The organism is Terrabacter sp. P5_B1 (assembly GCF_056400505.1).
Genome location: NZ_JBFULD010000001.1, coordinates 1 through 57,671, shown reverse-complemented (window position 1 = coordinate 57,671; position 57,671 = coordinate 1). Strand labels below are relative to the sequence as shown.

Below are 57,671 nucleotides of genomic sequence, written 5' to 3'. Positions count from 1 at the left end.
ACGGGGTCCGGACCTGGGGGTCGTCGACGTCCTCGGCCGTCGTCCCAGTGCGGCGTGYTTCGTCCGCTCTTGCAGCTCGAGGGTTCAGCGGGACGTCGTAGCCGCGTGCGGCCGGGTCGTGGAGCTCGGCATACGCACGAAGCCACTCGATCTCCGGCTCGCTCAGGACCGGATTGATGTCGAGCCGGCCGAGATAGCGCGTGCTGTGTCCCATGCCTCCTCCGTCCGTCGCTGCCCGGGTGCGCAGATGGCAGCGACTCAACCACCGTCCGCCATCGGCCGTATGCCGTCGTCCACAGGTGCGGCCCGTCTGACGACCTCCGGCGCACGGCTGGGGACAACGCGAGCCCCGACCTCCGTGTCGCTGGCACGGTCGAGAGATGAGCAGAACTCGTGGACGGTGGGAGCTCGAGAGTCCGGAAGTGGTGCTGCACGCCATCGATGACCTGTGCCGGTTCGTGGCCGGCCGGGTCGTCGTCGCATCGCTGACTCTCGACACGCAGGAGGTCGTCGCTGCGGCTGTGGTGCCGGAACCGGCTGAGCCGCAAGCCTGCTGGGACCCCCACGAGGCGAGCATGCGCTTGCACGACGTCGCGATCGAACTCGTGCCGGAGCGCACGGCGACGCGCAGCGGGTGGGCCCCCATGACGCACCTGCTGGTCACGGTCGTGTGCCGTGAAGGCCGGGTCATCGACACGATGACCGAGCACCGGTGGTTCCGCGCGTGGCGCTACAGCAACCACCTCACCCGTGCCATCGACGGCGACATCTACGTCGTGACGCCGCACGGGTGGACCGGCGTCATGGACCGGCGCGCCGGCCACGAACCACGACTGCGTCCCCGCCTCGCCCTTGCACCGGGCTCCTGACCCAGCGGCTCACTCCCGACAACAGCGGCTCGAGGGTCGCCCTACTCAGGCCTTCTCGAACGTCACGAGGATGCCACTGACTCCACCGGGTCCGACGCGACCCTTGACGTCAACCGACGTGATCGCCTTGAGAGACCAGCCTTTCGACGCGTACTCGTTGAGCACCTTCTCGAGCTTCTCGCCGGACATCTTCCCGCCGATCATGCCCTCGCGAAGCTCGACAACCTTGTACTGCGGCATGGCGCACCTTCTTCCCTGTCGTTGGTCTTCGACCATAGGACGGATCCCGCCGGGCTCGCGCCCGCGCCGCCGTGAGACTGCCTGCGACTCGTGAGACCCTGCCCCATGAGGTCCTACTGCGCGCTCTACGTCGACGTCGGCTACCTCCTCGCCGCGGCGGCGACGCGCGTGACCGGCACGTCTCTGCGCAACGGCGTCGTCGTCTCCTACCCCGACCTCGTCGCGCGCCTCATCACCGATGCCGAGAAGGCGAGCGGTCTGCCGCTGCTGCGGCTGCACTGGTACGACTCGGGCAACCGCGCCGGCGGCACGCCGGACTGGACCCAGGAGGCCATCGGCATGCTGCCGCGGGTCAAGCTGCGCCTGGGCCGCACCTCCCCGCAGGGCGAGCAGAAGGGCGTCGACCTGCGCATCGGCCTCGACCTCGCCGCTCATGGCCGCAACCGTTCGGTCGACGTCATCTACCTGCTCTCGGGTGACGACGACCTGAGCGAGGCGGTGGAGGAGGCCCAGAGCCACGGCATGCAGGTGGTGCTCATGGCCGTCCCGGACCGGGCAGGCAAGCCCCACGCCGTGTCGCGGCACCTCATCCGCGAGGCCGACGACCTCATCGTGCTCGACGGCGCCGTCATCGACGAGAACGTTCACGTGCGCCAGAAGCAGCCGGAGGCGGAGGTCGCCCTGTCACCGGCCGCCGCCGGGGTCGTCGTCCCGCTCCCCGGTCCCCGCACGGCCACGGACGAGCCGTCGGTCGCGGCGGTGGGTGACAGCACCGCTCCGCCAGCGGCGGCGGTGCCGCGCCCGACGCCCGCAGTGCTGGCGGGCAGCAAGGTCGCCCACCGGCCGGTCGCGGCCGCAGGAGCTCCGGGGCGGCCCGTGTGGTCGAGTGCCACCGAGAGCGCCGGGAGCGGTGACCGCCCGGCCTCGGCTATCGGCCAGCGTGAGCTCCAGGCCATCGAGGACGTATGCCGTGGGGTGATCGCCACGTGGTCCATCACCTCGAGCGCGGCTGACCGCACCCGCCTGATGAGCCAGAAGCCGTTCATCCCGGGCGACCTCGACCGCGCGCTGCTGCTCGACCTGTCGGCCCGGCTGGACCGGTACGACGTCGAGGACCAGCTGCGCTTCCTCCTCCGCGACCACTTCTGGGAGCGCGTCAGCGAGCTGACTCACTGAGCAACTGCCGCTCCCGACCGGCGCGCGCTCGCTGTCCTGCTCTCGCTCCACGCTGCGGGCTGCCTGCCCGGTGGTGGTCGGCTTCGCTGCAGGGGAGGAGAGTGATTTTCGTCGAGACCCCACGGAGGACCCGAATGGCTGGAATGTCTGACAGCGAGACGTACGTGACGCCCAAGTTTGCGGAACCCTACTGGGCCAAGCACGCCTACGAGGTGCTGGTCGAGACGGCGGGACGCTACAACGCCGTCATCACCTACTCCGAGCTCGCCGAGGAGGTCCAGCGCCGCTCGTCGCTGCGCACCAAGTCGCAGATGCGCAACTGGATCGGGAAGCTCGTGACTGACCTGGTCAAGGTCAACCACGTGCGGGGTGAGCCGCCGCTGGCGTCCCTCGTCGTCCACAAGGACGACGGGCAGGTCGGTGCGGCGTATGACGAGGTGCTTCGTGTCGCCGGTGAGGCCCCGATCACCGACCCGCTCGAGCGCGAGAACAGCGCGGCCGCCGCCCGTCTCGAGTGCTACCGGCACTGGGGAGCCGACGTACCGGCCGACGCGGTGCCGACGCTGACGGCCAAGGGCCGAGTGGTTCGGGCGAGCACGCCGCGTGCGACGGCGGCGACGGAGGCCCGACGCGGCGCTGTCTGCCCGACCTGCTTCATGGAGATGCCCGTCTCCGGCCCCTGCCCCAACTGCGACTGAGGCGACCGACAGCCACGGGAGCCCGTCAGTGGTGCGCGCTGACGTCGCAGCCTGCGGCCCGCGACGCGGGAGACGACGTCAGGCGCGGGTCTGCTTGCGCAACGACGATACGCAGCATTGCTGGCCGCTCATAGTGAGCGAGCGACGAAGGGTCTACACCGTGATTACGGGGTGGAAGTAGTCGTAGAGCCCGGCCGGGATGGGCTCTTCGAACTCCAGCCGCATACGCACGACCGGTAGGGCCTTGCCGTCGTCGTCGGGCATGGTCGTCTCCTCAAAGTCGAGTGGCCTCGCTCCACCGAGGAAATAGAACTGCGATCCCTCGGCCTCGTCCCGCTTCACAAAGACGTAGAGCTTCACCCGGCCCTGCACGATGTTGTCGACCTCGGCGCTGGCCAGCGTGCGTCGAGCGCGGGTGTACCAAAGCATCGTCGACTGGTCGAGGAGGGCGTCCTCGTAAGCGGTGCTCGAGGTGACGCCCTCGCTCTTGTGCAGTGTCACGAAGATCGGGCAGTCACCGGTTGCCAGATCCGCCCGGTAGCCGTAGATCGTCGACGTGAACTTCCGCGGCCACCCGAGCAGCCGGCACACTTCCTTGCGCGTGTACTGCCGGCCGGCCGTGAAGGGGCTCGACGAGTCGTAGAGAGCGGTGGCCATCGCATCGCCGGTTTCAGCAATGTCGTCGACGTGAGCCCTGAATGACGCGGATCGCTCGTAATCCCAGCGGAACTCCGGTGTCATACCGATCCGGCCGTCGTCGCCACGTTCGACGATCCCGGTCTTGTAGCGCTTCTGGTCAGCCTCCGCATGCCCTTGCAGGGTGAACGTGTCGATGATGCTGTCGAGGCGACGATCTGGAACCGCGCCACCATCGTCACCGATTGCGGCACGGGCGTCGGCACGGCTCAGAGTCGACGCGGTGAGCAACGCCCGCAGGAGGCGTGCTTCGCCGGCGCGCTTAGCCGGGAGGACTTCGTGCGAGAGCAGCTCGAGGGCCTTTGCCTGGCGCGGCGTCAGGTCGGTCGACTCCTTGAGCGCGGCCTGCAGCAGGCTCGGGTAATGCGCACGTCGAGTAGCGAGCACGACGGGGTCTGTGGACTTAAACCGCCAGAAGTCTCCGAGCCGCGGAGTGCGCCCCACGCGGTCGCGCATGGCCAGCAGCGCGGCACGCAGCTTGGGCATGTCGTCGAGCCTGGTCTGGCTGATCGACGACAGCACGCGGGCCTCGGCCAGCTTGTCGAATCGGACGCTCGAGAGGCCGGCCACGACGCCGACCTCCTCCGCGCCAATGAGGTTCTGCCGGAGCGACTCCTTGTTGAGCGACTCGTCTTCGAACAGCGCCACGGGGATGAGGAAGTTGTTCGCGTAGTTGCCGATGAAGTCGATGACGACGAGGTAGTCCTTGCCAGCCGCTTTGCGCAGGCCGCGGCCGAGCTGTTGCGTGAACACGATGGCTGACTGCGTCTGCCGCAGCATCACCAGCTGGTTGACGCTCGGAATGTCGACGCCTTCGTTGAAGACATCGACCGTAAGGAGATAGTCGAGGTCACCCCGCTCGAGCCGTTCGACGGCATCCTCTCGCGCTGGAATGCCGTCATCGCCGGTCAGGGCGAGAGTCCTGAGCCGCCGCCCTCGCAAGGTCGCACCGTTGAACGCGTGCGACAGCTGATGCGCTTCCTCCTTGCGGCTGCAGAAAATGAGTCCCCGAGGAGCCACGCCCGCCTGGCCGTACGTCTCGATGCCGGCGAGCACATGGCGTACGCGTTCAGGAGACGTCAGCTTGGCTAACAGCGTGTAGTCGTTGGTCGTGCTTCCATCGTCAAAGGAGATGTCGGCAACCCCGTAGTAGTGGAAGGGCGCCAGCATCTCTTCTTCGAGCGCCTTGGTCAGGCGGATCTCGTACGGCACGACGTAGTCGAAGAGCTCGTACACGTTGAACCGGTCCGTGCGCTCCGGTGTCGCCGTCATGCCCAGCAAGAAGCTCGGCTCGAGGTGATCGAGGACCGTGCGATAGCTCATGGCGCCGGCGCGGTGGACTTCGTCGACCAGCACGTACTCAAAGGTCTGGGGATCGATGCTCTCGAGCGTGCTGGCTTTGGATAGCGATTGGATCGTGGCGAACACAAAGGGCCGGTCAAGCTGCCGTGAGCCCCCAGCGAGTTTGCCGAAGTCGCTCAAGGGTCGGTCCAGCACGCGGGCGTACTCGAGCATGGTTCGGTCAAGAATCTGTTCCCGGTGAACGATGAAGAGCATGCGCTTCGGGTTTGCAGCTTTGACGTCGAGAGCGGACAGGATCGTCTTGCCGGTCCCCGTCGCCGAGACAACGACTGCCCGCCGCGCACCGTTGGCTCGCACCTCGGCGATGGCTGCGAGCGCTTCGCGCTGCATCCGGTTCGGAAGCACGAGCGGGTGCGCCGCACCCCCTGCCAGCTTGTCGTCTCCGCGGTCAGCCGTGGGCCAGTCGTCGGGGCTCTGGCCCAGTCGATCATGGGCGTCGATCTGGCTGACGCTTGCCAGACCGTTCGGCTGTCGTCGTGGGCGGGGCGCGGGTGCTGTGTAGCCGGCGGCGTAGGCGTCGACCCAGTCTTGCGTCAACGGGTCAGAGTCCCTGACCTGATAGTCGCTGAGTTGGCGCAGCTGCTTACCTAGGTCACTTGTGCCCGCTGCCGATACGCGCAGGTTCCACTCGTGGTTTCTCACGAGAGCCGTCTCGGTGAGATTCGAGCTGCCCAGCATGGCGGTCACTGACGTATCGTGCTGGAAGACGTAGCCCTTGGGGTGAAAGGCCGGCGAGCGATGAATCCGCACGTCGATGCCGTGCTCCTGCAGGCGCAGCAGCTCCGCGAAGGCGGCCGGCGAGTTGAAGGCGAGGTAGTCGGAGGTCACGATCCGACCCTCCCCCTCGAACTCAAGGAGGTCCGTCAGGAGGAGAGCAATCGCTCGCGGCGAGACGAACGCGACCGAGAACAGGAAGCTGTCGCAGGTGGCGAGCTCTTCGCGGATCACCCGCAGCGCTGTGTTGTCGGCATCGTTGCAGACGAGCTGAGGATGACGACGACGGGGGGCTAGCTGGTCGGTGCCGAGGTAGCCGAACTGGACGTCGCGTGACAGGTCGCCGAGCCAGTTGAAGTCAGTGGCCATGGGTCAGATCACGCCTCACGAGCTCCACCGCAGGAAGGTCGGCGGGTGCCCAATTGAGCGTGCTCATCTCTAGCGGGGTGCACCAGCGCACTTCGTCGTGGTCGGTGAGATGAGGCTCGCCTGCGATGAGATCGCAGTAGAAGGTGGTGAGCACGATCGTCGCGAAGTCGTACGCGTGGCGCGTCGTCTCGATCTCGGCGCCCACCACGACCTCACAGCGCAGCTCTTCGTCGATCTCACGGACAAGTGCGTCTCTGGGTGACTCGTCGGGTTCGACCTTGCCGCCGGGGAACTCCCAGTAACCGGCGAGCTTCCCGGGTGCTGCCCGGCGGGCACATAGGACCTTGCCGTCTGAGTGGATGACGGCGCCGACGACCGGAATAACCGGCTTCCCCTGATGCACCCCACCGAGCTTAGGAGAATGTGGCGAGAGCGAAGCGGTCGACACGATGCGGCGGCGTTCAGATCACGAATGCGCGGGGTATGCGGACCTGCCTTCCGTCAAAGCTGGCTGAGCGCAGACGTCGCAGGCGGGTCCTTCAGGCGGCGCGTCGGGCCTGAGCTCGCCCAGGTCATCTATCCATCCCGAGACGGCCTCATCCCATCGCCGTCGACCGGAGTCGCTCAGCGCCCTGAGATAGCGAAGATGGTGATGAAACATCCGGGTCGAGCACGCCTCACAAAGCACTTGATCCGTCGGCTCCGGTCGCCCCAGAGGTGGGTTAACGATGTGCCACCGAAGTGCCCCGTCGCCCTTTGGACCAGGCACCCCTGGATCACGCTTGGGCAGTGCCCGGCCGTCGTCCATGAGCCTGTAGAGGTGTGTTCGCACGGTCCCTGGGCTCAAGTTCACCTGAGTGCTGAGCTCACGCGCCGTCGGCTCGGACGTCGCCGATTTCAGCGCCTCGTAGACGACTTCACTTGTCCTCGAGCTCCTCATCACTGCATTCCTTCTCTAGGCCATGTGACCCCGGTTTCGCCCGCAAGAACCGCTTCAGCGGTGCGGTGGCGGAGGGCCATGCCAGCTCCCGAGCGGCTCAGCCGTCCCAGTCCAAGGTACGACTATTGGTTGGGCGCCGCGCCCCTCACCGCGCGACGCCCACCCCACGGCAACCGCCGTCTCAGCCGAGCTGGACGGTGACGCCGTCGGAGAAGGGCGAGTCGTGCAACTCGATGCTGGCCGGCTCGTTGCCCTCCGGCATGTCGAAGACGAGGGTCCCCTTGACCACGTTCCCGGGGTTGATCTCCTCGAGGAAGACCTTGTTGTCCTTGACGTAGATCGCTGCCCCAGTGTCGGCTGAGAACTCGCGCCCCTTGGCATCGCGCACCTTCTGCGACGAGTCGGAGAGCCGCTGCGCCTGGTCGCCGATGTTGCTCACGGTGATGCTGACGAGGACGAACTGGCCCTGCGCCTTCTCGTTGAGGTACTGATCGCCGACGGACGTGACGCCCTTCTGCACCTTGGTGACGGTGAACTCGAACTGTCCGTCGCGGACCTCTGGCCGAGCTTCGCGGTGGTCGGACCGTCGCTCTCTACGTCAGCGAGACGAAAGTCAAAACGCACCTCCAGAGCGCCTTCACCAAGCTCGGCGTAGACAACCGGGTCCACGCCGGAGTCATTGCGGACCGAGCTGAGCGGCAAGACCCTTGAGTCACGATGGCTATGCCGCGCGTACGAGGGCGAAAGCAGCGACCATTCCTTGCATGACTGCCAGCCGACCTCGCGACAGACGGCTCAGTGTCACCGGCCTCCTTGCATCGGACATTGGCGCCCGGACGATACCGCTTGATAGGTTTTCGCGTGCTCGACCCAAGCACTCGGTGGCCGCGGGGTGGCAGGGGCCGAGGCGCCCACCGCCGATCCGGTTGCTGCCGTTGGTTGACAGCGACTTTCGGTCTGATCGCCCTGAGCAGGTGTCCGTTCGCTTGTGGCCTCCAGATGCGATCTCCCAAGCAGCTCTTAGTCCAGATACGCACGCCTCCACGCTCTCGCGGGTAGTCTCGGCGCCAGGTGGACGAGACACAGGGGGGCTTATGCCAATCTTCGCGGTGGTTCCATGGATCGCGGCGGGAGTTGTTGCCATCGTTGGCGCAATTGTGGGAAAGTCAATATACGACAGGATCCACGACGAGGGCGGGAAGGTTGTCTCGGTTGTCGGACCACGAATGACCGGCAAGACAAGCCTGACTCGATACCTGGCCGAGAACGTCGACCTCCCTTTGGCATACGCGCCAACCCAGCTGCACAACGAATACGAAGTGGAGGTCAGCGGCGTCCCGTTCCTTCTGAATGTCCGCGACTTCGGTGGTGGCGATGATCAAGTGAAGGAGTGGTCACGGAGCGAGGCGGCACAAACCTCAGATGAGATCTGGTTCATTGCATCTGCCGCGCAGCTTGCCGACGACGACCAACGCATCAAGGCCGAGACAAAGGCAAGGGCGGTCCGGTCCGCACAGCTTAAGGCGAATGTGATACTCGTGGTTACACATTCGGACTTGGACGGAAGTTTCGACGGATCGCGAATCGAGACATTAGCCGTATCAGGCGAGGTCCAGCGACTCACTAACATCCTTGGCAGCAGCCGCACTGTGGTCGGAAGCCTGTGCTCGAACGAGAATGCCGAGCTCCTCACGGGCCAACTGCTTGGCGGTGATGCACTGTGACGATTCGCGACTGGTATGTCTGGATTCAGCCCCTCGATCCCGCAGCTCAAGACGTCATGTCCGTGAACGGTCACGTCTTAACACCCGCCGACCAGTCTGCCCGCGAGCGATGGATCGCCACCGTCGAAGCGACAGCCCGCGTCGCGCGCCGGCAACTGCCCGGGGGCGGCTTCGTATCGAGAAAGGACGACATCGTCGTGGGCCAAATCCCTCTTGCACGACCGACAGGTCAGCCCGCTCACACCGGAGTCGTTGCGCTTCGAACTGGCTCCTGGACGACCGATGAACTCAAGAGAGTCCAAGCAACGCTCACGGAACTTGGGACTGGTGGAGGTTATGAAGTGGACGCCAGCACCGTTCGTCGAGGGCTGGAAGATGTTGCACTGTCAGCACGCAACGGCTGCCTCTGGCGGCGCGCATGAGTGACCGACTGCCCAGTCGAGCATCGCAGAGGCGCGTCGTCTTCGTCGTGGATCCGATGGAGATCGAGCAGGGCGGTGAGCTTATGCGCGAGCTGTCGAGCCAACCGCACGTTTGCGTGCTGTCGTCGCAACCAGACCATTCCAAGGCTGACGAACTCGTCAAGCGCCTCGAACGACAGTCGCTCCTGAACCCAGGACACGTCCTCCTGATGAGCCCCTATGAGTCCGACGACTACCAACTCGCCGACGAGGCATCCGACGCATTCAGTCTCCAGAAGTTCGAAGCTTTCATCAGGATCTGTCAGCTGGTTGGAGCGCGCAAGACATCGATCAAGGCTGCAGTCGACCTCAAGACAAGGGATCGCCTGGAAGTAGGCGCCGAGGCGAAGTATGTGACCGCCAAGGGCTCGGCCTCTGCGGACAGAACAGCCGTGGAACAGCTGGTCTCTAGGCTCTCTTGGAGCGAGACATTTAGCGGGGGAAAGCCTGATATCAAGGGCGCTGTTCTACACCTTGAGCAGAAGGGCCTAGATCGAGATATCGCTCTCCGCTCGCTCGTCGATTCGCGCGCCCATGCAGGCAATCCAGTCAAGAAACGAACAATTACCGTTGACCTCAGCCAAGAGGGGAGCCGGACTCTAAACGCTGCAGCCCGTCTTGACCTTCGCGTCAGTTCCCTGTCAGTTGATCTGAAGAAGGTCGCGGAGCGATCCCACCGGTTCCAAGTAACATATGACGTTGACTTCTAAGCTTGACGACGCATTCGGGTTCGATTCGAGCCTGGCAATGACGCACAGATTCAGACGATGAGTCGCAGGCGAGGCGTGAGCCAGTCGGCGGAGTCCAACGTCGCCAGGACTCCCGTTCGCCCCGCCCCTGCTGTGTCAACGGCTCGCTCCTGATCGGAACCACGTTGCATGTCCAGAGGATCGGGGGCTTGCGAGTTTCGTGCTCCCAGCCATCTGACCCAAGCTTTTCGCCCACGCGGGGCAACCAAGGCCTACCGTGAGTCCTCATGGTGACCGCGGAGGACGTAGCCCGGCTAGAACCCAAGCTCGTCGGCGACATCGAGGGAAGATTCTTTGTTCCTGACTACCAACGGGGGTACCGCTGGGGTGTAGTTGAGGTCGGCCGACTGCTCGACGATCTAGAAGCAAGCGCTGGCGGGCCTTACTACCTCCAGCCGATCGTTGTGAAGGAGAGGCCGGATGGCTCGCGGGAGCTCGTCGACGGACAGCAGCGCCTGACGACGCTCTACCTGCTGTTTCGCTACATGCAGAAGGAGTCCCTTCAAAGCATGGGTCCGGGCTTCTCGCTCGAGTACGAGACCCGGCCCTCGAGCGCCGACTATCTCGGCGACCCCGACGGGTCGCGCAGCCAGGACAACATCGACTTCTTCCACATGTTTGAAGCGTTCCGCTGCATCGACTCATGGTTCGACGCCAAGGGAAGCCGTCGGCAGTACGTTGCGAACAAGCTATACGGCTACCTGTTCGAGAGCGTCAGAGTCATCTGGTACGAAGTACCACCAGCGGTGGACTCGACTACACTCTTCACTCGACTGAACATCGGACGCATTCCGCTTACGGACGCCGAGCTGGTGAAGGCACAGCTGCTGTCGGCCAGTGTCCCCACGCCCGGACAGACGAGCCGATCCCATGAGATCGCAGCCCGCTGGGACAGCATCGAGCGCGAGCTTCGCAACCCAGAACTGTGGGCCTTTGCCACGGGCAGAAGCGCAGTGGCCCCCACGCACATCAGCCTCCTGCTGGACACACTCGCCGACCTGCATTCAGGCGAGCATCTCGGACGCGAGCGCCCGCTGTTCCACACGTTCGAGACACTGCGTCCTCTCATCGAGGACAGCGCCTATGAGCTCTGGGAACGCGTGGTCGACCTGCACTCCCTGGTGACGGGTTGGTACAAGAATCGCGATCTGTTCCACAGGGTCGGCTTCTTGACCGCCAACGGTTACACGCTCTTCCAGCTCGTGAGGCTGGCCGGCGGCAGCACGAAGACCGACTTCGAGCTCGCCCTGACAGAACGAATCCGCGATGCTCTGGCGCTCACCCAGAGCCATCTCGAGGACCTTGACTACCGCAGCAAGAAGGCGCCATCGGCGTTGCTTCTGATGAACGTAGAAACGGTGCGGCGGATGAAGCATTCGGCCGAGCGGTACTCGTTCGCAGCCCACGCTTCCGGCTCGTGGTCGCTCGAACACATCCACGCGCAGAACGCAGAGAAGCTCAACCGCGCTGACCAGTGGACCGAGTGGCTACAGCTACACCGGTCAGCGCTGAAAGGCCTGCCGGAATCCGTCCTCGACCCCGCTACTCGAGAGGACCTGATCAAGCGCATCGACGGGGCTATTCCGACCATCACCGAGGCCTCCTTCCGAGCTCTGGAGCGCGAGGTGGCTGAGTGGCTCAGCGGCACGGCTGGCTGGGCACCTTCGGATATCGACTCCATCAGCAACTTGGCGCTGCTCTCGGCAGGCGATAACAGTGCGCTCAGTAACTCCGTCTTCGAAGTCAAGCGGCAGGAGATCCTCAAGCGAGACTTTGCGGGGTCGTTCATTCCGGTGTGCACGCGCAATGTGTTCCTGAAGTACTACACCGACTCCGCCGGCCAGCAAGTTCACTTCTGGGGCGATCTCGACAGGGCCGCCTATCTCGGCGCTCTGCGCGAAGTCCTGGATCCCTACCTCACCCCAGAGCCTGAGCGGAGTGACACATGAAGGGCTACCTGACCTCGTTCGTCGGTATGTACAACCACGCCGACGACGGACGCCCACCGGTGCAGCGGGTTGAGATTCCCCTCATCCAACGCGACTATGCCCAGGGGCGCACGTCTCCCAACGTCGACGAGATACGTGGCAACTTCCTCGACGTCTTGTACGACGCGGCGAGCGGCCGCGAGCCAGTCGGGCTCGACTTCGTCTACGGCACAGTGCAGGACGGCACGCTCCGCCCACTCGATGGTCAGCAGCGCCTGACGACGTTGTTCCTCCTTCACTGGTACCTCGCCTGTCAATCGGGGCACCGGCCTGCCGAGTTCTCTTGGGCGCAGTTCTCGTATGCCACCCGCGACAGCGCCCGGCGGTTCTGCCAGCAGCTCATTGAGAACCCTTGGCCGGCTGGTTCAGAGGCTCCGTCAACCTGGCTGGTTAACCAGCCGTGGTACCGCTACGACTGGGAAAGCGACCCGTCGATCCAGTCGATGCTCGTCGTGATCGACGACATAAACGCGCGCTTCCGGGACCTCGACCCTCGGGCCGCTTGGGACCGCATCACGGACTCGGCCGATCCCGCGATCTCGTTCCACCTCCTCCCCATCGAGAACATGGGTTCGGAAGAGCAGCTCTACATCAAGATGAACTCACGCGGAAAGCCCCTGACCCCATTCGAGAACTTCAAGGCCCGGTTCGAGGCAACGCTCAAGGAGCTTGATCCGGATCGCGCCAAGGTGTTCGCGCACAAGATCGACGGCGACTGGTCCGACCTGCTGTGGCCCATCCACGGCGGCGACAACATCGTGGACGACGAGTTCATGCGGTACCTGGAGTTCATTGCCGAGCTGTGTGAGTGGCGTGAGGGCAGGCTTGAAGATGGGGCGCTGGGGCCTCGCATGCGCAGCCTGTTCGCCCTCGACAATCCGCGCGCCCACGAGCATCTGGACTTCCTCTTCCAGGCCTTCGAGTCCTGGGAGAGCTCGTCAGCGGCAGACGACGCATTCCGGGAGCTGTTCACCACACGGCATGACTCCCACAGCCCTGAGCAAATCGTCCTCTTCGGCAACGACGTCAACGTCAACCTTTTCGAAGAGTGCTGTCACATGTTCGGTGATCTCCGCGGCAAGACTCGGATGTTCTCCTATCCGCAGTCGCTCTTGCTCTATGCCGTGTTGCTGCACCGCATCCACACAACGGAGGACTTCCCCCGGCGCCTTCGTACGCTTCGGAACCTTCTCTCGGCCAGCGAGAACGAGGTCCGTCGCGACAACATGCCTGCACTCACGCAGGAGGTCGAGGACCTAGTTCGTCACGGTCTGCTGAGCGAGCGATCGGCCTTCAACCGGGCACAGATCGAGGACGAGCAGCGAAAGAGACGCTTGCTCGACGAGCACCCACACCTGGCCGGGACGCTCTTCGGCCTGGAGGACGAGCCGATCCTGCGTGGGTCACTTATCGCCTTCGAACTCCACGCGACCACGCTGGAAGCGCAGGCGGGCGCTTTCCACTCGGTGTTAGCCGACACTTCGATGTGGGCGGCCGCGGCTCGAGCCCTTCTTGCCACCGGTGAGTACCAGCGTCAGTGGCGGGACTCCGACTCCTTCCTCTTCGGTACCGGATCGCCGAACAACGAGGGCGTGTGGCGAGAGCTCCTCACCGGGACCGGGCGGCGCAACCTCGCGGAGACCCGTGTCGTCCTCGCCGATCTGCTCGACACGGTCGCAGCCGGCGGGTCTCAACCTGCCGACGTGCTTCGTTCAAAGGCGCAGATGTGGCTCGACCATGCAACCCGCCAAGGAGCCATGGATTGGCGCTACTACCTCGTGAAGTACGAGTGGATGCGCGAGGGCGCGTCGGGGCTGTACTACGGCCGCGATGGAAAGCTCGGGTACTCGCTGGTGATGCTCAGGCGGACGCAGCTCAACAGCAACTACCGGGATGCCTTCCTCTACGCGGTCTACCGTGAGGCGGGCTCGCCGAGCGAGGTCGATGACCCCTGGTTCACCGGCTACACCCACACGCCGCGTTGGCTGACTCTCAGACGGACTGGCACCCAGATGCGGGCGGTCGACGGCGGCTACGTGGTCCAGCCTCCCGCCGACCTCCAGAGTGCGGCGCTACTCCAAGCGATCTGCGATGCGACACCTGACGTGACTCGTGACGGCGACGGGCTCTCCCTCCTCGCCGTGCGCCAAATGCTCAAGGACGGAGAGCTGATTGATGCGGAAGACCGGGTTTCCAAGGGCGCCGCGTTCCTGAGATCACTGGTCGAGGCAGGACTCTGAGGATGAAGCGGGCCCGCGACTGTCATTCCGGCGCCGCCTGCACTACGGGACGCTGGCTGATGGCGGCAGCGCCCACGTGATCGACGCCCCTGGCCGCCAGCGTTCGCAGTGCCAGCTCTGGTGGTAGCAGCTCCGAGAACTTGAGCTTCTTCAGGGCATCCGCGCTGACCTCCGGGACGACACCTGCGAGGTCGTCCCCGAACTCGCTGCGAGCAACCCGCAGAGCACTCTGAACTGCCGGCGCGGTCGCGTCGGACCGGAGAGAGATGTTGAGGTTGCTGTAGGTCCACTCGTCGAGGAGCTGGGGTGACACGGCACCGAGTGCCGCAGTGAGCACCGCGTTGGCGCGCGCGCCCGCGAACGTCCACCACTTGAGGCGCACGTGCTCCTGTGCAACCACTGTTGAGGCGTGGTCGACGCGCGTGGCAAACGTCTCTCGTACTCTGCCCAGACGCAGCACCGCGCGCTCGCTGAGCTGCGCTCCAGCGGGGTTCGCCCCGAGAAGGAGCCGGCGGATGGCGTCGGACAGCTCGAACGAGTACGGCCTCGGGTCGCCGCTCCACTTCGACCTGCCGGGCTGCTCGCTCGGCTCGACGTAGGCGCGACGCCGCTTCCAGTCGACGTGAGTGACGGCCCATGGTCGGCCGGCCAAGGCGACCACACGCTGACCCTCGACCTTCGACGTCAGCAAGAGCGGGTCAACGCTGCCGACCTCGGTGCGTCCATGGAGCACCGTCACTTCGGGTGCGGCAGTGAAGATGGCCAGCAGGTCCATGAAGTTGCGTGACCCGTACCGTCGCTCGGCCGCATTGCCAACGAATGCGAGGCCGGAGTCCAGGCTGAGGTGATCGGTGTCGACGAGCCATTGCGCCACGTGGTCCAGCTCGGCGCCGGTCGCGAGGCCGAGCCCGCTCATCCACGTCGACTCCGCGCGCACGTCGATGTGCCCCTTCTGCAGCGCTGTCCCCAAGAGCTGTTGGGCCGCGACGTGCCTCGGTTCGCTTGGCGCTGTCACAGGCTCGACGAATCCCTCACCCATGAGAAGCAGGAGTCCGGCAGCGCGAACGAGCTCGACGTCGTCGAGCGCAAGGAAGGTCATGTTGCGAGTCGTCCCGGGGCGCCGGCCGGCGCGACCGAGGCGCTGCAGCACCGACGCTACGGAGTTAGGGGCCCCGATCTGGACCACGCGGTCAAGATCGCCGACGTCGATACCGAGCTCCAGCGTCGACGTTGACACGATGACGCAGTTCCGCGCCTCGGCGAACGCCGCTTCCGCCCGGCGTCGCTCCTCAAGAGACAGCGACGAGTGCGACACGAAGGTCTCGACCGATAGTTCTCTGAGCTGCGTCGCGACCTCCTCCACCGTGCGCCGGGAGTCGGCGAAGACGAGCCGCTTCTCACCGACGTGCATGCGCGAGAGAACAGTTGCGGCGTTGTTGGCGCTTCCGACGTAGTCAAGTGCCAGATCCGGGGCCTCGGGCGCGGCCGCGGACGGCGACACCACAGTCGCCGGGCGCTCCCCCGCACCGCGACCCTGCAGCCAGGTCAGCAGCTCGGGCGCGTTGCCGACGGTGGCCGAGAGTCCGACCCGCTGCACGGGACGCCCGGCAAGCTGGGTCAACCGCTCGAGCACCGCGAGCAGATGCCATCCACGGTCGTCGCCTGCAAACGCGTGGACCTCGTCAACGACGACCGCCCGGAGGTCAGCGAACATGCGCGGTGCGTCCACCAGCCGAGAGACGAGCATGGCCTCCACGGACTCAGGGGTCGTCAGGAGGACGGAGGGACGCTCGGTTGTCTGGCGTTTCCGTGCGCCCGCCGACGTGTCTCCATGACGCGTGGACACCTCCCGCCCCAGCCATGCGGCGTAGCTCTCGAGGCGCGGCTGCAGGTTGTTGAGCAACGCCTTGAGCGGGCAGATGTAGAGCAGCGAGAGACCCGCCCACTGCTCGTTCTCCATCTTCGTCAGAAGGGGAAACATCGCAGCCTCGGTTTTGCCCCCGGCCGTCGGAGCCAGCAGCACCGCGTCCCACCCTGCCAGCAGCGGCTGCACGGCCTCACCTTGGAGCGGCCTCAACCCTGGCCACCCGAGGCTGTTGACGATGTGGTGCTGGACCACGGGGTGCAGCCGGTCGAACGGCTCCCCCGCCACCGTCAGTCCTCGTCCACGTCGAGGTCGATCTCATCCAGCGAACCGGCCGGCTTCCCAGGCGCTGAGCGCCCGTGGGCCACCCGCTCGACATCGGAGAGCTCGCCCACGTCGACGGTCAAGGAGTAGTGGATCCGCGGGTCGAAGTCCTCGAACTGGTCCACTCGGTCGAGCACGTCGGACACAAGCTTCTTGAGGAACACCCGAGGAGCGATCCCGATGCGTCCGCCGAGCTGACCAGCCACTGCATCGGCGAGTGAGCCGATGTATGCGTCGTCGACGACTGATCGGACGCGGTCACCGCGCTCGCTACCATCGGCATAAAGGTTGCGCACCTTGTGGCCGAGGGTGACGAGCGAGTCGTGGCTGAACCCGGGCAGTCGGATCTGCACGGCACGTGGGTTGTCGAACCGCGCGTCGGTGCCGAAGTCGGTCGAAAGCCGCTGCGCCAAGGGAGGAAGCCGAGGTACCCCCGAGGGCCCGTCATAGAACGCCGGCGTCCCGGTGATGACGAGGTAGAGCCCGGGGAAACGTCCGGCATCGATCTCGTCGATGAGCTGGCGCAGCGCGTTGAACGCCTTGTCGCGCACGTCTCCTCGCACTCGCTGGAGGGTCTCGACTTCGTCGAGCACAAGCACCAGCCCGGGGTGCCCGGCGTCGCGCAGCACCGTGAGCAGCCCCTGAACGAAACCCATGGCGCCGAAGTGGTCGAGCTCTCCCCGGATGCCGGCCGCGCGCTTAGCCGCGCCGGCGACCTGTGGTTGCCCGCCCATCCAGGCCGCCAGCCCATCAGCCGTGGCGCCATCTCCGCGTGCCACGGCGGCGCGGTATCCGCGCAGCGCTTGCGCGAAGACGGGCGTTTTCGAGCTCACCGTCGCCAGCCGGCTCTCGAGCAGCTGGTCGACGGCCGCCCCGACAGCCACTTCATCCGCCCAGGCCAGCGCGGGGTTGGCCTCCACAGCGTCCGTCTCGATGGTGAACAGCCACGAGTCAAGCACCGCACGGAAGGCGCTCGGCGGGATCGACGTCGTCCGCATCGACTCCGTGATTCGCCGGTACACCGACTCCAACCGATGCAGGGGAGTCTGCGTTTCGGAGATCTGCACCTCAGCAGTGGCGAACCCGCGACGCATCGCGCGTTCAGCCAGAAACCTCGTGAAGAAGGTCTTGCCCGCTCCGTACTCACCGCGCACGGCCTTGAAGACGGCACCGCCGTCCGCCACCGCGTCGAGCTCCGCATCGATCGCCCCGCCGAACCGGTCGAGACCCACGGCGAGCAAGTCGAGGCCGGACTCCGGGACCGTGCCACGGCGGAGCGCGTTGATTACATCGCGGCGGCGACGGCTGGAGACGTCCTGCACCATCAACGTACCTCGAACTGGTCGCTCAGCAGTCGCTCGTCGAGCAGCACAGTGCCTGTCTGCGGTTCGGAGCCGATCACGGCATAGCCCTCCACGTTGAGCAGCTGCTGCACCTGCGCGAGAGCCCCACGGAGCCGGGTCTCGTTGAGCCCCAGAGCGCGGGCGGCAAGCGCGAGCGGCAGTCTGCCGCCGTTGGCAGCAGCGAGCGTGTCAACGAGAGCGATCACTTGGTCGTCCTTGACGATGAGCCTGCCTGTCATCCGCCGCTGCGCCTTGTACACGCTGCTGGCTACTACGGCGGCACCCAGCGTTACGGACTCCGCCGGTGCGGCCGCAGGGGTGACCTCGTCGAAAAGGGTCGGACCGAGATCCTTGCCCTTGGCCACGAGTGGCAGATCCGGCACGGGGCTCGCCATGAGAACCGGAGCTGCGACGACCGCGCTCTCCTCCGTCAGCCACCACGCGGGCACCTGAGGCGGGAGCAGCTCGAGCCCCAGGGGATTGCTGTCCTCGTCCGGGAGAAGCACCGCGACAGGCACGACGACCTCTGCGGCGCTAGCGCCCCCGTGATAGCCGGCCTTGAGCGGCGCGTAACGAAGGCCCTCGTCCACCGCCAGGACGGCGCGGTGGTCCGGCGTCAGCACGCGCGGCCCGGCGACCTCCACCTCACCCTTTTCCACGACCCCGGTCACCGCGCGCGAACGCCCGCTCGTGATCTCGGCGTACGAACGCTGGGTCCCTTCTCGGCGCTCGACGACGTGCCCATGGTCGGCCGTGATGACAACAGTTCGACCCGCGCCTCGCGCGCGCGCTAGCAGCGATTCAAGGTGCTTGACAGCCTCGGCGTTCCACGTCGTCCCGGCGGGGTCGCTACGGTCGAGGGCATCGTCGATGGTGTTGAGCACGACGGTGACGAGCTTCGTCTCGGGGTCATCGAGCGCGGCCCCCACGTCCGCCCCCACTGACGCGCCCGCGGCGGTGCTGTCGACGGACTTCTTGTGGAATAGCACCGCCTTGAGCTTGCCAGCCTTCGACGTCAGCTCGATGTAGTTCTTCACCTCGACGGCCTGCTGGCCCTGGGCCAGCCGACCGCTGAGCATCGACGCACGGCTCATCTCCGTGAGAGACGGCAGCACCGCCAGCGCAGCCGCCCGCCGTTGCGCCGGGGTGCGAGGCAAGGCGGCCTCGACCCAGCCGAGCCGCTCGGTGGCGTCGGTGAGGATCTCGGTCGCGGTCGCGGCGCTCATCCCGTCCATGACGAGAAGAAACACCGGCGCCTTGGTGGCCATCGGGAGGACAACCTTGGGCAGGAGTCGCTCGAGGTACCAGATGGTGCCGGCGTCAGAGGCCTGACCGTCAACGTCAGCGCTGCCCGACTGGGCCGTGCTGTGAGCCAGCGCCGACGCGAACGAGCGTTCATCGGCCGAGCGCCGTRCCCGCGCAGCGTTGAGGACTGCCGCCAGACCAGCGGTCAGGTGGGGGTCGTCAACGCCGATGAAGGCGTCGTTGATCGCAGCATCGGCCCAGGCTGCGTCGTCCATGTAGGCGCGGGCGAGCGAGCCAAGGTCGGATGACGTGACCTGTGGGGTGCCGCGCAGCCAGCGAGTCAGGCGGACGGCCGCGTGAAAAGGCCGCAGCAGCGGGCCGCCCACCGTGCCGAGGCGGTGGGCCGTGACCCTCCCCCACGCCGACTCGATGTCGTCGCCTGCCGACGACGCGGGATCGGTCGACGACGCGCCGCGTCGGAGGGCGTCGGCCAACACCGTGAGTCGCGCGCGGAAGCCGCTGGGCAGCAGATCCGAATGGACGCTCAACGGCTCGGCCTGCACCTGGGTGACGATGGCGTCCGCCCTCTGGAGGACACGCTCGACGTGCGCCTGCCAACGCTGGTCGTGCACGAGGTCGGCCATGAGCGCCGTCGCCGCTCCCCCCAGAGCCCGGAGCGCCTGGACGGGCGGCACGAGACCGTTCCATCGGGGTTCCAACCGCACCAGAGCGAGCTGAGCCGCGTGCGCCGACTCGGGTGACGCGATGCGTTCGGACGTCAACACACTCAGCACGATGCCGAGCGGGACGATGTCGGCCATCTCGCCTTGGCGCAGCATGGCCCGCACCGGGGCCGCTGAGGCACCGGAACGGTCAGCGATCCAGTTGAGCGTCTCGTCGGCGAGTCTGTCGCCAAAGGACTCTCGCAGCTCGGCCACCGATGTGACTGCCGGGGGCCGCATGGACCACCGGAGCACTGCGAGGACGTCCGCGGTGTCGCCCTCGAGGTCCAGGTGGGCACGTGCCACGGACGCCAAGGCATGGGACCGCGTCAAGATGCCAGCGGGCGCCGCGGGCCATCCGGTCGGGGGTGTCGCGGCGAGCAGCGCGACGGCGAGGTCCTTGCTCTGCCCGAGGGTGAGAGCCGGGTCGATGCCGGTGGCGGCGAAGCGGTGCCGCACCGCCTCCCACGGGTCGGGGCTGCGCAGCCGCTGCCACACGAAGTGAGCGAGCACGCCGGCGCCGAGGTCGGCATCGTCGCGGTCGGTGACGACGACCATCCACTCGCCGTCGTGATGCTCACGGAGCACCTCTCGGACCGCGAGCGCCGACTCGGCAGGGCGAATCCGCACGGTGCGCGCATGGTGCTGCACGTCCGCGCTGACAGCTCGGTCCGGCGCACCACGCATACCGATGACGCCGGACGCGTAACCCTTTTCCCACGCTTCGTCGACGATCGCCAGCACCATCGACGTGCTGACGGGGGTCGCCGCAACACCAGCGGTCATTCGACCACCCGCCAGGTGACCTCGACGGGCTTGCCTGCGTGCTGCTCAAGGAAGGCGCTCAGCTCGTTGAGGACGTCGCTGTTGGAGGAGCTTGCGCCACGAGTCGCCTTGCCCGAGAGCCGCCCTCGCGGCTCAATTCGACGCGGATCCGGCTCCTCGTCATCGACGGGCGGGTTCACGAAACGCGTCAGCCAGTCGAAGATGCCGTCTTCAGCGGTCTTGAGGGCCTTGGCGACCGGCGTCACGATCTCGTCCTGCTCGAGCGCCGAGCGCAGATCGTTGATCACCCCGGCTGCCTGCATGGCCGCGTCACCCTCGCCCTGCATCGCAGCTGTCAACGGGTTGAGCCGCTTCCACTCGAAGCCATCGAGTGCGCGTGCCACATCGCCAGCGGAGGCGAGCGACTTGCCCGCAGCCGTCGCCGTGGCACCCCCGAGGTCGGCCGTGGCGAGGCGGCGCACCAGCTCGACCCCGCTCAAGTGCCTCAGCTGCTGCACGAGCGCTCCACCGGCACGCGCCGTGTCGAGCCGCGCGCCAGCGCTGACGCCGAGCCTGCTGTACGCCCCCTCGATGGCAGCGACGAGGCTCGGCGCCGCCGACGACAGCTCCTTGGCTGCCTCCGTGGCCTTCCGCTCGAAGTCGGCGACGGCTGGGGCCGTGAGGTGCGGGGCGCCGGCGATACCCAGCAGCCCCCCGGCGGCAGCCGTTGCCGCTGACCACTCGCCGGCGGTGGGCATCGGTTGGGTGCGCATCTCCATGCTCGGCGCGAGGGAGCCGGGCTCCGGCACTGTGGACAGCGGAGCGCCGTGCTGGAACCACGCTCGCTGGCGCAGCGCTGCCCACGTGATGATGACGAGGTCGCTCACCTCGGGCCGCAGCCCTTGAGCAGGCTTGACGTCGTCGATCCACGTGCGCAGCTCGGCGACCGATACGGGCTCGTGTGGGCCGACTCCCTTGTCCTGCTCTCGGCGGCCGAGAGCACGTTCGATCTCCTGACCCCAGGGGCTGAACCGTTCGTCACCGAGCAGGTAGTGCATTTCTGTGGCCGTGCCGACGCCGAGCGGACCTGCGATTCGCCGCACGGCGGCGGTGTCGCCCTGAAGCTCGACGCGCTTCTCCTTATCGGCCGCGGCTCGGGCGATGTGCGCGGCGACGACACGAAGGTCCTTGACCTTGACCTCCACGTCCCCCGGCTCGAAGGTGGGGTGGCCCGCGTAGGTCGCCTCGAACGCCTTCGAGAGCAGGTTGGTGAAGGCGATGCCCAGGGTCGCGCCGACGGGGTTGGATGGCGCGAACGAACGGTCGAGCGAGATGAGGGTGCGGTCGTGCGCGGGGTCGTCGACGAGAGTCCCCGGTCGCGGGGATGCGGCACCGTACGCCTGCTGGACGGCGTCCTCGAGGCTGCGGCGGATCGTGTTGCGTTGCGACTCGAGGATGCCCTTGGCGAGCGCCCGGTCGGCCTCGTTGAGGTGGTCGGCGTGGCTCTGYCAGCGGTCACCACTGCCCTCGAGGAGCCAGTTGAGGATGACGAGGCGACGCAGGTCGCGGATCTTCTCGTCCGACAGGAACCGTGGCAGCCAGACGATGGTGCGCGCCTGGAAGCCCTTGGTCTGCAAGTCGTCGATGCGCTGCAGGTCTTCGGACGGGGAGTGTCCGGCGTCGTCGAACGGATGATCGATGACGACTCTCCACGTGCCCGGCACGTCGCGGAAGTGGTCGTCGGAGAGCCAGCTCCGGTCGCGTACGTTGCCAAAGAGCACGTCGACCTTGCGGCGCGAGCCGCGCCAGACGATCTCGTGGCTGTACGCGCCCTGGATGTCCTGTTGCCCGAGCTGGACTCCTAGGGTGTCGCTGACGAGGTCCTTGATGAGCTCACGGCGCCGGCCCTCGTTGTCCTCGCCCTTGGCGCGCTCGACGATGGACTCGTAGTCCACCTCAGAGAGCTGCACACGGATCGTCGGGTTGGCACCGTCGCCGTCGAGGTGGATCTCGGGCACGTCACGGGCCCAGTTGCGCACCTTGGTGAGCACGAGCCTCGACTCTCCGCCCGGAAGCGGCGACACGATCGAGCCATGGTTCAGGGACGCGAGTCGGGCCGCGGTCAACGACTTGAGCGCAGGCACATTCGGCGCAACGGCGGAGAGCAGGAGCGTCTTCGCGAGGCGGTCGTCGGGGGCGAAGCCAGCCGGCACCTTCTCCGGCTCGTCCCGCAGGGTGCGCTCATCGATCGAGTGATTGCTGAGCAGGAGCGGGCGCAGCTTCTCGGTGTAGAGCTTGTTCGCCGAGCGGAAGAGGGCGGCAGCCTGAGGGTCGAGCGCCTGACCGGTCTGCCCCTGGACGATGAGATCGAAGGAGTCACCGACCGGGAGGATCTCGTCGATGGTCAGGGTGTCGCGCCGGTCGACGAGCATCTGCTGCATGACCTTGAGCGCGGTGCGCTCGCGCTGCATGACGCTGGCCAGCGAGCGCAGCGTCGACACGAGCGCCGGCGAGAAGGGATAGGTGAGGCGGAAGGCCTGCTCGTCGGCTCCCCGATGCCGCTCGTCAGTGTTGACGCCGTCGAGCAGCACGTCCCACACGTCGGGCCGGCGGTCGATGCCCTTGAACGCATCCTGCAGCTGGTGCTCAGCCTCGGCATCGCGCGGCCTCAGGAGTCGGCGATTGGCGACGAACGGGAGGTTGTCGTCGCCGAGGACGACGCGGCCGAAGCGCCCCTCCTGGTGGCGGAAGGCACGGTCGAGCGCCTCCTGCTCGGAGCCGCTTGCGCCGGAGTCGGCGAACCAGCGACGCAGGTCCATCTGCCGAGCGACAAAGGAGATGAGCGGGATGGCGCGGCCGCCGATCGATGACTCGACGAGCTTCGTCAGCTTCTGCGACTCGCGGCGGAAGAACTCGCGGTCCTGCACCGAGAAGGCGAGCCACAGCACGAGCTCGTCGAGGAAAAGGACGACTGCGTCGTAGCCGAGCCCCTTGGCATGGCTCGAGATGGCGGCGAGGCCGGTGTCGAGGTCGACGAACTCAGCCTGCTGGGTGTATGCCGTGAAGTACGTCTCGACGAGCGCCGAGACGAGCTGCTGGCGCAGCTCAGACGCCGGGGACGCCGCCCGCGCCTCGTCGTAACGCGCCGCGTCCCAGCTGCCCGACCCGAGGACGGCGGCCCACGGGTCGGCGCTCTCGTCACCGTCAGAGGCGCCGCCGTTCAAGCCCGCGAAGAAGGCGTCGTCGCCGAGGCGCTCGCGCATGCTCGAGGCGTCCTCGAGCAGCGCATCCGACTTGTGGATGGCTGGCAGGGGCGCGCCGGGGTGCAGCTCGCGGATCTGGCGGATGTAGCCCTCGAAGAGGGCCTGCTCCATCGTCTTGGCCCCGAGCAGGTGGAAGGCGAGTGGCAGGATCTTGCGCTCGTAGAGGGCGTGGTCGTGCTTTGCGATGACGGCCTGCAGCTCGGCCTTGGCGCGCGCCACAGGCTCGTGCCGGAGGAGGGCGTGCAGCACGGCCATGAAGTGCGACTTACCGGAGCCGAACGATCCGACGAGAAACGCACCACGACTCACCCCGGAGCCGACGGCCTCGGCGACGAGCCCGAGTGCGTCGTCGAAGGCCTGGGCTATCGCATCGGTGACGACGTAGTCGTCGATGGTTCGGCTCGCGGCCTCGGCGCCGACTGAGTCGGTGAGGCGGAGCACGTAGTCCTCGGCGCCGGCCCGCTCGGGGATGTCGATGACGTCGCGGAGAAAGGTGCTCACGATGGCTCCTGCGTAGTTCTCATGGGTGCGCTCACGTGGTCCGTGGCTTCCGCCCGCGGGTGGCAAGCGCGGGTCGCCAGGCCTTCAGCTCGTCGATGGTGCGGCCAACCTGGAGCGCGCGGGTGCGCAGCTCCTCCTCGAGGTAGTCGGCGAGGTTGATGCCGAACGTTGCGTCATCCTCGTCGTGCCACTGCCGCACCCACGGATGGAGCTCGGCGAGACCCGCCACGAGCGGGACGAGTCGCTCATCGGCCCAGCCCTCGGCCTCGCGCTCAGCGATGACGGCAGCGAGGGCAAGCGCCTGCTGGGCGTGGTCCCAGCCGGCCCAGCCGAGCAGCTCGGTCGAGTCCGTCTCGCGGCCCGCATCCGGGTAGAGGATGAAGCGCTCCTTGGGCACGTCAAGCTTGCCGCGGTGCTGCCACCACGCCGTCTTGCGGAAGTCCGCCGACGTGTACTTTGGCGGGACCGGGATCTCGCCAACATTTTCGCCCGCGTCCTCGCGGCGCTGGAGGTCCCAGGTGTGCTCCCACGCCTCGCGCCTGCGCAGACCAGAGTCCTTGAGCCGATAGGCCGCAAGGTAGGGCACGCTCTCGCCATCCAGCAGCGCGGCGAGCTGCTGCGTGACGGACTGGTCCTTGCGTCCAGACCACAGCTCGAGCACCGACACGAGATCGGCGTCGCGAGCGACAACATCGGCGAGCTGCGCGACCGAGCGGGTTGCGGGGCGCCCTTGGGCGTCGAACCAGAAGGAGCGGTCCTCGATCCGGTCGAGCAACCAACCTCGGAGGGCACGCTCGACCTGCTTCTCCCACGGCTCGGTCGCCCAGCGCCGCTTGTACTCCGGCTTCTCGAGCAGGCGGATGAACTTGTCGGAGGCGATGAGGTCGAGGCGCCGCTGCACGAGGTCGCGGTAGTCGGACGGCCAGCACGACGGGATCTCCGTGATCAGCTTCGCCGAATGCTCGGGGTGCGTGAACCAGGTGGTGTCCTCATGGCCGGAGGCTGACCTCCTAGCCAGTGAGATCTCGAAGGCTCGCTCGCCGACTTGCAGTTCCGGCCGGTCCTCACCTCGATATATCAGGTCATCGTCCACGAGGCCGTAAAGGGCGTAAACCTCCCAGTCCAACTCCTCCTGCATTGACACGACAGCGGCTCGTGTCGAGCGCCATTTCGAGAAGTCTTCCCGAGAACTCTCTCCGATTCCGGCGGCTTGCTCTAGTAGATGCCGTGGGCGAGCGGCGTCCATTTCCTTCGACAATGCAGCAATGGCCTTGGCACTCTCCACCGGAAGCCTTTTCGGAAGCGGATAATCAGCGAGCGTCGTGCCGGTGAAGTCATAGATGTGCGTCCAACTCTGTCCCGACGTGCCCCCGCCGTGCAGCGCCCCTGCCTTCTTGTGGCTGAGTTGCTTAAGCCAGAAGCACGTAAGCGAGGAATTCAATAGAGAGGACAGTGCGGATATCTCGTCGCCCGGCACCCCTGCTGCGAACTTGATTAGAGGCGCAGATTGCTTGTATGTCACGTCGCCACTGTCCACCACGAAGTGGTTGTGGGTCGCGACCGACGCAAAAACGATTGACGTGGGCGAGGCAGCTCCGTCCAGCGGAAGCTGATGCCATTGCCACCAAGCCCGACCTGCCTGTCGGTACGTGGCGCCCGAGAACGTGGCCCGAGCCCCAAGGGAGGTCCTGTAGGGCCACAGATACTGCCCCGCTCCGATCTCATCAGGAGTTAGCAACTTTCCATTCGCATAGGGAAAGACCGCAGACACTCGCGGTTCGATCAGCCAATCTCGGACATCCTCGCCGGAGACGTTGTCACGTATGTGTCGATCGTTTACTCCATAGCCCTGCAGGCATCTCGCCGGCGCCAAGGCCACGTCATCGAAGCCGGTAACGCCAAAGAAGCCTATTCTCAGCGCGCGCTCCCCCAGGGAAGTTGCCTTTGCACGCTCCATCGTGTCGAGTAGTTCAGGCGCGCCTCCGGCCGTCAGGCTCCATGGGTGCTTCGCTAGCGATAGTCGGGAGGCGTCGCCAACGGATATCCACTCACCTTCATAAGAGGCGTCCCCAACGTGTGTCACTAATGACGACCAAACCGGCGCCAGCTCGGGCCGGGCCGGTTTCGCCGTTTCACTCCGGACGCTGCGGACCACCTTCACTTCGGAACCGACTGGCGGCTGGTTTCGGCCCGTCATAATCACTGTCGGAGTTCCATGCCCAGGGATATAGGCGCCAGACGTGTCGACTACGAGACGCAAGTCCAACTTGGGCAGAAGCTCCTCGAGCATCTTGGATCCGAATTCGCGTTTCATGAAGGAGTTGCCAGTGATCTGACCGATCCAACCAGCTGGCTGATCACCGAATGACCTGCTTGCCAGCTGAAAAAAGCGCTCCATGAAGGGGACTGTCAGCGCGTACTTGCCCTTGCAGGTCGGGTACAGCTCGCGATAGGCAGCATTGAGCTTCTTGTCCTTGACGGTGATGTAGGGCGGGTTGCCGACGACGACGTCGTAGCGTCCAGGCTCGAGGATCTTGCGCAACAACGCGAGGTCCTCGGTGTCGTAGGCGAATCCGCTGAGGGCCGCGTCGACGTCGAAGCCGTCGAACTGCATCGAGAGCTGGTGACCGCCGTGAAGCAGCGAATCGCCGGCCGCGAGGTTCACGTGAAACGCTGGGGCGTCCTCGAGAGACGTTAATTCGCTCGCCTGTAGCGCGGCGACCATGAGCCGAAAGCGGGCGATGGCGACGGCGAAGGGGTTGAGGTCAACGCCGTGGATCGCGTCGAGCGCCTTCTGCACGCGTGCCTGGATCTCCAGACCGGGCGCGTGCCGGGCCCAGCGGTCGTTGAGGCGTGCGAAGGCCCCGAGGAGGAAGTGCCCGGATCCGCACGTCGGGTCGATGATCGTGAAGCCCTCGAGGGGCCGCTCGGCGAGCGCCGGCTCCATCGTCTGGTCGAGGATGAACTCCTCGACGAACTCCGGCGTCTGGAGCAGCGCGAACGTCTTCTTCGCATAGTCGGAGAGGTCCTGGTAGAGGTCGCCGAGGAAGCGCGTCGACAGCTCGGGATCGGTGAAGTCCCAGACGAGGTCTCCTGCTTCGGTGGTCTCTCTCCAGAAGCCGATGAGCTGCTTGACCGCCTGACCGGATGGCGACACCGTCCACAGCGGCGAGTGCGACTCGACGAGGTCACGCGTGCCCTTGACGGCGCGGAGGTGGTCGACGGCCTGGAGGAGCCACTCGCGGTCGGTGTGCTCGGGGTTGCGGCGGAAGTACTCGAGCTCGGCATCGAGCGCCTCCTGCCGTCGCTCGGCTGGTCCCGCGATCCATACCGGCTTGAGCAGGCGGTTGTCCTCGCAGAAGCGGACGAAGACCGACGTCAGCACCCACGCGACGGCGGCCTGGGTGACGCGGTCGTCGCGCCATGCCTGCCACGACATGCCCGTGCGCTCACGGGCGACCGCCGACTCGTGCAGCCGGCGCCACTCGTCGAGCACATCCGGCTGCTTGGTCTCCACGCGGTCGCGCAGGTCGTCCTCGAGGGACAGCACGACCTTCTTCAGCGCCGCGGTGAGGTCAGGCGATACAGCCACGTCTACTGCTCCTTCTGTGCGGCCGCGCCCACGGTGGCGGCGCTGTCGATCCAGTCGTTGTCGAGAGCCACGTACTGGCTCGGCGCCGCGAGCGGCACGGGCCGCCCGTCGAGCAACGGCCCGTGGTTGCTGGCGAGCTGGGGCACGACGAGCCACACGGCCTGCTGGCGCGAGGCTCCGAGGTCGGTCCACTTCGCGAGGAGGCCCATGTTGTCGTACCGCGCCAGGGGCGAGGCCTCGGTCAGCAGCACCGGCGCATCGCTGCCGGAGGTTTCCAGCGCCGAGTCGACGGCCTGCTCCACCTGGCTCCACGATCGCTTGACGAGCTCGTTGAGCCCGCGCCGGCCGCGGCTTGTCTCTGACTCGGCATCTGCAGCACGCACGAGCTCCCACGGAAGGCCGGTGCGCTCGGAGGCAGCCCGCAGCGCGTCGAGAAGGACGCCGGTGACGTCGACGACGCGAGCGGCATACTGCGCCTCGGCTGCCAAGACGAACTTCGTCAGCCTGTCGGCCCGGACTCCGAGGGCCAAGAACGAGCGACTGGCGATGGACCCCTCGAGACGAGCTCCGATGGCACCCGAGACACCAACAGGCGAGGTCGTGACCGACAGGCTCGTCGGCTGGCGTGACTCGAGGCCGGTCGTCGCTCCCAGCTTGGGCGAGCGGTAGATACCGAGGCGGTCGTCGTACACGAGACCAAGCCCGGCGTCCTGCACCAAGGCGTCGAGTGTCGGGCGTTGCGGYAGCTCTGGCACAGACGGGAAGCGGACGCTGACGCGGTCGCGAATCTCGACAGGACCGAGCTGGAGGCCACCGCCGAAGTCCTTGAACGTCAGCTCCAGGGCCGCGACCTGCGTGAGGCCCCTGTGGTGCAGCTCGCCCCCACCGGTGACGGCGCCGCTTGCTGACATGGCGGCCGCGAGCTGAGCCAGGCGCATGGGGTCGGTCAGAGGGTCGGGCAGGTCCCGGTGCTGACGCACGGCCGCGGCCAATTTGGCCCGTACCTGTGCGGCGGCGACGACCCCGCGGCGTGGGTCGTCGATGGCCTGGACGAGGTGCTCAGCCTGACCGCCAAGCACTTCGGCCACCTCGAAGAGGGCTTGGTCCTCGGCGAGGAGGGTCACCTTGCCGTCGCGACGGCGCAGCCACACGGAGTCGGCCGAGCCGCCGGCCCGGTTGAGAGCACGGCGCCGCTCGAGGGCGAAGCGCAGCAGGCCGAGCACGAGTCGCTCGTCGCGGTCGTCGGACGTGCTCAGCGCCCCGACGAAGGCCTCCGCGACTTCGCCCGGCGTGGCGACGCCACCAAGGATCGTCAGGCGCGTGCTTGCGGCGTCGGCGAGAAGGTCAAGGAGCCGGCGGGTGCGGTCGTCGGAGGCCCACGCTTCCTGCAGAGCGGAAAGGATCTGCGTGCCACGAGCGGTGGTTACGGGCTCAGGCAGGTGTGCCGCCAGCTGCGCGTGGGTGGCGAAGGCCTCGAGGTCGGTGCCGACGCCAAGGACGAGGCGCACCATGGCTCCACGGTTGGGGGCACGCTTGGACGCGACGGCGGAGAGGAAGAGGTCTGCAGCCTCCGCCGGGGTTGGCGGGCGGCCGTCGAGCTCGTCGCTCTCGCGAGCGTCGCCCAGGCGCTCGCGCCACTCCTTCATCCGCGCGCTGATCTGCAGACGTGTCGCGTTGGCGACGCCCTGCATCCGCGACAGGCGGACAGGGTCGACGGTGAGGAGCTCGCCGACGGTGGTGACGGCATACGGCTCGAGCGCGGACAGCGCGCGTGCGGTGAGACCGGACTCCGCGAGCGGAGTGCTCATCATCGCCGTACGCGCCAGCTCGTCGTTGGAAGCATCAGGCTCGGTGGTGGCGTCAGCCGCGAAGATCGACAGCCACGCCGACCGCATCGACTCGGCGGTGTCGTGTCGCCTGGCTGCGTCACGCGCGAGAGCGGTGCGGAAGAAGCCCACGAGAGCCTCGGCCAGCGCCGGGTCGAACATCTCCGGCGTGACCGTGGCCTCGTCCTGCACGGCGGCCGGGTTGGCGTCGCGGTCCCCGTAGACCGGGGTGGCGCCCGTCGCCATCTCGAAGAGGACGACCGCCGCGGCATACCGCTCTGCGGCGGAGTCGTAGCGGTCGCGAGCGCCGGTGAGGAACGGGTYTAGGTAGGGCGGCGTGCCCGCTGACGTGGCAGACGCCGCCGCGCGGGTGAGCGAGAAGTCGAAGAGCACGAGGTGCTTCGTGCGGTCACCACGGTTCTCACGGACGCCGAGGTTCGAGGGCTTGATATCGCGGTGGTCGACGCCAGCCTTGTCGAGCACGACCATGCCGTCGAGGAGGTCGACGCCGAAACGCTCGAGGAGGTCGAGCGAGAGACGGGACCGGGTGCGGAGCACCTCGGTCAGGGTCTCGGCTCCGGCGTTCTCCAGCAGCAGCGCCGGGCGCCCGCCGACGACGATCGGCCCTTCGATGACCTTGACGACGCGGGGGTTGTCGAGGCTGCGCAGCACCTCGGCCTCGTCGGTGAGCCGCGACGCTGCCTCGTCGTTGAGGGCCACCTTGAGGACCCGTTGGGCCTCGCTGCCGCTGGCATGGCGGTCGATGACGAGCAAGCCCACCGCGGTGGAGCCCTGGCCGAGCCGGCGGACCAGCTCGAAGCGTCCGTCGAGCACAGCGCCGGAATGGGCCTCGAGCGGGTCCTCCTGGGCGAGGTCGCTGGCGGTCTCGCGCTCGGCCTTGGACAGCTGAGTGAGCACCGTGCTGACGTCCGGGGTGCGCTGGCTCGGCGACGGGTGGGTCGCCTTGAGCACGAGGGAGCGCAGGTCGGAGGAGATCTGCGGCAGCTCGACGCTGAGGTCAAGTCCCTGCTGAGCCTGCAGCCGCGAGATGAGCGCGCTCGCGCTCGGCGCCGGTGCGGTTCCCGTGAGCAGGTAGAAGGCGACGGCACCCAGCCCGAAGACGTCGAGGCGCACGCGGTCGGCTGCGGCGTTCCATACGCCCTCGGGTGCCTGGAACGACGCATCGATCCGGCCGTCCGCGTCAGGGGTGTCGGGGGCGGACGACGCACTCGTCGCGTCGCTCCTACGCGTGGGTGCGTGGATGCCGAAGAGGGACGTGACGCCAGGGACGGACGAGCGCGTCAACCCGTCGGCCGCGACGGTGCCGGCACCTTGCCAGTCGCCGAGGCGCACCTTCACGTCGTGCGTCGTGCCCGGGACCTCGCGCACCCACACCGCCTTCGGGGAGAGCCCGCGGTGCACGACCTTGTTGCTGTGGGCGTACTGCAGTGCCTCGCCGATCTGGCGCACCATCGACAGCTGCGTCTCAAGCGGGACGCCGTTCTCCTGCCCGGCCATCCAGAGGTCGAGCCGCTCCCACTCGGGTGCGTAGGGGTAGACGAGACCGACGCCGAGCTCGGACTCCACGAGGTCTCTTGGCTGCAGGATGCCGTCGTGGTGCAGGCGGCCCATGAGCCGGAACTCGTGCTCCGCGATGCGTCGCACATCTGCGCGCGCCGTAGTGGTGGCGCTCGGTGCCAGCACCTGGAAACGGATGCGAGCGCGGTCCTGCTGGACGACCTTGTGGGTGGCGAGCCAGTCCTGCCAGCCATCGCCTGAGTCGATCGACTCGTCCTCGATGACCCACGACCCAGCCTCACGCTGGCGCCGCTGGACGAGCCCGATCCTCGACATGAGATTCGTGAGGAGGCGCTCCTGCTGGAGGGTGATCGACCGCTTCCCGGCCGGCTCAAGCACGAGCTCGGAGATGCCCCAGAGGTTCGACTTTTCCTCGGCGCCGTCGAGCCCGTAGAGGCCCATCGCCGCCGCATCGCTGAGCTTGCTCGTGAACTGCGGGTGGTGGAGGAAGACCGACTCCTGGACGAAGGGGAGGAGATCGCGCTCGTCGGGGATGTTGGCCTTGGTCTCCTGCGCCCACGCGCGCAGCTCGTCGCGCAGCTTTGTCGCGAAGTACTGCGCCTTGCGGCGGGCCAGCTTGAGCGGGGAGTCCTCGGGACGCTTGCCGTCGCGGAGCCAGCGGTGGTCGTCGCCCCGTAGCACGCCGGAGTAGTACTTGAGCTCGATGAGGTGGAGGCGGCCCCGGCCGAGAAGCAGCAGGTCGACCTCGTGCCAGCGTCCGTGGTTGTCGCGGAACTCGAAGTTCGACCAGGCTCGGAAGGGCGTCTCGTCGGGCATGATGGCACGGACGAGCGCAAGGCCCTCGGCCTCGTGCGTGAACTGCGACGGGGACACCTCGACCCAGCGGTCATCCCCTGCCTGCACCACTGCGCTCCCTCACCTTCAGCCCTGCCCGGCCGCCGTTGGTCCGGCCGACCCCAAGAACGGTAAACCTACCGCCCCGATGCTTGGGATCCGGCAATTTGACCCGACTCGTCGCGCTCATTCACCGGATCACATTTCGGATATGTCTGGCGGCTTCGTGAACAGTGTCGCCGAAGGTGCATAAGGTTCGGCATTGACAGGGGTCGTCGTCGTGACTGCTGCCCCTCAGCACCTTCGCCTCGCTGGCCAGTTTGATGGCCTGCGGGTCGATGAAGTCCCGCAGGAGCACCTCTCACATGATCTACAACGCCGGCCTCACCGATCTCCCCGAGCGCGCCGCCCGCCTGTTCCAGTTCCTCGCGCAGGCCCAGGCCATGCGCTCGCGTCCCGTGCGCGACATCGACGACTACAAGCGCTCGGGTGCGGGTGGTCAGGTGCACTGGGTGGTGAAGGCCCCCGAGCACGCCGCGGTGAGGAGCGCGTTCCGCGACGTCGAGCCCACCGACGGGTTCCTGCTGTCGGTCGACCGGCTCATTCGCCAGGCTCCTCCCGAGGTGCCGCCGGAGATCGTGCCCTGGATCAAAGGCGACCCCGATAAAGCGAGCGTCGTCCCAGCCCTGCTCGAGCGCCGCAGGAGGGGCAAGCGGTTTGACTTCTCCACCCAGCAGGACGTCGAGGAGTTTGACCAGCTCAGCGACCATCCCGAGATCACCGCAGCCTTCGAGCGGTGGATGTCGCGGTGGCGCCCGTGGGCCGAGCGGGAGAAGGTCGACGCCCCCGTGCGCGACTACTACGCCGCGCTCTACGAGACCTTCCTCCAGGCCGAATCCCGAAACGACGAGTTCGAGCTCGTGCTCGGTGTCGGGCTCCTCTCGTGGAACCCGGGAGACCTGCACCCCACGGTGCGCCGCCACGTGTTCACATGTCCGGTCGTTGCGACGATGGACAACCGCACCGGCCGCCTTACTTTCAAGTGCGACGCCCCCACGGTCGGGCTCAGCGCCGAGCTGGAGATGCTCGAGGCGTCTCTGCTTCCGCGCGCCAGTCTGGTGCAGGAGACCCGGTCCGCAGGCGAGAGCTACGACGCCCACCCCTTCGATGCCGACGCGCTCAAGGCCCTCGCTCTCAGCGTTGTCAACAGCCTCGGCTCGCAGGGCACGTACAACGCGGAGGTCACCGCCGCACCCGGCGCCAACCCGACGATCAGTCGCGACCCCGCCCTCATCCTTCGCCTCCGGACCAACGCCGGGCTCGTCCGAATGTTCAACGACATCGCGGGCCACATCGAGACGAGCGGCATGGTGCCCGCGGGCCTGCGCACCCTCGTCGACCCCGACCAGCCGCCGCAGGCACTCACCGACCCCGAGCCTGGGGCGCTCCAGGTCGTCGACGGCGAGACGTTCTCGCCGCTCCCGCTCAACACTGTGCAGCGCGAGATCATCAACCGCGTCGACACCCATGCACAGACGCTCGTCAAGGGCCCGCCCGGCACCGGAAAGACGCACACCGCCGCCGCGCTCCTGTCGCACCTGCTCGCCCAGGGCAAGCGCGTCCTCGTCACGGCGCACACCGATCGCGCCCTCGAGGAGGTCCGCGGCAAGCTCCCCAAGGGCATCCAGGCCCTCGCCGTTTCGGTCATCGGTGCATCCCGCGCCGAGCTGACCGAGCTGAAGACCGCGGTCGAGACGATCGCGCACCGAGCGCAGAACTTCAACGCCACGGCGAACAACGACGAGATCGACCGTCTGCTCGGACGCCTCGACGACCTCGGTGCGCGGCGTAGCGACCTCACCTCGTCATTGGTCCGCGCACGCGAGGCCGAAGCGGTGCAGCGCAGCCACAGCACCTATGACGGCACCCTCTCGACGATCGCTCAACAGCTGACCGCTGAGCAACCGCGGTTCGAGTGGATCGCCGCGACCATGCCAGCACTGCCCGGAAAGGTTGCGCCACTCACCGACACCGAGGCCCTCCGCTGGCTCGCGCTCCTGCGTGACTCGACGCTCGACGAGGACGCGCCCGAGAGCCGCATGCGCCTCGTCGACCTCGAGCAGGTCCCCACGCCCGAGAGCTTCTTGGCCCTCGTGGACCAACAGCGCTCTGCGGGCGACGTGCGTTCCGCGCACTCGGAGCTGCTCTCCCTCGAGGCCGCACGCGCAGTCGAGGCGATGCCGTCGGCCGAGCGGCACGACCTGCAGGCGCGCATGCGCCGGGTCATCCAGATGATCGAGCGGCTCGAGCAGTCTCGCGAGGAGTGGGTTCGTGACGCCCTCAGTGACATCCGGGCTGGCGCTCCCCAAGTGTGGGACAACCGTGCCACGCACGTGCGTGCACTGCTAGAGCGGCTCGACACACTCACCGCGCGACTCCCGCTCGGCACCGATATTTCCTACACCGGTGACCTCGGCACGCTCACGGCCCTCGCCGAGCACCTCACGGCGTTCCTGTCGGGCGGCGGCGCGATCAAGACCAACCCCGACGGCACCGCGAAGATGGGCCTGCTCACGCCCGGCGCGGTCAAGCAGTCACGTGCGCTCTTCGAGTCCGTCCGGGTCAACCGCCGCCAGCCGACCACGACTGATGCGCTCGACGCGTTCCTCGCGCACGTTGAGGCCGAGAGCATCCTCGGGCAGCTCGACCGCGCGTGGCCGGCGGCCGTCCAGATCCCCGAAGAAGACACGATCGGCGAGCGGGCCGCGTGGCACGAGACGCAGGTGAGCCGCCTCGCGCTGGTCCTTGAGCTCGGTGCAACGCTCATGGCCGAGGAGGAGTCACTCGCGAGCGTCGGACTAGCCCGGCCCGACTGGACCGACGTGCAGCAGGTGCTCGACTACGCCCGCCTCGTCGACGCCGCGGCCGCCGACGAGGCCTGGCGGAGCGCGACCAAGCCGATCGAGGCGCTCACCACGATGCTCGGCACCATCGCCGCTTGGCCCGACGCCGCGCCCTGTGTGCGCGAGCTTCGTGGCGCCGTCGTCGACACCGACCACGAGGCCTACGCCGCGGCGCGACGCCGGATCCACCGCCTTCACGAGGTCTCAGCGCAGCTACGTGAGCGCGAGTCGCTGGGCCAGCGGATGCACCTGTCTGCCGGGGTGCTGGCGAATTCAGTGGAGAGTGACGCCGCCGACGCTGCCTGGCCCGACCGGCTGACGTCACTGACCGCGGCGTGGAACTGGGCGACCACCCGGTCGTGGCTCGTGGCTCAGGACAGTACCGACGTCAACGACGTGCAGGCGCAACTCACTGCGCTCGAGTCGGAGATCCACAACTGCGTAGCAGCGGTGGCACAGCACCGGGCCTGGGGCCACGCCGTGAGCCCCTCGCGCCTGCCTGCGTCGGCGCGCGCCGAGCTCGTGCACTACTCCCAGTTGGTCAAGAAGCTGGGCAAGGGCACCGGAAAGAACGCGGCGCTCGTCCAGGCGGACATCCGACGGTCGATGGACCGCTGCCGCTCGTCCGTGCCGGTGTGGATCATGCCGATCTACCGCGTTGCGGAGCAGCTGCCTGCCGAGGAGGACATGTTCGATGTCGTACTCGTCGACGAGGCATCCCAGGCGGGACATGAGGCGACCTTCCTGCAGTACCTCACCAAGAAGATTGTCGTCGTCGGAGACGACATGCAGGTGTCCCCAACGGCTGTCGGCGTCGACACCGACAGCCTCATCAAGCTGGCCGACCAGTACATCCCCGACCATCCACACAAGGGCACGTGGGCCGATCCGAAGCAGTCCTTCTTCAACGAGGCCGTCAAGCGGTACGGTGGTCAACTGACGCTCGTGGAGCACCGCCGGTGCGTGCCCGAGATCATCGAATTCTCGAATGCGGTCGCCTACCGGCCGAACAACGTGGAGCTGATCCCGGTCCGTCAGTACGGCGCGCGGCGTCTCGACCCCATCAAGGTCGTCCATCTTGCAGATGGACAAGAGCACGGCGCCAGCAACAAGACCAACCCAGTTGAGGCCCGAGCCATCGTCGACCAGATCAAGGCACTCCTCGAGGACCCGCGCTACGACGGGCTCACCTTCGGAGTCATCTCCTTGGTCGGGGCCGCGCAGGCCAAGCACATCTTCAAGCTGCTGCTCGCCGAGATCCCCGCCGAGGAGTGGAGCGCTCGCGATATCCGGGTCGGAGACGCCGCCGACTTCCAAGGCTCCGAGCGCGACGTGATGCTCCTGTCCATGGTGTCCTCGGCGGGCGAGGATATCCGTCTCGGCGCGCTCAACACCGAGATGTACCTCCAGCGCTTCAACGTTGCCGTGTCACGCGCCAAGGACCAGCTGTGGCTGTTTCACTCGCTGACGCAGAACGACCTCAAACTGAAGGATGACCTGCGCTACCAGCTGCTGGAGTACTGCTACTCGGTGGTGAACCGAGCTCCCGAGCTCGACTCCCAGCCGTCAGAGGTCGCGTCGGAGAGCCTTCTGGAGGCAAGCTTCGAGAACCTCTTCCAGCAGCGGGTCCACAACCGGATCGTCGAGCGCGGCTACACCGTCGTGCCCAGCTACGCCTCGACCGAGGGTCTCCTGGACCTCGTTGTCGTGGGCGCCTCAGGGCGGCTCGCCATCGAGTGCCAAGGCGACACGTGGGGCGGCGAGAGCTCGTACTCGGCCGAGCTCGCGCGCCAGCGGGAGCTCCAGCGATGCGGGTGGCACTTCTTCCGCGTTCGCGAGTCGGCCTTCTACCTCGACAGCGAAGCCGCGCTCAGCGGACTGTGGCCACTCCTCGACGAGCTCGGCATCCTGCCGTTCGACGAGTCAGCCGAGGCGGCAGCTGAGGCGGGCGACGCCATAGGTGGCGCTGCAGTCGCCGCCGCCGGCGATGACTCACCCACCGCCGAAGGGAGCGATGAACCAGACGCCGATGCCGATGACTCATACGCTGCCTCTGCGGGGGTGCCTCACGACGATTCAGTCACCGTGTCGCTCATGGCACCGGACGCTGGAGCTCCCGCCCACGACTGGAGCCTGTTCGACGACACCGATGGCGACGCCGACGAGGACGAACCTGAGCTAGGCGAGGTTCTCGCCTATACCCCGTTCCGGGGCACCGTTCCAAAGCTCACGGGCAGCTCGCTGCAGGCCATCCACGAAGGTCTCATCGACATCATCCGGGTGGAGGGCCCAGTCACCGGCGACCGCCTCCAGGCGGCCTATGCCGAGGCAGGGTTGCTCGGTCGGCCCGGCAAGCAGGTCGCCCAGCTGCTGAACCAGGCTATCTCCCGTGCAGTCCAGAGCAAGGAACTGGTGGAGGACGATCCCCTCTCCGCTGGGGGCGTCAAGCGCAAGACCTACCGTCTGCCCAAACAGCCGCTGGTCCGGCTCCGGCACCTCGGCCCTCGCTCGTACGATCAAGTTCCGCCCCGCGAGCTAGCCGAGCTGCTTCGGGTCGCGGACAGCCGGTTCGAGTGGGACACGCAGGGAGAGCTCTACCGCAATGCCGTCCGCCTGCTCGACCGGCGGTCTTTGACGGACGAGGCACGGTACTGCTTCGACCGGGTCCGCGACCTGGCCTTCGGTGCGCCCGCAGCGGAACAAGCCGACGTGCATGGAGACGTGCCTAACGGCGGCCCAGTCGCCCTTACTCCAGTCGCTGTCACCGTGTCGGACGTAGATCAGGCGCCCGACGCCACAGGAGGTCAGTCCACCGCGAGTCGGCCCGCTACCTGGCGTCGCTACGGTCGCGACCCGGAGGAGTGGGTGACGCTCGTCGACGAGACGCTGAGGCTTCTCCGCGCGACGGCACGCGAGCGTGGAGCGCTGACCTATACGGAACTCAACACTCGCCTTACCGAGGAAACCGGCCTTCGGACATTCGACCTGCGGACTGACATAGGACGTCACGCCATTGGGAGCCTTCTCGAGGATGTGACGCGCCTGGACTACCCGAAGTCGGGAGTCATGCTGTCGGCACTTGTGACGTTGAAGGGGCGGGCCGACGTTGGTCACGGCTTCTACAGCCTCGCCCAAGAGCTGGGCCTCCTTTGTGCGAAGGCCAGCCCTGAGGACAAGGAAGCATTCTGGGTGGGTCAAGTTTCGCAGAGTCACCAGCTCGTCGACATTTAGCCAATGGGTCTGGCTGCCTCTCGGCAGCCAGACCCCGCGCCATGTTGGCCTAACGTCAGGGGGGATACGTGACCACGCACTGGGTCTATCTGGTCAACGACAGGTACGAGAGCTGGGGTTACTTTGATCCCGACGGAAGCCGGCTGGCCGTCATTGACTTCTTTATGGGTACTCATGCGGCACACACCTCGAGCAGCGATCATGTCTGGACTTTGAGCCGGCGACTGAAGGAGTTTCACGCCGGTGACGTGATCTGGGCACGAGCCACCTTGCCGCTTGCGGCATTCGTCGGATGCGGCACCGTGACGTCAGAGCCAGAGGAGGCCGAGGACGGCGACGGGTGGACCTTCCATGTCGAATGGGACGATTTCCTGTGCAGACATATGGCTGCTGACCCGATCACCGGGATTCTCGAGAAGCACACACAGGGTGTGCGGAAACTGACTCCGTCAGAACTCTCAAACCTCCTGGCCGCCGTCGGCGCGGACCATTCGTTCTCACCGCAAACCGACGGCACAGCACCCCACGATGTGACACGCCGAGTGGAAAGCGTGATCGCGCGGCAGGGGCAGCCCCTGTTCCGATCTCGCCTCATGGGTGCTTACGGTGGTCGGTGCGCTTTCACCGGAACGACGGTGAAAGAAGTCCTACAAGCAGCGCACATTCACGAGTACGCCAACTCTGGCAACAACTCCGTGCGCAACGGCCTGCTTCTTCGCGGCGACGTTCACGACCTCTTTGACAAAGGGCTCATGTGGGTGACGGAGGCCATGCGCGTTGGCGTCTCCTCACAGCTCGCGGGCACCGAGTACGAGGCATTCAAGGGGCGAAAGGTCCGACTCCCTAAGGACCCGTCGGACCACCCAGACACGGGCCTACTGGCCCGACACCGCACTATCGCTCGCCTTTGAGTTGCGCTCTCTCGGGCGGCCATCAGGCGAACACGCGAGCGAGCACCTCTTCATCTCGCGGGTTGTCGAACGACCGTGGCGTCTGGAGCATCACCTTCTTGCTCATCCGCTCTTGGAGCTCACCCCACTTCGGCTGGCCCATAGGGCGTTCCGAAAGCACCGTGAACTCAACGCTTGCCCGGTAGTTCCGCAGACCACCATCTAGCCACGGAGTGCGCCACCCGCCGTTGATCGCGAATGCCGACGCCGTAGCGCGGCACTTCGACACCATCGATCCACCGGCCTGCCAGAAGTAGACGGTGTCGCCATGTTGGATGGGAAAGGACTTCGTCATATCCCAGAAGCCGTGCCGCTTGGCTATCGCCCAATGCTGCGGGTGACCCTTGTCGATGGTGATGATCCAGCTCGTCATGGGGTGCGTTCGCGCTTTCGTGAGGCTTGGCGGTGCGGCCTTCTGCCTTGAGGTTCCGCGGGAAAAAGCCTAGTGGAGATGCGTCTCGTAAGACGTCTAAGTTGAGCCCTCGCGGAGATGCTCACTTCATCGTGCGGAGCCACTCCATGAACATGTCGATCTCTTCGCCGAGCGGACCCAGCCTGCCAGTATCGACATTGCTCATCGCGCCTACAGCCTCGAACCACCCTTCGTGGGCCGCGACTGCCGCGCAGTGATGGAGGTCGACCTCCTGCGCATGATGAATTGCCTGGACGACGTCGCCCCTAGACGCTGCATAAACAGCCTCCCAAGCCACATCCTTGAGTTCGTCGAGATGATGCCGAAGGAGCCGAGACTGCTCCGCGATGTCCTCATCAATCTCGTCCGCAAGCGTTGAGTCGTCGCCAGACTCGTCAGCTGTCGCGAGCACCACCCGCGTGCCGGAGGGGTCAACACCCTCCTCGTCCTTTGTCGCAGCCGGGCCTGCCGATCCCTGAAGATCATTCAAGTCGATCTCATCGTCGAGCTCGACGTCGATGTCCGCCACGCGACATGCGATCGCATAAGGGAGGCAGTACCGTGCAATGTTTCTCGCTTCCGCCTTGACGTCCACCATGTGCTCAGCGATTGCCTCATGGCGGTACTCGGCCAAAAGGTCGTCGATCTCGAATCGAGCGCTGTCAATGGTCGAGGGCGCGTCCCAGAGCAACTCCCGGAGAGACTCCTGGGCTTCAGTGACACGACTCGCCATCGGATCCGAGTCCTCCACGATGTCAGCCAGACTCGCGAGTTTGTCGAGCGCGGAGTTGAACTGATCGCGCCACTGGTTTTTTGTAGACGGAAGGTCGGCGTTCATATCACGACCTTGCATGCCAAGGCTGCTGAGTCAGCATCTTCGAACATGCGTGACGCAATGCCATCACAGTCGGTCGATCCACGTATCTCCGTCGCGGTCATCCCAGCTCGAGGTTGTGCCCTCGCTGCCGCCGACGCTCAGGTCTTCAAGCACAGTCGTTGCTTCGGCGACAGTCAGCTCACGAAGAGTTGCGACCGCGTGCCCGACAACCGCCTCAACAGCGCCTTGCCGCTCCTGCATCGAGATGAGGCCGCGCTTGTCGAGGGCAGCCCTCAGCAGATCGACACGCCAATGAGGCAGTCCGGACGTCGGCGGTTGAGCCTGGTCGTTGCCCACTTCATCATCGGGCAGGTCTCCAAACAGCGACTCTTGATCTGGCACGCCCAGATCGTAGCCACAGTGGCACTCTCGGCGCTGGAGCGGCATCCCTGCCCCCTGAATCTCGGCTTCTGGTGAGCCACAACTCGTGGCCAAGCCGGGACAACTACTTCGCCCCATCGGATCGCACGCACGTCGACAATGCACCGCGCCTCACGGCCCGGCTGCACTGAACACTCTGAGCAGCAAAGCTGCTGTTAACTGGTCGTGCGTAAGAGATATGTGCGGCGTGAGGAGTCCAGGTGACGGTGTGGGTGGTGCGAGCAGGTGAGAACCTCAGCAGTCTGCCGCTGTTCGTCGAACACGACGTCATTGCGATCGGCTGGCCGGAGCTACCTCAATCACCCATCGGTTTGACCCGACCTCAGCTGACAGGATTGATCACTTCCACGTACACCGACTCCAGCGCTGCCACGGTGAGCAACTACTCGGGCCAAGTGTGGCACTTCGTCAACACCATCGCCCCCGGCGACCTCGTCGTCGTACCGCTCGAGGGCTCGGCCACCTTCCGCATCGCTCAAGTTCTCGGGCAAGCAGAGTCACGCCCGGAGCTCCCAATATTCTGCGCTGCCCGCAGGGTGGAGTGGCTCGCCGAATCGGTACCGGCGAGTTCTCTCGCACAGGATCTGCGTAACGCGCTTAGCGCGATCATGACGGTCTTCCGTCCGAGGGCGCACGCTGCTGAACTTCGCCTACGGCAGGTACTGGAGACAGGGACGGACCCCGGTGACGACAGCGTGGGCGAGGACCGCTCCGGCGCTTGGGTTTTCCAGGCTGACCCGAAACGGCACGACCTCATGGCCTCCCTCGAGAGCGGCCCCGCTGAGACTTGGGCCGTCAACCAACATCGACACGCTATTCAGCCAGGGGACCGAGTCTGGTTCCGCATCACCGGATCGAGCGCAGGGATCTACGCGGTCGGTACGGTCAGTTCACTTCCGCGGGAAGAAGCCAGCGAGTTCGGGGATTGGCGCCTCGATGTGCAGATTCACTCGAAGGTGACGCCACCACTCCTGCGAAAGGAGTCGGACGCGGATCCCCTACTCGGCACAGTTTCGGCGCTGCGGGGACTGATGGGAACCAATCTCGCGCTTACCGCAGACGCGGATGCCCGGCTCGAGGAAATCACGGCGGATCGCCTCGTTCCCGTGAACGACGTCGCCGAGGAGCCTGCAGCACGCGCCCTCGAGCGCAAGATCAACCTGGACGCGGCGCGTCTGAACGAACTGGTGGAAGCTGACCTGCTTGCTCAACTGCAGGTACTGACGCCAGCAGAGTTTGAGCAGCTCTGCGCTGTCTACCTGCAGGTGCTCGGCTGTGAGGACGCCGTTGTCATTGGCGCCGCAACCGCGGGCTCCCTGGGGGACGGCGGCATCGACGTGACGGGAACCCTGAGCCTCCCTGGGCTGCCGCCGGTACAGCTCGCGGTACAAGCGAAAAGAGTCTCTGGAGGCGTCGGTCCCAGCGTCGTGACGCAACTCCGAGGAAGCGTCGGACCAGGCGCGCAGCCGATGGTGATCACAACGGGGCGCTTTACCAAGGCTGCGCGCGAGGAGGCCACCCGACCAGACCGACCGCCCGTCCGTCTCGTGGATGGGTTGGAACTCGCACACGTGTTGGCAACAAACGGCGTCGGGGTGAAGCCAACGTCGTTGACGCTCACCAGGCTGGACCTCTCAGAACTTCGATCCAGGCTGTCGTAATCCGAGAGTTGAGACTCGACCTGACACTTGCGGCCCCCCATGGGTCGAGTGCGAAAAGCTCCCGGCGGCGCTCAGGCTTGAAGCACCAAGCGATCGCCTTGCCATGAGACGGCGTAGGGGTCGGTGATCTCGCCGACGAACGCGCCGTCACGGTCGTGCACGAACGCGAGGAGCTTCGTGTCCCCCGAGTCGCGCTCGGTGACGAACTTGCCGACGTAGAGCGACGGGTCATCGATCACCTGGGCGCGGGCGATGTCGTAGGGCCCGAGCGGCGACTTCGCGTCGGCGATCCACACGCCGCCGGTCACACCCTCGGCCCGAGCCGCCTCCGGCATGTCGCCGACCATGCAGTTGAAGAGCAGCACCTGACGGCCGTCGACGACGAAGGGCTGCAGCACCTCGAGCTGACCGAAGCCCTGGCCCGGCTCAGACAGCGGCTCCCGCAGCTCCCAGGTCTCCAGGTCGGCCGACCACGCATGCCCGACCACGCCGCGGTCCACCGTGTCGCCGTGGTTGGCGCGCGCCGTGATGAGCATGTGCCACCCGTCCCCGTCCGGGTCGGCGAACACCCACGGGTCGCGGAAGGCCTCGTCGTGCCAGTGCCCGTCGGAGAACTTCTCGTACCACCGCGGGTCCGCCGACAGCACCGGCCCCGGCGCCTTGTCCCACACGTAGAGGTCGGTCGACACGGCATAGCCGATGGACTGCACGTTGGCCCCGGACGAGTTCAGCGACGACCCCGTGTAGAACATGAACCACCGCCCGTCCGGGTGCCGCACGACCGATCCCGTCCACGTCGCGAGGTCGTCGAAGGCCGGCGCGTCCGAGCGCACGAGCGCATCCGTGACCCGTTCCCACGACACGAGGTCGGACGACACCGCGTGACCGACCGACGCCCGGTAGTGCCGGGCATGGGGGTCGCGCAACGCACGCGACGCGTAGAGGAAGAACAGGTGGTACTGCTCGCCGTCGTCGACGGTCCAGAAGTCCCACACCCACGCCTCGGGAAGCTTGAACACGACTCAGCCTTTCACGCCGGACGAGGCGATGGAGTTGATGAACGATCGCTGGAAGGCGATGAAGAGGATCAGCACGGGCGCGGTGATCATCGTCGCGTACGCCATGATCTGCCCCCACGAGGTGTTGAGCTGCTTGAAGTAGTCGATGCCGACCATGACGGGCCGCAGCTCCTCGGTCTGCACCGCCATGAGGGGCCAGAGGTACTGGTTCCACATCGGCAGGAAGGTGAGGATCGCGACGGTCGCGACGGCCGGCCCCGAGAGGGGCATGACGATGCTCCGGTAGATGCGGAACCACCCCGCCCCGTCGACCTTCGCCGCCTCGTCGAGCTCCTTCGGGATGGAGTCGAAGTACTGGTAGAAGAGGAAGATCGAGAAGGCGTTGGCGATGAACGGGATGATCTGCACCTGGTAGGTGTCCAGCCAGCCCTGGCTGAACCCGTCGGGCCCGAGGAAGGGCAGCTGGTTGGACCACCACAGCAGCGGCAGCGCCAGCGTCTCGAACGGGACGATGAGCGTCGCGAGGATGATCCCGAGCACGATGCCGCCGCCCTTGAACCCGATCCGGGCCAGGGCGAAGGCGGCCATCGAGTTGACGACGATGCCGAGCACGACGGTGACCACGGTGATGAGGACAGAGTTCATCATGAACTGCGCGAACGGAACTCGGCCGAAGACGCCGGTGTAGTTGTCGGTCGAGATGTCGCCGGTGGGCAGGAACGCCTTGATGCTGCCGAGGTCGTCGAAGATCTGCAGGTCCGGTTTGAAGCTGGACACGACCATGAAGAGCAGCGGCAGCCCGAAGACGAGGCAGAGCACGATCCGCATCAGCAGCCCGAGGCCCTGCCGGGCCGGGTGCGGTCGCTCCCCGCCCCGGTGGTGCTCGGGGACGGCGGTCTCGGCGACGTGGGCGAGGGTCCCCGTGGTCTCGGTCCCGGTGGTGGTTGCGGCGCTCATCGGACGACGTCCTTGTCTCGGGTGATGTAGCGGTTGAGCAGGGTGACGGCGAGCACGAGGACGAAGAAGGCGAGTGAGATCGCCGACGCGTAGCCGGTCTGTTGCTGCTGGAAGCCGGCGCGGACCGCCATGAGCACCAGGGTCGAGGTCGAGTCGAGCGGGCCGCCCTGGGTCATGATGTTGACCTGGGTGAAGAGCGCGAACGCCGAGATCGTGATGGTGATGAGGATGAAGGTCCGCGTCGCCCGCAGGCCCGGCCACGTGACGTAGCGGAACTTCTGCCACGTGTCGGCGCCGTCGAGGTCGGCCGCCTCGTAGAGGTCGCCGGGGATGGTCTGCAGCCCGGAGAGCCAGATGACCATGTGGAAGCCCATCGCCTGCCACGCGGACATGAGGATGATCGCGAGCAGCGCCGTGTGCGGGTCGCCGAGCCAGTCGGGACCCTGGATGCCGAACTTCAGCAGCACCTGGTTGATGAGGCCGTTCTTCTGGTACATGAACAGCCACAGCATCGACACGACGACCATCGAGGTGACGACCGGCAGGAAGTAGACCGTCCGGAAGAAGTTGACCCCGCGCATCTTGACGTTGACGAGCAGCGCCAGCCCGAGCGCGCACGCCGACTGCAGCGGCACGATGACCACGGCGAAGACGATCGTGTTGCGCAGCGACGCCCAGAACGTCTCGTCCTGGAAGAGGCGCACGAAGTTGTCGGTGCCGATGAACTCCGCCGGACGGGGCGAGATGAGCCGGGCGTTGGTGAAGGCGAGCCCGAACGTCAGCCCGATCGGGATGAGCAGGAACGTGATCAGCAGGACCGCCGCCGGCAGCAGCATGAGCAGCGCCGTCGTGGTCGATGAGCGGGAGCCCGGTAAGGGCGTCCTCTTCCGGGTCGCGATGGCCGAGGCGTCCTCGGCCGCAGTGATGGTGGTCATGTCAGTCACTCACTGGAAGTAGCCGTTGGACTTCTGGTTCGCGTCGATGTCCTTGACGGCCTGGTCGAGCGACTGCTTCGGGTCCGCGCCGTTGAGGATGTCCTGCGCCGTCTTGGTGAACTCCGTCGCGATGAACGGGTAGCCCGGCGTCACGGGACGCAGCACCGCGAACTTCTTCGCGTAGTCGAGGAAGACCTGGTTCTCCCCGCCCTTCTCGTAGCCCTTGACCTGGGCGGCCGCGGCGTCGGTGGCCGGGATGTTCGTCGTGGCCGTCGCGACGCTCGCGACGTACTTGTCCTGCGACGCGAACTTCATGTAGTCGAGGGCGCCGGCCTGGTCGGAGCAGTTCTGCGAGATGCCCCACTGCCACGAGCCGCCACCGATCTTCGGGCCGGTGCCCAGGTCCGGCGGCGGGAGGAAGAGGGTGTCCTTGCCGAAAGCCTTGCGGGTGTCGACGGCCGTCCACGTGCCGTTGTAGAGGATCGCGGACTTGCCGTTGATGAAGTCCTTGGCCGGGTCGGCGCCGGACTTCAGCGGCACGAGCCCGTCGGTGACGAGGCTGCGGAACCACGTCGCCCACGCGACCGCCTTGGGACCGTTGAGCACGCCCTCGGCCGACTTGTAGTCCTTGCGGTCGATGAGGTCGCCGCCGAAGCTCTGCAGCATCGGGGAGTATGCGTAGGGCCACCACTCGCCGGTGAAGCTCGTCGCGAGGTCGAGCGGGTTCGCGTAGGCGCCCGAGGCCTTGATCTTCTTCAGCGCCGCGGTGAACTCGTCCTTGGTCCACGGCTGGTCGACGGTCGGCACGCGGATGCCGTACTTGTCGAGGATCGTCTTGCGCGTGACCATGACCAGCGCGACGTCGTAGTAGCCGAAGGAGTAGGTCTTGTTGTTGAACTTGCCGAGCACCGTCGGCAGGTACTTCGACAGCGTGGAGTCCATGCCCTCGAGCGGGGCCAGGTAGCCGGCCCAGGCCCAGTTCGGCACGTTGGGGCCGTCGATGTCGAGGATGCAGGGCAGCTTCTTGCTGGCCGCGGCCGCGACGACGGACTGGTTGTACGAGTCCTGCGGGAAGGCCTGGATCTTGACCTTGTACTTCTTCTGGCTCGCGTTGTAGTCGTTGACGATCGCCGTGATCGACGCGAGCTCGGCCTTGTTGCCGGCGTTGTGGGTCCACATGGTCAGCTCGCCCCCGGCGCCGCCGGAGCTGGAGCTGGCGCCCTTGGTGCAGGCGGCCATCGAGAGGGGCAGCGCCGCGGCGAGCAGGCCGACGGCGACGCGCTTGGTGGGGGTGAGCTTCATCGTGTCCTCCGGTGTTGGAAGGTCAGCGCCAGTGCTAAAACCTTTCAGCGCCGAATGTAGCGCTCGCACCCAACCCTGCACAAGGGGTTGCTAAAACCTTTTAACCTGCTGTGATGTAGTCGTGATCGTCCTACCGCGGGGTACGATCGCCTCTGGCTCCCGCGAAAGGGACATCCGGCATACGACCGTCGCCCGGGCGACGACCAAGGAGTGGTCAGTGACGAAGCGACCGACGCTCGCCGACGTGGCCGCGCGGTCCGGGATGTCGAAGACGGCCGTCAGCCTCGTGCTCAACAACCGTCCCGGTTCGCGTCTGTCGGACGATGCGGTTGCCCGCATCCAGGAGGCAGCCCGCGAGCTGAACTATCGCCCCAACCCTGCGGCCCGCTCCCTCCGTCTCGGCAGGACCGGCTCCATCGGCTTCATCTCCGACGAGGTGACGATCACCCGCTTCGCGTCGGCGATGATCCGCGGCCTGCTCGACGTGGCCGACGAGGGCGACCACGCCGTCCTCATCGCCGAGACCGGCAATCACCCCAAGCAGCTCGCCCAGGCGCTCGAGTTCATGATCGACCGGCAGGTCGACGGCATCGTCTTCGGGTCGATGGCTGCCCGCCTCCTCGACCTGCCGCCGCTGCCGGAGTCCATGCGCATCGTCACGGCCAACAGCGCAAGCACGCGGCCCTGCGCCTCGGTGCTGCCCGCCGAGCGCACGTCCGGCCGCGCCATGATGCGCCTGCTCCTCGAGCACGGCCACGGCGACGGTATCGCGATCATCGGGAGCACCCCCGACGCCCCCGCCGACCCACGCGCCTCGGTGACGATCGGCGCTCGCTTCGCCGGCATCGACGAGGCTCTCACCGAGGCGGGCGCCACGCCCGTCGCCGTGGTCGACGTCGGCTCCTGGGAGCCGTGGAACGGCTACGCCGGCGCGGTGCAGGTGCTCGACTCGAAGGTGCCCGTCACGGCGTTCCTCTGCCTCAACGACCGCGTTTCTTTCGGCGCCTACCAGGCCCTCAACGAACGCGGTCTGCGCGTGCCCGACGACGTGTCCATCGCCTCCTTCGACGACGACGAGATCGCCTCCTACCTGCGGCCCGCCCTGACGACCGCCCGACTGCCCTACGAGGAGATGGGTCGCAAGGCGATGGAGCTCGTCCTGCGCCCCGAAGAGGCGACCGGTGAGCACCTCGTGGAGATGCCCGTCCAGGTGCGCGGGTCGATCCGCTCGCTGTCCTGAGCCGGTCCTGCGCCTCTAGCGAAGCCGGAAGGGCGGCGCGGGCGAGCCGGCCGCCACGCACGACGTGTCCAGCCCGTCGACCCTCCCGGCCGCGACGAAGGCCGCGACCATGGCGGGCAGGCAGCCGAGGTGCCCGACGACGTGCTGCTGCGCCGGCAGGACGACGACCTTGCTGTGCGGCTGCTGCGCCGCGACGCCGGTCAGGTTCGAGGGCGGGTCCTGCGGGTCCCCATCACCGGCCAACCACAGCACGGGCACCGGCGTCCGCACCCCGCCGCCGTCCCCTTGGGGCACGACCCCGCGCGGCAGGTGGGCGCACATCACCGCCCGCTGCTGTGCCTTGGCCAGCTCACGCGGGAGGGCATAGCTGCCGGCCCCGAGCCGCGCCACGTCGGCGGCGTCTGCCCTCGCCCACGCCTCGGAGCAGAGGATCTCATCGGCCATGAGCAGGTTGGGCCGGTCGGCGTCGTTGACGCCGATCAACGCCGAGGCCTCGACGTACTTCCCGACAGCCGTGAGGTGGATGGCGAGCGGGAGCTGCGCTGCTCCCGCCTCGGTGAGCAGCGCCGCGTGGATGGCCTCGGCCAGGGTGCCCTGGTCGATGACGGCGGCCGCACCGGAGGATGGGTCGACGACCCGCACCGGTGTCCGGAACCGCGCCAGGACGTCGCGCCACTCGGCGTCGAGCCGCGGGAAGGCGGTGTGACAGCTCTGGTCAGCGGCACAGCGCCGCAGCACCAGCGCGAGCGCCGCCTGGCTGCTGGCCGCCATCCGCTCGAAGACCGGGACGTCGAGCGGGGTGCCTCCGTCGAGGACCGCGGTGCGCACGTGCTCGGGGTGCTGGCGCAGGTAGTACTGCGCGAGGGTCACACCGTACGAGCTGCCGTAGAGGTCGATCGTGCCGTAGCCCAGGGCGGCACGCACCGCGTCGAGGTCGTCGGCCGCGACGGTGGAGGTGAACTGGCGCGGGTCGACGTCGAGCTCGTGGAGGCCGTCGCGCGCCCACGTCGCCAGCCGTGCGTCCGCTGCCGCCGGGGACAGCCCCGTGGTGGCCGGCAGCGGCGGGAGGGTCGCGGCCTTCGACGCGCCGGTGCCGCGCTGGTCGACGAGGACGATGTCGTGGGCGGCGTGCAGCGTCGCGTAGACCGACGGGAACCACGCGAAGAACTGGGTGCTCGCCTCACCCGGGCCGCCGGCCAGGGCGAAGACCGGATCGGCTGCCGCTCGAGCGGCGCTCGCCGGGATGACGGCCACGCGCAGCCCGAGCTGTCGACCCGCCGGCTTCGACCGGTCCTCTGGCACGGTCAGCGTGCCGCAGAGGGCGGTGGCGTGCGCCCGCGTCGGGCGTTCGCCCTTGATCGTGCACGCCACGAGCGGCACTCCGGCCAGGGTCCTCGACGTGGTGGTGGTGGTGGTCGACGCGCGCTGCGACGAAGGCTGGCTGGGTGACGTCGTGCAGGCCGCAAGCGACACAGCGGCCAGCGACACAGCGGCCAACCCCACGCCCGCTGCTGTCGCGGCCTTGGCTCCGATGCGACGCGGAGAACGCCCCACCTGCCACCTCCTCGCCCCAGCGTGCGAGCCCGGTGGCGGCGCGCCCAGAGGCGAAGGTCCCGCCTCTGGTTGCGGCCCCACCTCGAGGCGTGACGTCGGTGATCAGGCGGTCTCGTCCGGCGTCCGACGCGGTCGTCCGCGCTTGGGCAGCGGGCCGGCGTGCTTGGGCATCCGGCCCGCCTCGGCGAGCGCCCGCCGCAGGATGAGCTCGGCCTGGGCGTTGACGCTGCGCAGCTCGTCGTTGGCCCAGCGCACCAGCGCGTCGTGCAGGGCGGGGTCCAGGCGCAGCAGCACCTGTCGGCGGCTCACGTGTAGAGCGATCCCGCGTTGACGACCGGCGACGGCGGCTGGTCGCCGCACAGCACGACGAGCAGGTTGCTCACCATCGAGGCCTTGCGCTCCTCGTCGAGGTCCACGATGTCGTGCTCCGCCAGCCGGGCGAGGGCCATCTCGACCATGCCGACGGCACCTTCGACGATCCGGCTGCGGGCGGCGACGACGGCGTTGGCCTGCTGGCGACGCAGCATCGCCTGGGCGATCTCCTGCGCGTACGCCAGGTGCGAGATGCGCACCTCGACGATCTCGACTCCGGCCACCGAGACGCGCTGCGCCACCTCGGCCGCCAGCTCGCCCGCCACGACGTCGGTGGAGCCGCGCAGCGAGGTGCCCGCACCCTCCGCGACGTCGTAGGGGTGCGTGTTCGCGACGTGACGCAGAGCCGACTCGGCCTGGACGGTGACGAAGTTGACGTAGTCGTCGACGGCATACGTCGACCGCGCCGTGTCGGCCACCTGCCACACGACGATGGCGGCGATCTCGACCGGGTTGCCGTCGGCGTCGTTGACCTTGAGCCGGCTCGTCTCGAAGTTGCGCACGCGGATGCTGACCTGGCGGCGGACCGTCAGCGGCAGCACCCACCAGAAGCCGGGCCGGCTCACCGTGCCGACGTAGCGGCCGAAGAACTGCACGACCTGCGTCTGCCCCGGCGGGACGACGACGAGTGCGGAGAGCACGAGCGCGGCGACGAGGATCGGCAGCCAGAGCAGGCCCGTGTTGTCGTTGGTGACCATGTAGGCGATGGCGACGCCGCACGCCGCCACGACGATGACACCGAACCAGCCGTTGAGGGCGAGGGCCGGGCGCTGCGCGATCTCGACGCGGACCCCCTGGTGACCGACGGGCCCCTGGGTTGTTGGGCTTGGAGCTGGGGTCGGGACGGAGCTCATGATGCCTCCTGCACGCAAAAGAAAGTGATATCACTTAGATAGCACTTTCATGCGGCGGACGGAAGGGGCACGCGCCAACAAGGGCCGGCATCAGGCATACGGCCGCAGCTCCCACGGCATGACGTCGGGCGCCACCAGCTGCACCGTGTCGATCTCGTTGTCGCGACACACGATCAGCCACAGCTCGCGCGTGTCGTCACGCTCCGCCGCGATGGTGCCGTTGAGCACGTGGTCGAAGGTGAAGTCGGCGAAGTCGGGCCGGCCGCTCGTGCGGGCCAGGGCGCCGGGGCAGAGGAAGTGGTCGATGCGGTACTGCAGCCACGCCTCGGCCATCCGCGACTTCTCGGTGCGGCTGCCCCACTCCGGGCGCGACGGACACGGCATCACCCACGTGCTCGTCACGGTCGTCTGCCGGCAGGGTCGCGTCACGAGCACGGAGCACGAGGGCGCATGGCTGATGGCGTGGAGGCGCTCCAACCATCTCCGCGGCGCCTTCAACGGCGACGTCTACGCCGTGACCCCGCACGGCTGGGGCGGCTACCTCGACCACCGGGCGGGCTACGAGCCCTGCCTCGACGCCGCCTGAACGTCTGCGTGAGCACTGTCGGTGGTCGAAGGTATGTTCGACTCATGACACCGGAACCATCGACGCTCGCGCTCCTTCGGAGCCGGCTCGCCGACCTCGAGGCGCGCCAGCGCGCTGCGGGTGGCGCGTCCGAGCCTGGGTTCTGGGAGCGCTTCGCCGGTCGTATGCCGTCACCCCCGTCCGCGCCCGACGCCTCGACCGCGCACCGGGGGAAGGGTCATCGACGAGCGCGGCGGGCGCGACGGGTCGCGCCGGAGTCACGGCCGGTCACCGCGGCGCACGGGCCGTGGTCGGAGCTGTCGGCGGAGAGCCTGGCTTCGCTCGACCTTGATGCCTTGAAGCCGCTCTCCGAGGCGGAGTGGCACGAGATGGTCAACGACCCGGCGTGGATCGAGGCCACCGCGGAGCGAGCGGCCGCGCGCGGGGACGACAGCGACGACAGGGACCGTCAGCAGGCGATCGCGGTCGAGGCCGTCGCGGGGTTCGCCCTCGACCGGCACGCGAGCGCCGATCTCACCGCCGCGGCAGAGCAGGTCGCCCACCAGCGGCGCAACCACGAGGTGACGCTGGTCAACATCGTCTCCGAGCTGGTGTCCCGGGGCGTCGAGGCTCCCGATGGGCTGTCGCGCGCTGACTGGCTGCGCAGCCATGACCCGTCCCTGTCGGCTGGGCAGGCCAAGGCCTTCGTCACGGTGGGCACGGCACTGGCCGATGCGCGATGGGCCCGGCTGCGCCTGCTCGTCGTGACCCAACAGGTGACGGTCGGCAACGCCGCGCAGATCGTCGACTTCCACGAGCGCACCGCCCCGGTCGCCGACCCGCAGGACCTGACGACAGCCCTCGACGACCTCACCGACCAGGCCCGGCAGCTCCGGCCTGAAGAGCTGTCCCGGCTCGTCCGGCACCACACCGAGCAGATCAAGCCGCCCCGCGACGAGGACGCGCTCGACCGCGGCCGGCGCGACGCGCGCGGACTGTGGTTCACCCAGCCCAACGCCACCGGGATGGTCGGCCTGCGCGGCGTGCTGGACCCCGAGGGCGCGGCAATCCTCAAGTCCGCGATCGATCCACTGTCCATCCCGTGCCCCGAGAAGGACGAGCACGGCCGCACCGTCACCCCCGACGACCGCACCCCGGCCCGGCGCCGCATGGACGCGCTGCTGGCCATCGTCCAGCGCGGCGTCGCCTCCGCCGACGGCGTGCCCACCACCGACAAGGCCAAGGTCGTCGTCCTCATCGACCTCGACGATCTCCTCGCGGACGTGAACGGCGACATCCCCGAGGCATTCCGGCGCAAGCGTTCCTCCAGGCGGAGCACCGGCAGCGGGACCTGCACCACGCTGACGGGCGACGTGCTGTCGCCGGGGGTCGTGCGCCGGATGGCGTGCGACGCCGAGATCATCCCCATGGTGCTCGGCAGCGACGGTGAGCCGCTCGACGTCGGCCGCAGGCGGCGCCTCTTCACCCGGGGCCAGCGACTCGCCCTCATCGCGCGCGACAAGGGCTGCAGCTGGGCCGGGTGCACGGTGCCCGCCAGCTGGTGCGACGCCCACCACGCGGTCCATTGGCGACACGGTGGTCGCACCTCCCTGCTCAACGCAGCCCTGCTGTGTCCCAAGCACCACACCGAGGTCCACGACCGCGACCTCACGGCCACGGTCACCGCGCTCGGCGTCACCTGGCACACCTGACCGTCTCGCCCCGCACCCCGCCGGCGCCGGCGGGGTCAGTGGTCTGTGTCAGTGCTTCCCGTTCGAGCACTTCCACGTGCGCGCCTACCGGTGGGGGCGAGGACGGCAACGCGGCTCAGCCGCCGACGAAGCCAAAGCCTGAACCGACATGGACGTACTCCTTGCCGCACCGGGCGCAGGCGCGGTAGAGCTCGCCGTCCGGCGTGTGGGACGTCTGCCACACGTGGCGGGTGTTGGTGCGGCAGCCGATGGGCAGGTGGAGGGCGGGCTCCGGCTGCGGTCCGCCGTCCGTCAGGGCGGCGTGCATCGTGGAGGCCGAGGCGGCGACCCCCACGGCGTAGCGCCACGCAGCGATCCGCCCGAGGTCGTGCATCTCGGCGACCAGCTCGTCGTGGTAGCGATCGCGGGTCTCGGGGGGGACGCCGACGGTGGCCCGCTCCATCGCCGACGCCGCGAAGCGGACCGCCGCCCTCTGGTTCTTCCTTCTCATGACAAGCCCTCCTTCGGTATCGCAGCTTTCGGAATGGCAGCGAAGCCAGGTCGCGGTCGGCGCGCAGAGGCCAAGGCCCTCCCCGCCTGTGTGGCACCCGACTCCGTGAGCCGGTAGTACCTGCGCGCCGGTCGCCCCTCCGTGCTCGGGTCGATGTCCTCCCACCGGGACTCCAGCCAGCCCACCCTTTCCAGGCGGGCCAGGATGGGATGGACCGTGCCGCTGGGCAGCCCGGCGAGCTGGCCGATCCGCGACCCGTACCAGTCGGCCGTCAGGTCGCTGAAGAGGACGTCGAGGACCAACCGTGTTGCCATGGTCATCCGGGGTGGCATAGTCGTACTCTACCTAGGGTCACCGCTACCTGCCAAGAGCTGGCGGCCACGGACTCGAGATCTCACCACCCGGCACGCGGCATGCGGCACCGCTTGCCGGGCGCGCGGCCCCTCCTGCTGACATGATCGTGAGCCATGACCACGACGGTGTGGCTCGTCCCCCACACGCACTGGGACCGGGAGTGGTACGAGCCCTTCCAGCGCTTCCGCCTCCGCCTCGTCGACCTCATGGACGACGTCGTTGCGCGGGCGGAGCGCGAGCCCGACTTCCGCTTCACGATGGACGGCCAGATGGCCGCGGTCGACGACTACCTCGAGGTCCGGCCCGAGCAGACCGAGGCCGTCCGCGCGCTCGTCGCCCGAGGCCAGCTGGCAATCGGTCCGTGGCGCGTGCTCATGGACGAGTTCCTCTGCTCGGGCGAGACGATGATCCGCAACCTCGAGATGGGCTGGACCGACGCCTCCCGCTTGGGCGCGGTGATGCCGATCGGCTACCTCCCCGACATGTTCGGCCACTGCGCGCAGATGCCCCAGCTGCTGCGTCACGTCGGCATCGAGCAGGCTGTCGTCTACCGCGGCGTGCCGGCGGAGGTCGACTGCCACGAGTTCTGGTGGCGCTCCCCCGACGGCACCGGCATCCGCACCGAGTTCCTCGCCAACAGCTACGGCAACGCCGCCGACGTCTTCGGCAGCGGCGCGGCCCGCGAACGTCTTGCCGCGCGGCTCGACACCCAATCGCACTGGTATGCCGGGGACTTCCTCGCGATGTACGGCACCGACCACGCCGCCCCGCTCCCCTCGTTGATGGCCGAGGTGGCCGAGCTGAACGAGGTCGCGGACGCGACCCCGGACGGGCCGGCCGTCCGGGTTGCCACGCTGACGGACTACCTGGCCGAGCCGCGCCACCCGCGCGAGGCGTTGCGCGTCGTCGACGGGGAGCTGCGCAGCCACGCGCGCGCCAACATCCTGCCCGGCGTGCTCTCGGTGCGCTGGCAGCTCAAGGAGGCGATGGCCCGCACCGAGCGCCTGCTGACCCGCTACGCCGAGCCGTTCGCGGCCCTGCACCTGCAGAGCCTGCCGTCGCACTACCTGGCCATGGCCTGGCGTCGGGTCATCGACTCCTCCTGCCACGACTCGGTGACCGGGTGCGGGGTCGATGAGACCGCCGTCCAGGTTCTCGCCCGGCTCCAGGAGGGCGAGCACGCCGCCCAGGCCGTGCGTGACCGCGCTCTCACCGCAGCACAGGTGATGAGCCCGGCCGGGTCGGTCATCGTCGCGAATCCGCTTGCCACACAGCGAGATGACGTCATCGATGTCACGCTGCCCGTGCCCGAGCAATGGTCCGCGGTCGGTTTCGAGCTGCCCGGCGGCCGAGTGGTCCCGGCCCAGGAGGTATCGCGGCCTGCCGTGGAGCTGGCGAGCGAGCGGGTCCGCTCCGGTGACCTGCCCCGACTCATGCACCGCGTGCACGACCGGGAGCTCTTCGGCCTCCAGCTGCGCGACATCGAGATCGACGGGGCCGGCCAGCGCCTGACCTTCCAGCTCGCCGACCACGGTGACCCCGACTTCGACGCCATCGCCGCGGAGGCCCGGCTGCGCAGTGCCGCAACGGCATCCGGGCCCGACGCGATCTGGGACGTGATCACTGCCGACGAGCCCCGACGCCGGCTCGCGGCCGCCATCCCCGCGCCGCCCTTGGGGTGGACCACCGTTCGCGTCGCTGAGATGACCGCGCCCACGCTCATGCCCACCCCGATGGAAGCGACCAGCGAGAGCGGGCGGCACGGCATACGCCAGGGCGAGCGCGTGCTCGACAACGGACTCGTGCAGGTCCGGGTCGACGGCGACGGCACCTTGACCGTCAGCGCGGACGGGGTCACCCTCCGCGGAGTCGGGCGGCTCGTCGACGGCGGCGATCCCGGCGACTCCTACAACTACGCACCGCCGGCGCACGACGTGCTCGTCAGCGAGCCGACGCAGGTGTCGGTGACGGCGCTCGGAAGCGAGGGCCCGGTGATCGGCGCCCTGCGTGTCGACCGCCGCTACGAGCTTCCCGTCGCGAGCGACCTTGCCGGGCGGTCCGATGCCACCGAGTCCACCGCGGTGGCGATGCACGCCGAGCTGCGAGCCGGCGAGCCCTTCGTCCGGCTCCGCCTCGACTGGCAGAACGTCACCCGCGACCACCGGCTGCGCCTTCACGTCCCGACGGCCGGGCCGGCTGCGGTGTCGCACGCGCAGGGTCAGCTCGCCGTCGTGGAACGAGGTCGCACCGCAGAGGCCGGTCCGGTCGGGGAACACCCGCTGCCGACCTTCCCGGCCGAGCGCTTCGTCGACGCGGGAGGCGTCGCGGTCCTCCTCGGCCGCACGGTGGAGTACGAGGTCGTGGACTCCGCGGACCCCGTGGATCCGGCGAGCTCAGGCGACGGAACCGAGATAGCGGTGACGCTGCTGCGCTCGATCGGCTACCTCAGCCGCAACGTGCACCCGTACCGCAGCGAGCCGGCCGGTCCCCAGCTGCCGACACCCGACGCGCAGGCGCTCGGGCCGTGCCACCTCTCGCTGGCCGTCATGCCGCACCAGGGCTCGTGGGCCGCAGCGCAGGTCGCCCAGGCGACCGAGGCCTACCTCCACCCGGTCGTCGTGGCCCGCGGGTTCGGACCAGCCGACGGAGCGTTGCCGTCCGTCGAGGGCCTGACCCTCTTGGGCGCCGGCGTCGAGCTCGTGTCGCTGCGGCGCCGAACCGATGCCGACACGGCCGTCGAGGTGCGGGTCGTCAACATGTCCGACCAGCCCACCGTCGCGGTGCTCGGGTCCGATGCGGTGCCGGTCCACGTGGCCGCCGTCGTGGACGGGCGCGGCACGCTCGGCACACCCAGCAGTGAGCTCGACGTGGCCGATGGTCGGGTCCGGGTTCCGCTGCGCCCGTGGGAGATCGCCGCAGTGAGAGTAGGAATCGGAGCCCCGCTCCACCCCTGACAGTTACTGCCAGCCTCTCCGGATGCCCCCTCGGGATGACTCCCCTCGGGAGAGTCGAGTGCCCACTTTCACCCGCAGAGGGCGTGCACGACCCGGTCGTCGTCCTCGAGCCAACAGGGACCCGACCACCCCGGCACGCGGAGGCGGTCACCGAGGACCCGGCGGCGCGGCCGGCCCGATCCCGTGAGGAGCAGCCCCTCCGCGTCGAGGGCCACGATCTCGTCACCGTCGCGAATGACGAGGGGCCCGTCGACCGACTCACTGACCGCGGTCCGCCCGGCGCGCACGGCCTGGACGACGTCGTCGCCCTCGGCGAGGACCCACGTCGTCGGCGATCCCGGGAGCCCGTCATGACCCGGCTCGTGGAAGTCGCTGCCGCCGATGGGCACGGTCTCGGGGGTGAGCAGCCACCAGGCCAGCGGTGCTCCCCACGTCGGCACCTGGGCCCACGAGGAGTGCCACACCTCAGCCACCGGCGGACGATCGACCGGCAGCAGCCACGCGCAGTCCGCGGCGAGCGGATGGTTGATCGACAGCACGCCGCCCCGACTCTCGGCCTGCTGGGTCCAGGTTTCCGGCGGGCTCCGGAAGTCGACGAGGCCGACGTCGCCCAGGACGTTGGCGTGACCGACGTCCCGCGTCACCTCCTGCCCCGGGACGAGCACGATGCCGTGCCGGCGCCCGGCCTCCGGGAGGTGGGCGTGATGGCTCGTCGTGTTGTGGTCGGTGACGGCCAGGAAGTCGAGCCCCCGTGACGCCGCCAGCGCGGCCAGCCCACCGACCGACAGCACGCCGTCGGAATGCACCGTGTGCGCGTGGAAGTCCCCAGCGAGCCACCGCATCCCGTCCACGGTCGGCAGCCGACGTGGGCGACGCGCGCCACGTGAAGCCGTCGCTGCCGGAG

The 57,671-nt window shown here is 67.6% G+C and carries 40 protein-coding genes (1 of these 40 running past the window's edge); 14 read left to right on the top strand and 26 right to left on the bottom strand.

The features are described from left to right. Positions 1-214, bottom strand: partial view of a hypothetical protein gene (locus AC1DP0_RS00200; RefSeq protein ID WP_478081628.1) — the 5' end (the start) only. 293 nt of this gene lie to the left of the window's left edge; 214 of the gene's 507 nt are visible here — the first part of the coding sequence; the start codon lies at positions 212-214; the stop codon falls past the left edge of the window. 166 nt (positions 215-380) lie between these two features. On the opposite strand from AC1DP0_RS00200, the gene AC1DP0_RS00195 reads away from it, so the two are divergent. Then, entirely contained in the window at positions 381-869 is a 489-nt protein-coding gene (locus tag AC1DP0_RS00195; RefSeq protein ID WP_478081626.1) for a hypothetical protein, read from the top strand. 45 nt (positions 870-914) lie between these two features. Here AC1DP0_RS00195 and AC1DP0_RS00190 read toward each other — a convergent pair whose 3' ends face one another. After that, on the bottom strand, positions 915-1,109 hold the full coding sequence (locus tag AC1DP0_RS00190; protein WP_478081624.1) for a DUF4177 domain-containing protein: 195 nt from the start codon (positions 1,107-1,109) through the stop codon (positions 915-917). A 105-nt stretch (positions 1,110-1,214) separates the two neighbouring features. Between AC1DP0_RS00190 and AC1DP0_RS00185 the strand changes: the two genes are divergently transcribed. Both AC1DP0_RS00185 and AC1DP0_RS00180 read left to right on the top strand, forming a co-directional pair. Then, entirely contained in the window at positions 1,215-2,285 is a 1,071-nt protein-coding gene (locus AC1DP0_RS00185; RefSeq protein ID WP_478081621.1) for an NYN domain-containing protein, read from the top strand. Positions 2,286-2,428: 143 nt separating this feature from the next. Further along, the gene (locus AC1DP0_RS00180; RefSeq protein ID WP_478081619.1) at positions 2,429-2,983 is read left to right on the top strand and encodes a hypothetical protein; all 555 of its coding nucleotides are present in this window, start codon (positions 2,429-2,431) and stop codon (positions 2,981-2,983) included. A gap of 153 nt (positions 2,984-3,136) precedes the next feature. Here AC1DP0_RS00180 and AC1DP0_RS00175 read toward each other — a convergent pair whose 3' ends face one another. The 4 genes from AC1DP0_RS00175 to AC1DP0_RS00160 form a co-directional block, all read right to left on the bottom strand. Beyond that, on the bottom strand, positions 3,137-6,124 hold the full coding sequence (locus AC1DP0_RS00175; RefSeq protein WP_478081617.1) for a DUF3427 domain-containing protein: 2,988 nt from the start codon (positions 6,122-6,124) through the stop codon (positions 3,137-3,139). Then, entirely contained in the window at positions 6,114-6,572 is a 459-nt protein-coding gene (locus AC1DP0_RS00170; protein WP_478081615.1) for a (deoxy)nucleoside triphosphate pyrophosphohydrolase, read from the bottom strand. The genes AC1DP0_RS00175 and AC1DP0_RS00170 overlap by 11 nt, the downstream gene beginning before the upstream one ends. Before the next feature lie 18 nt (positions 6,573-6,590). Beyond that, a complete protein-coding gene (locus AC1DP0_RS00165) occupies positions 6,591-7,064 on the bottom strand; it encodes a winged helix-turn-helix domain-containing protein (protein ID WP_478081613.1) in 474 nt (157 codons plus the stop codon). A gap of 181 nt (positions 7,065-7,245) precedes the next feature. Beyond that, complete coding sequence (locus AC1DP0_RS00160; RefSeq protein WP_478081611.1) at positions 7,246-7,584, bottom strand: DUF4352 domain-containing protein; 339 nt, start codon at positions 7,582-7,584, stop codon at positions 7,246-7,248. 574 nt (positions 7,585-8,158) lie between these two features. On the opposite strand from AC1DP0_RS00160, the gene AC1DP0_RS00155 reads away from it, so the two are divergent. From AC1DP0_RS00155 to AC1DP0_RS00140, 4 genes are all read left to right on the top strand, one after another. Beyond that, on the top strand, positions 8,159-8,788 hold the full coding sequence (locus AC1DP0_RS00155) for a GTPase domain-containing protein (protein WP_478081609.1): 630 nt from the start codon (positions 8,159-8,161) through the stop codon (positions 8,786-8,788). 418 nt (positions 8,789-9,206) lie between these two features. Then, complete coding sequence (locus AC1DP0_RS00150; RefSeq protein WP_478081607.1) at positions 9,207-9,959, top strand: hypothetical protein; 753 nt, start codon at positions 9,207-9,209, stop codon at positions 9,957-9,959. Positions 9,960-10,225: 266 nt separating this feature from the next. Then, positions 10,226-11,947, top strand: a complete 1,722-nt coding sequence (locus AC1DP0_RS00145) for a DUF262 domain-containing protein (protein WP_478081605.1) — start codon at positions 10,226-10,228, stop codon at positions 11,945-11,947. Next, positions 11,944-14,226: a DUF262 domain-containing protein gene (locus AC1DP0_RS00140; RefSeq protein WP_478081603.1), complete on the top strand. Its 2,283-nt coding sequence runs from the start codon at positions 11,944-11,946 to the stop codon at positions 14,224-14,226. Before AC1DP0_RS00145 ends, AC1DP0_RS00140 begins: the two co-directional genes overlap by 4 nt. 22 nt (positions 14,227-14,248) lie before the next feature. Here the strand turns inward: AC1DP0_RS00140 and AC1DP0_RS00135 are convergent, their stop codons facing one another. From AC1DP0_RS00135 to pglW, 6 genes are read right to left on the bottom strand one after another with little or no spacing between them, the layout of a single operon-like run. Continuing rightward, complete coding sequence (locus AC1DP0_RS00135) at positions 14,249-16,378, bottom strand: DEAD/DEAH box helicase (protein WP_478081601.1); 2,130 nt, start codon at positions 16,376-16,378, stop codon at positions 14,249-14,251. 2 nt (positions 16,379-16,380) lie between these two features. Next, the gene (gene brxD / locus AC1DP0_RS00130; RefSeq protein WP_478081599.1) at positions 16,381-17,739 is read right to left on the bottom strand and encodes a BREX system ATP-binding protein BrxD; all 1,359 of its coding nucleotides are present in this window, start codon (positions 17,737-17,739) and stop codon (positions 16,381-16,383) included. Beyond that, positions 17,739-20,510, bottom strand: a complete 2,772-nt coding sequence (pglZ, locus tag AC1DP0_RS00125; RefSeq protein WP_478081597.1) for a BREX-2 system phosphatase PglZ — start codon at positions 20,508-20,510, stop codon at positions 17,739-17,741. Before pglZ ends, brxD begins: the two co-directional genes overlap by 1 nt. After that, the gene (locus AC1DP0_RS00120; protein WP_478081595.1) at positions 20,507-24,253 is read right to left on the bottom strand and encodes a BREX-2 system ATPase PglY family protein; all 3,747 of its coding nucleotides are present in this window, start codon (positions 24,251-24,253) and stop codon (positions 20,507-20,509) included. The genes pglZ and AC1DP0_RS00120 overlap by 4 nt, the downstream gene beginning before the upstream one ends. Positions 24,254-24,284: 31 nt before the next feature. After that, complete coding sequence (gene pglX / locus AC1DP0_RS00115) at positions 24,285-27,845, bottom strand: BREX-2 system adenine-specific DNA-methyltransferase PglX (RefSeq protein WP_478081593.1); 3,561 nt, start codon at positions 27,843-27,845, stop codon at positions 24,285-24,287. A gap of 2 nt (positions 27,846-27,847) precedes the next feature. Next, positions 27,848-32,113 (bottom strand): BREX system serine/threonine kinase PglW, encoded by a 4,266-nt coding sequence (gene pglW, locus AC1DP0_RS00110; protein ID WP_478081591.1) that lies wholly within the window; start codon positions 32,111-32,113, stop codon positions 27,848-27,850. 296 nt (positions 32,114-32,409) lie between these two features. Here pglW and AC1DP0_RS00105 point away from each other — a divergent pair, with 296 nt between their 5' ends. Next, positions 32,410-38,178: an AAA domain-containing protein gene (locus AC1DP0_RS00105; RefSeq protein WP_478081589.1), complete on the top strand. Its 5,769-nt coding sequence runs from the start codon at positions 32,410-32,412 to the stop codon at positions 38,176-38,178. Positions 38,179-38,246: 68 nt separating this feature from the next. Further along, positions 38,247-39,089, top strand: a complete 843-nt coding sequence (locus tag AC1DP0_RS00100) for an HNH endonuclease (protein ID WP_478081587.1) — start codon at positions 38,247-38,249, stop codon at positions 39,087-39,089. 22 nt (positions 39,090-39,111) lie between these two features. Here the strand turns inward: AC1DP0_RS00100 and AC1DP0_RS00095 are convergent, their stop codons facing one another. The 3 genes from AC1DP0_RS00095 to AC1DP0_RS00085 form a co-directional block, all read right to left on the bottom strand. Further along, entirely contained in the window at positions 39,112-39,501 is a 390-nt protein-coding gene (locus tag AC1DP0_RS00095; RefSeq protein ID WP_478081585.1) for a hypothetical protein, read from the bottom strand. Between the two features lie 121 nt (positions 39,502-39,622). Then, positions 39,623-40,378: a hypothetical protein gene (locus AC1DP0_RS00090; RefSeq protein ID WP_478081583.1), complete on the bottom strand. Its 756-nt coding sequence runs from the start codon at positions 40,376-40,378 to the stop codon at positions 39,623-39,625. Between the two features lie 63 nt (positions 40,379-40,441). Continuing rightward, positions 40,442-40,759, bottom strand: coding sequence for a hypothetical protein (locus AC1DP0_RS00085; RefSeq protein ID WP_478081581.1), 318 nt, complete (start codon positions 40,757-40,759; stop codon positions 40,442-40,444). A 239-nt stretch (positions 40,760-40,998) separates the two neighbouring features. Between AC1DP0_RS00085 and AC1DP0_RS00080 the strand changes: the two genes are divergently transcribed. Then, the gene (locus AC1DP0_RS00080; RefSeq protein ID WP_478081579.1) at positions 40,999-42,459 is read left to right on the top strand and encodes a restriction endonuclease; all 1,461 of its coding nucleotides are present in this window, start codon (positions 40,999-41,001) and stop codon (positions 42,457-42,459) included. 71 nt (positions 42,460-42,530) lie between these two features. Here the strand turns inward: AC1DP0_RS00080 and AC1DP0_RS00075 are convergent, their stop codons facing one another. Genes AC1DP0_RS00075 through AC1DP0_RS00060 form a run of 4 tightly spaced genes read right to left on the bottom strand, consistent with a single transcriptional unit; the run spans position 42,531 to position 46,672 of the window. Next, entirely contained in the window at positions 42,531-43,478 is a 948-nt protein-coding gene (locus AC1DP0_RS00075; RefSeq protein WP_478081577.1) for a family 43 glycosylhydrolase, read from the bottom strand. A 3-nt stretch (positions 43,479-43,481) separates the two neighbouring features. Next, positions 43,482-44,435, bottom strand: a complete 954-nt coding sequence (locus AC1DP0_RS00070; RefSeq protein ID WP_478081575.1) for a carbohydrate ABC transporter permease — start codon at positions 44,433-44,435, stop codon at positions 43,482-43,484. Then, a complete protein-coding gene (locus AC1DP0_RS00065; protein WP_478081573.1) occupies positions 44,432-45,370 on the bottom strand; it encodes a carbohydrate ABC transporter permease in 939 nt (312 codons plus the stop codon). The genes AC1DP0_RS00070 and AC1DP0_RS00065 overlap by 4 nt, the downstream gene beginning before the upstream one ends. Positions 45,371-45,379: 9 nt before the next feature. Then, positions 45,380-46,672 carry an ABC transporter substrate-binding protein gene (locus tag AC1DP0_RS00060; protein WP_478081571.1) on the bottom strand — a complete coding sequence of 431 codons (1,293 nt, stop codon included), beginning with the start codon at positions 46,670-46,672 and terminating at the stop codon, positions 45,380-45,382. A 217-nt stretch (positions 46,673-46,889) separates the two neighbouring features. Here AC1DP0_RS00060 and AC1DP0_RS00055 point away from each other — a divergent pair, with 217 nt between their 5' ends. Beyond that, positions 46,890-47,912: a LacI family DNA-binding transcriptional regulator gene (locus AC1DP0_RS00055; protein WP_478081569.1), complete on the top strand. Its 1,023-nt coding sequence runs from the start codon at positions 46,890-46,892 to the stop codon at positions 47,910-47,912. Positions 47,913-47,927: 15 nt separating this feature from the next. On the opposite strand, the gene AC1DP0_RS00050 is transcribed toward AC1DP0_RS00055, so the two are convergent. From AC1DP0_RS00050 to AC1DP0_RS00035, 4 genes are all read right to left on the bottom strand, one after another. Next, positions 47,928-49,292, bottom strand: coding sequence for an alpha/beta hydrolase (locus tag AC1DP0_RS00050; protein WP_478081567.1), 1,365 nt, complete (start codon positions 49,290-49,292; stop codon positions 47,928-47,930). Between the two features lie 276 nt (positions 49,293-49,568). Beyond that, positions 49,569-49,775 carry a type II toxin-antitoxin system antitoxin gene (locus AC1DP0_RS00045; protein ID WP_478081565.1) on the bottom strand — a complete coding sequence of 69 codons (207 nt, stop codon included), beginning with the start codon at positions 49,773-49,775 and terminating at the stop codon, positions 49,569-49,571. Then, positions 49,772-50,692, bottom strand: a complete 921-nt coding sequence (locus tag AC1DP0_RS00040) for an SPFH domain-containing protein (RefSeq protein WP_478081563.1) — start codon at positions 50,690-50,692, stop codon at positions 49,772-49,774. Before AC1DP0_RS00040 ends, AC1DP0_RS00045 begins: the two co-directional genes overlap by 4 nt. 90 nt (positions 50,693-50,782) lie before the next feature. Continuing rightward, entirely contained in the window at positions 50,783-51,025 is a 243-nt protein-coding gene (locus AC1DP0_RS00035; protein WP_478081561.1) for a hypothetical protein, read from the bottom strand. On the opposite strand from AC1DP0_RS00035, the gene AC1DP0_RS00030 reads away from it, so the two are divergent. Next, positions 50,997-51,278, top strand: a complete 282-nt coding sequence (locus tag AC1DP0_RS00030; RefSeq protein WP_478081559.1) for a hypothetical protein — start codon at positions 50,997-50,999, stop codon at positions 51,276-51,278. The genes AC1DP0_RS00035 and AC1DP0_RS00030 overlap by 29 nt on opposite strands. Positions 51,279-51,322: 44 nt before the next feature. Continuing rightward, positions 51,323-52,969 carry an HNH endonuclease signature motif containing protein gene (locus AC1DP0_RS00025; RefSeq protein WP_478081557.1) on the top strand — a complete coding sequence of 549 codons (1,647 nt, stop codon included), beginning with the start codon at positions 51,323-51,325 and terminating at the stop codon, positions 52,967-52,969. A gap of 115 nt (positions 52,970-53,084) precedes the next feature. Here the strand turns inward: AC1DP0_RS00025 and AC1DP0_RS00020 are convergent, their stop codons facing one another. Together AC1DP0_RS00020 and AC1DP0_RS00015 are read right to left on the bottom strand one after the other, a co-directional pair. Then, entirely contained in the window at positions 53,085-53,459 is a 375-nt protein-coding gene (locus AC1DP0_RS00020) for a hypothetical protein (protein ID WP_478081555.1), read from the bottom strand. Further along, positions 53,456-53,779, bottom strand: coding sequence for a PadR family transcriptional regulator (locus tag AC1DP0_RS00015; RefSeq protein WP_478081553.1), 324 nt, complete (start codon positions 53,777-53,779; stop codon positions 53,456-53,458). The genes AC1DP0_RS00020 and AC1DP0_RS00015 overlap by 4 nt, the downstream gene beginning before the upstream one ends. 147 nt (positions 53,780-53,926) lie before the next feature. Here AC1DP0_RS00015 and AC1DP0_RS00010 point away from each other — a divergent pair, with 147 nt between their 5' ends. Next, positions 53,927-56,767, top strand: coding sequence for a glycoside hydrolase family 38 N-terminal domain-containing protein (locus AC1DP0_RS00010; RefSeq protein WP_478081551.1), 2,841 nt, complete (start codon positions 53,927-53,929; stop codon positions 56,765-56,767). 68 nt (positions 56,768-56,835) lie between these two features. Here AC1DP0_RS00010 and AC1DP0_RS00005 read toward each other — a convergent pair. Further along, positions 56,836-57,671, bottom strand: an 836-nt coding sequence (locus tag AC1DP0_RS00005; protein WP_478081549.1) for a CehA/McbA family metallohydrolase, incomplete at its 5' end; no start/stop codon positions are given.

Coding starts and splice junctions, on each gene's coding strand:
- AC1DP0_RS00195 (WP_478081626.1), top strand. CDS start 381: ATGAGCAGAACTCGTGGACGGTGGGAGCTCGAGAGTCCGGAAGTGGTG.
- AC1DP0_RS00190 (WP_478081624.1), bottom strand. CDS start 1,109: ATGCCGCAGTACAAGGTTGTCGAGCTTCGCGAGGGCATGATCGGCGGG.
- AC1DP0_RS00185 (WP_478081621.1), top strand. CDS start 1,215: ATGAGGTCCTACTGCGCGCTCTACGTCGACGTCGGCTACCTCCTCGCC.
- AC1DP0_RS00180 (WP_478081619.1), top strand. CDS start 2,429: ATGTCTGACAGCGAGACGTACGTGACGCCCAAGTTTGCGGAACCCTAC.
- AC1DP0_RS00175 (WP_478081617.1), bottom strand. CDS start 6,124: ATGGCCACTGACTTCAACTGGCTCGGCGACCTGTCACGCGACGTCCAG.
- AC1DP0_RS00165 (WP_478081613.1), bottom strand. CDS start 7,064: ATGAGGAGCTCGAGGACAAGTGAAGTCGTCTACGAGGCGCTGAAATCG.
- AC1DP0_RS00155 (WP_478081609.1), top strand. CDS start 8,159: ATGCCAATCTTCGCGGTGGTTCCATGGATCGCGGCGGGAGTTGTTGCC.
- AC1DP0_RS00150 (WP_478081607.1), top strand. CDS start 9,207: ATGAGTGACCGACTGCCCAGTCGAGCATCGCAGAGGCGCGTCGTCTTC.
- AC1DP0_RS00145 (WP_478081605.1), top strand. CDS start 10,226: ATGGTGACCGCGGAGGACGTAGCCCGGCTAGAACCCAAGCTCGTCGGC.
- AC1DP0_RS00140 (WP_478081603.1), top strand. CDS start 11,944: ATGAAGGGCTACCTGACCTCGTTCGTCGGTATGTACAACCACGCCGAC.
- brxD (WP_478081599.1), bottom strand. CDS start 17,739: ATGGTGCAGGACGTCTCCAGCCGTCGCCGCCGCGATGTAATCAACGCG.
- AC1DP0_RS00105 (WP_478081589.1), top strand. CDS start 32,410: ATGATCTACAACGCCGGCCTCACCGATCTCCCCGAGCGCGCCGCCCGC.
- AC1DP0_RS00095 (WP_478081585.1), bottom strand. CDS start 39,501: ATGACGAGCTGGATCATCACCATCGACAAGGGTCACCCGCAGCATTGG.
- AC1DP0_RS00090 (WP_478081583.1), bottom strand. CDS start 40,378: ATGAACGCCGACCTTCCGTCTACAAAAAACCAGTGGCGCGATCAGTTC.
- AC1DP0_RS00070 (WP_478081575.1), bottom strand. CDS start 44,435: ATGAGCGCCGCAACCACCACCGGGACCGAGACCACGGGGACCCTCGCC.
- AC1DP0_RS00065 (WP_478081573.1), bottom strand. CDS start 45,370: ATGACCACCATCACTGCGGCCGAGGACGCCTCGGCCATCGCGACCCGG.
- AC1DP0_RS00060 (WP_478081571.1), bottom strand. CDS start 46,672: ATGAAGCTCACCCCCACCAAGCGCGTCGCCGTCGGCCTGCTCGCCGCG.
- AC1DP0_RS00040 (WP_478081563.1), bottom strand. CDS start 50,692: ATGAGCTCCGTCCCGACCCCAGCTCCAAGCCCAACAACCCAGGGGCCC.
- AC1DP0_RS00030 (WP_478081559.1), top strand. CDS start 50,997: ATGCGGTACTGCAGCCACGCCTCGGCCATCCGCGACTTCTCGGTGCGG.
- AC1DP0_RS00035 (WP_478081561.1), bottom strand. CDS start 51,025: ATGGCCGAGGCGTGGCTGCAGTACCGCATCGACCACTTCCTCTGCCCC.
- AC1DP0_RS00025 (WP_478081557.1), top strand. CDS start 51,323: ATGACACCGGAACCATCGACGCTCGCGCTCCTTCGGAGCCGGCTCGCC.
- AC1DP0_RS00020 (WP_478081555.1), bottom strand. CDS start 53,459: ATGAGAAGGAAGAACCAGAGGGCGGCGGTCCGCTTCGCGGCGTCGGCG.
- AC1DP0_RS00015 (WP_478081553.1), bottom strand. CDS start 53,779: ATGACCATGGCAACACGGTTGGTCCTCGACGTCCTCTTCAGCGACCTG.
- AC1DP0_RS00010 (WP_478081551.1), top strand. CDS start 53,927: ATGACCACGACGGTGTGGCTCGTCCCCCACACGCACTGGGACCGGGAG.